The following is a 53,742-nucleotide window of genomic DNA, read 5'->3' on the forward strand; positions in this document are numbered from 1 at the left end:
CGTGTGGTTGGCCGTGTTGTTCAGATGCGTGATGAACGGGCGGAACACGAGGCTGAACCAGCGCAGCGGCGTGCCCACCCGCTTGGCCACCGCCAGCGGCGAGGAGATCGCCCAGTTCTTGGGAACCAGTTCGCCGACCACCATCAGGAAGACGGTCGACAGACCCGTGCCGATGACCAGGGCCACGGATGTGGACGTGGAGCGGGACAGGCCCAGCGAGCCGAGCGGGCCCGCGATCAGCCTGGCGATCGACGGTTCGGAGAGCATGCCGACCACCAGATTGGTGACCGTGATGCCGAGCTGGGCGGCGGAGAGCTGGAACGTCAGATTCCGTACGGCCTTCAGGGCGCCCGACGCGCCACGCTCACCGCGTCGTACGGCGAGCTCCAGCTCACTGCGCTCGACGGTGGTGAGCGAGAACTCCGCCGCCACGAATCCACCGCAGGCGAGCGAGAGCAGGATCGCCACCAGCAGCAGGAGTACTTCGGTCATCGGGTCACCTCCGTCCCAGGATCGGCCGGGGACGCGGCGACCGCGCGAGGTCGGGCTCCGGGAGGCTCGCTCTTCTGCTGATGCTCACACTTCTCCATGGTGAGACGGGTTGACCCCGTGAAAGGGCCGGTCATCCCCTCCATGGTAAAGGTTCGGCAAAGTCATGTGGTGCGCGAGGGGTTTCACCCAGCGGCGCCACTGCTCCTCGGGCGCGTACCCGGCGGCCCGCGTCCGGGTGCACCGCGAGCCGGTACGGATGGCAGCGCCGGCCGTCGAATCCTGGCTGGTCACAAACATGTTCCTACAGCGGCTTGACCCAGCGTCGCCAGTGGTCCTCGCGCTGGTAGCCAGTGGCGGCCCACGTGTGGTGTGCCTGTTCGTTGGCTTCCAGGACCATGGCGTCGACCCGTCGCCCGCCCAGGGAGGCGAATCGCTGTTCGGCTGCTTCCAGCAGGGCGGTGGCGATGCCTTGCCGTCGGTGGTCCGGGTGTACGGCCAGTCGGTAGGCGGAGCATCGCCATCCGTCGAAGCCGGCTATGACGGTTCCGGTGAGGACGCCGTCGCGCTCTGCGAGGAGCAGGGCTTCGGGGTCCCGTGTGATGAGTCGGGCCACTCCGTCGTGGTCGTCGCTGATGCTCGTTCCTTCCGCGGCTTCGCTCCAGAACTGCAGCACGGTGTCGATGTCCGAGAGGGTCGCGCGGCGGACGTTGAGATCGCTCATGGGGCGAGCCAAGCAGAGCGCCGGCCTGTCTGGCGAAAGAGTTTCGGTGCCGAGGAATCGAGAGAGGGGCGGGCTTGCTCCCGGGGCGTACACGCCTCGAGCCCGTCGGACGAAATCCTCATGGCCGGCCACGGAGGTCCTCGGGGCGCACCGGCATGAGGCGGTCGCCGACCAGGCCGGAAGTCACGAGGAAGCCCGGTGCCGGTCTGCGCCGGGGCCGGGCTCTTGGGCCGTCCGCCCGGTACGGACGAGGGCGGCCGCGCCGGGCTCGCGTTCAGTGGAGGTCGGCCCGTGCGGAGGTGTCGTCGAGGAAGCCGCCTGACTGGTGCTGCCACAGCTTGGCGTAGGCGCCGTCCGAGGAGAGCAGCTCCTGGTGCGTACCCTGCTCGACGATCCGTCCGCGGTCGAGGACGACGAGCTGGTCCATGGTGGCGACCGTGCTCAGTCGGTGCGCGACCACAAGCGCCGTCCGTCCTTCCATGAGCCGCCACAGCGCCTCCTGGACGAGGATCTCGCTCTCGGAATCCAGGGCGCTGGTCGCCTCGTCGAGCAGCAGGATCGGTGCGTCGCGCAGGATCGCCCTGGCGAGAGCGACCCGCTGGCGCTGTCCGCCGGACAGCTTCACCCCGCGCTCGCCCACCATGGTGTCGAAGCCGTCCGGCAGCGCGTCGGCGAACTCTGTGACGTGCGCCGCCTCGGCCGCGCGGCGGATGTCGGCGTCGGTGGCGTCCGGTCGGGCGAACGCGATGTTCTCCCGCAGGGTGCGGTGGAACATGGCCGGGTCCTGCGGCACGTAGGCGATCAGGCTGCGCAGGTCGGCCTGGCGCAGCATGCTGATGTCCTGACCCCCGATCAGGATCCGGCCGGCGTCGATGTCCGTCATCCGCAGCAGCAGCCGAGTGAGCGTGGTCTTGCCGCCGCCGGACCGGCCGACGAGGCCGATCTTCGCCCCACTGGGCACAGTCAGGTCGAGGTCCTTGAAGAGCTGATGCGCGCCCCCGTGGGCGAAGGTCACCTGCTCGAAACGGACGTCGGCGGCCCGGGACAGCAGTGGCTCCGGCGACACCGGGTCGAGCACCGTCGGCGGCGTCAGCAGCAGTTCGGTGAACTGCGCCGCCTCCGTCATCGAACTCTCCAGGCGGCGGTAGATCTGGTTGAACTCGAACATGATCCGCGTCGCGTTGGTGTAGTACGTGAAGGTGACAACGACCGCCTCCACGCCGTGCCTGCCCCCGCCGAGTGCGACCGCGAGCAGCAGGCCCAGCGCGTTGGTCAGCACGGACATCGGCGCGACCAGTGTGTCGATGCGCAGGTTGCCGTAGTCCCACGACCGCAGCGTGAGCCGCCTCGATGTCGCGACGCGGGACCGATGCTCGGCGGCCTCGCGGTCCTCGGCGGCGAACGCCCGGACCGTGTCCATGTTCATCAGGCTGTCGGCGACGTGGCCCGACACCCGAGCGATCGCCTCCTCGCGCTGGTCAACGAGCGCCTGGCGGCGACGGATCAGGGGCGTCACGCACAGCGCCGTCAGTGCGATCATCGCCAGGAGTCCGACAACGAGCAGCGGTTCGTAGCGCCACAGCACCACCGACCCGAACATCAGCGGCACGAAGCTGCCCACCACCGAGAACGTGAGCGTGCCGACGAACTCCTCGAAGCGGGAAGCGAAGCTCAGCACCCGCTTGGTCAGCGACCCGGCGAAGTTGTCGTGGAAGAACGCGGCGTCCTTGGCGAACAGCTCGTCCATGCCGATCACGTACAGTTGCTCGATGCCATGGGCGTCAAGGCGGTTCAAGCAGTGCAGGCCGACGCGCCACAGCGTCTCCGCGAGCAGCAGGACGCCGGCGAAGCCGAGGACGTAGGGCAGCGTCGAGCCGATGGTGATACCGCTGTCGCCGGCGATTCGGCCCACGAGCTTCGCGATGACCAGGGGCGCGATGTAGTTGATGCCGATGTTGCCCAGCGCCGGCAGGAGCATCGCGGGCAGCGTCAGGCGCCGGAGCCGGGCTAACTCGCGTCCGTAATAACGGAGTGCGAGACGCACCGAGCCCCTGCCCGGCGGAACCTCGCGCGCTTCAGGTGATCCCATCCCAGCCCTCTGTTGTCGTGTGGCACTGTGCGACGGAGCCCCCGTGCAGCTCGCGGCGGCGCCGATGTGCGAGTACGGGCAGGCGGGGAATTGCAGTGTCCCGTGACGGCGCGCGCGGAGTCCAAGCGTTTTCCCAGCCGGCCGCACTCCCCGCCGGCGCGGACGACACGTTCGTCGTTCCGTCTGACGAATCGAGGGTAAGGTCGTTTTTTTGCAACTCTCCATCGCAGTCTTGCGCTGATCATTCTTTCTGTGGATGCTCTTTTGTCATGCGCATACAGGACATGCGATTACGCGGAAGCGGACCGGCAGGGCAGGCACGAGCCAGCCGGGGGCCACGGAACGGCATGACGGCGGGGGCGGCGGCCGTCGTCGGCTGCCGATGCCACCGGACCGCTGTACGCGGCGCCTACCGTCCCCGCATCCGGAAGGCCCTGGAATGCTGACCCCTGTCTGGCAGGTCGAACCCGAAAGCGACGAGCCGCTCGTCGTGCACGTGAACTCCACGGCCACCGGCGGAGGAGTCTCCGAACTGCTGGGCGGACTGGTACGCCACCAGCGTGCCGGGTGGGCCGTGATCGACGGGACCGCCGAGTTCTACGCGATGACCAAGTACCTGCACCATCTGCTGCACGGGCAAGGCGATCCCGGCCGGCTCGACGATCCGGCGCTCCTGCACATCTACCGGAGCACGCTCGCCCAGCAGACCGACTGGTTCACCCGACGCGTCACGGCGGGGGACGTCGTCGTCCTGCACGACCCGCAGACCCTCGGTCTGGCGCCGGCCGTCAGAGCCACGGGCGCGCGGGTGATCTGGCACTGCCACATCGGTGCCGACATCGCGCCGGAACGGGGACCCGGCGCGGTGTGGCGGGCGTTCGAGGCCGAACTCGCCGCCGTGGACACGGTGGTCACCACCCTGCCCGCGTTCGCTCCTCCGAACCCGCGCAAGCTGGCCGTGATCCCGCCGGCGATCGACCTGGCGGCGGCGAAGAACCGGGAACTCGGGCACGACGAGGTGGCTGAGACGCTGGCGGGCATCGGCCTCACCACCGATCGTTCCTCGTCCGGTGTGACGGTCGTGCAGGAACAGCCGTTGCCGGACGACGCACGTGTCGTGCTGCAGGTGTCGCGGTGGGACCGGCTGAAGGACATGCCCGGTGTGGTGCGCTGCGTCGTCGGCCTGCCCGAGGACGTGCACCTCGTGCTGGCGGGAACCGACCCCACGGAGGTCACCGATGATCCGGAGGGCGCCGCCGTCCTCGCGGAGGTGCACGAGGTGCTCACCGGGCTGTCGGACACGGACCGTGCACGCGTGCACCTGGTGAACATCTCGCTCGAGCGGCCCGAACGCAACGCCCTCGTGGTGAACGCCCTGCAGCGCCGGGCGGACGTGGTTCTGCAGAAGAGCCTGCAGGAGGGCTTCGGGCTCACCGTGACGGAGGCCATGGCCAAGAGCCGAGCGGTCGTCGCGTCGAAGGTCGGTGGTCTGTGTCTGCAGATCACGGACGGTCACGATGGGCTGCTCGTCGATCCGACCGACCACACCGCTGTACGCGCCGCGCTGCGCAGGCTGCTCGACGATCCGACGCTGCGTCGCGAACTCGGCGAGCGAGCCCGGACCGCGGCGCTGGAGCGCTACTCGATGCAACGCCTCGCCGAGGACTACCGGAAGATCATCACGCGGAGCGAGTAGAGACGGGAAGATGCCGGAGAGCCGTGTGCCGACCCCCCTCGCCGCCGCTGCGCTGCTGTTCGACATGGACGGAACGCTCGTCGACTCGACGGCGGTCATCGAGCGTACGTGGCGTTCGTTCGCCGACCGGCACGGGCTGGACGCGGAGCGGATCCTGGCGGTCTCGCACGGGCGCCGCACGCAGGAGACCGTCGCTGAGTTCGTGCCGCCCGGCGTCGACATCGCCGTCGAGGCCCGGCGCCTGGTCGAGGGGGAGGTCCTCGGCACCGCGAGCCGCTCTCGCGCGGGACACCGGCGGGGAACTCCTTCCGTCGCCGGGCGGCGTCACCGGGGACGCTCTCACTCGTGCGCGATCGCCGCCAGCACGTTCATGCGCGAGGCACGCAGCGCGGGCAGCAGCGCGGCCACCACGCCCACCACCGCCGAGCCCACCACCACGGCCACGATGGTGCCCCACGGGATCGCCAGCGCCTTCATCCCCTGCAACGCCAGCACCCGATGGAGGCACAGACCCCACACCAGCCCCAGGGCCAGCCCGAGGACGGCCCCGAACACGGCGATCACCACGGACTCCAGCCGGATCATCCGGCGCAGCTGCCGCCGGGCGAGCCCGATCGCACGCAGCAGGCCGATCTCCCGGGTGCGCTCGACGACCGACAGGGCCAGGGTGTTGACCACCCCGAGCACCGCGATGACGATCGCCAGGCCGAGCAGCGCGTAGACCAGATAGAGCAGCACCGCGATCTGGTCGTGCACCAGCTTCTTGTAGTCGGCCTGGTCCCGGACCTGCACCTGGGGGTACGGGGCGAGCGTCTGCTCCAGACGGGCGCGGAGCCGGTCCTTGGACGTGCCCGGCTCGGCGTTCACATACAGCGCGGAGTCCTGTGCACCCGGCACGTACTTCTGGAGCGTGGACAGCCCGAGGAACAGTCCGCCCTCGGTGCCGAACCCGTCCGAGGTGCCCTGGTCGGTGAGCGCGCCGACCCTGAGGCCCGTGCCGCGTCCGTCCGGGAACCGGACGGGAAGCGTGCTGCCGACGTGGACGCCGTGGTCCTTCGCGAACGTCGCGTCCATGGCGAGGGCGCCGGGCGCGAGCGCGGTGGCCGTGTCCCCTCGGACGTAGTTGATGTGCGCCACGGCGTCGAGCCGGGGGTCATAGCCCCCGGCGGTCGTCTCGACGTGCCTGCCGTCCGGCAGCCGCAGGGCGACGGGCGCGAACCGCTGGCGCACGACGAGCCCCGCGCCGTCCGTCGCCCTGACCCGGTCGGTGATCTCGTTCGAGAAGGGCTGGAAGTTGCTGTTCTGCACCACGAAGTCGGCGCCCAGCGTCTTGTCGATCTGCTGGTCGAACGACCTGGACATGGAGGTGCTCGCCACCGACATCCCGACGACCAGGGCGATCCCGACCATCAGGGCGGAGGCGGTGGCACCGGTGCGGCGCGGGTTGCGCAGGGCGTTGCGCTGGCTCATCCGCCCGACGGCGCCGAACAGGGCGGGGAAGGCGGCACCCAGCACCCGGATCACGGGACGCACCAGCAGAGGGCCCGCGATCACCGTGGCGACGAGCGTGAGGACCACACCGACCCCGAGCAGTGAGGCGGCCGGCGCGGTCTGCGTCGCCCGTACGCAGCCCGCCAGCGCGGCCACGCCGAGCGCCCCGACGATCGCACCCGCCACCGCGCGGATCGTCAGGGGCCGGCCCACGCCGGCGACCTCGGCGTCCGCGAGGGCGGCCATGGGGGAGACGGCGGCCGCGCGCCGGGCCGGGAGGTACGCGGCGACGAAGGTGACGCCGACCCCCACGACATACGCGGCGACGGGGGTTCCCCAGCCGATCACCATCTCGGTGGACTTCAGGTTCATGCCGAACGCGCTCATCAGCCGGATCAGTCCGGCCGCCAGTCCGATCCCGGCGGCCAGTCCCAGCGTCGCGGAGACCAGGCCGAGCAGCAGGGCCTCCGTCAGCACGGACCGGCGCACCTGCCGCCGGTCGGCGCCCAGGGCGCGCAGCAGGCCGAGTTCGCGGGTGCGCTGGGCGATGAGCATCGAGAACGTGTTGACGATGAGGAACACGCCGACGAGTACGGCGATGCCGGCGAACCCCAGCATCACGTACTTGATCACGTCGAGGAACGCGCCGAGCTCGTCGGTGCTGGACCTGGCCTGCTCACCCGCGGTCTTCAGGTCGTAGGACGCGGAGCCGCCGGACGGGCCGTGGAGTACCGCGGCGATCCGCTGCTTGAGCCGCGCGTCGGACAGGCCCGGGGCCGCGTCGACCGAGATGGCGGTGGCCGTGCCGGGCCGGCCGAGCAGCCGGGTCTGGGCGGTCGGGGTGTCCAGGAAGACCAGGGCGGCGCCCGGGTTGGTGGTCGTGAAGGTGGCGATCCCGACCACCCGCACGGTGAACGAGCCGGGCTGCGCGAGCACCCTCAAGCGGTCGCCGATCCGCACCTGCTTGTGCCGGGCCGTGTCCGCGTCGAGCAGCGCCTCACCGGGGCCCCGCGGGGCGTGCCCCGACGCCAGCCTCACCGGGCTGCGGTCGGTGACGTACCAGTTCTTCGCGAGGGTGGGCGCGCCGGTGGTCGGGCCCACGGGTTCGTTTCGGTGGTCGACGACCGTGATGTTCCGGACGACGACGTCCACATGTGCCGCCCGCACCCCGTCGACCCGGGCGATCCGCTCGGCCAGCGCGGCGGGCAGGGTCGCGGTCACCCCGCTCGGGAGCGGCGAGGTCAGGTCCTCCTTGGGGCTCACGGTCACATCGGCCGCCGTGGAGGCGAACAACCGGTCGAAGGTGCGGGTGACCGTGTCCGAGAAGATCAGGCTGCCCGCGACGAACGCCACGGACAGCACGACGGCCAGGGCCGAGAGCGCGAGCCGTCCCTTGTGTGCCAGGAAACTGCGCAGCGTCGCCTTCAGCACGGTCGCCTCAGTCCTCGCGGCGGGCCGCGTCGTCCACGCCCGCCCGGACCTGGCCGGGGGCGGGCTTCTGGTGGTGGCCCCCGGCGAAGTGGCGCATGCGTTCCAGTACCGCCTGTGCCGTGGGCCGCTCCATCTCGTCCACGATCCGCCCGTCGGCCAGGAACAGCACCAGGTCGGAGTGGGCCGCCGCGCCCGGATCGTGGGTGACCATGACGACGGTCTGCCCCAGCTCGTCGACCGCCTCGCGCAGAAAGCCCAGCACTTCCAGCCCTGCCCGGGAGTCGAGGTTGCCCGTCGGCTCGTCCGCGAAGATCAGCTCGGGTCGGGAGGCGAGCGCGCGGGCGCACGCGACGCGCTGCTGCTGCCCGCCGGAGAGCTGCGACGGCCGGTGTGTCAGCCGGTCGCGCAGCCCGAGGGTGTCGATCACCTGGTCCAGCCACTTCCGGTCGGGCTGCCGGCCCGCGATGTCCATGGGCAGGGTGATGTTCTCGGCCGCGTCCAGCGTGGGGACCAGATTGAACGACTGGAACATGAAGCCGATCCGGTCCCGGCGCAGCCTGGTCAGCTCGCGGTCCTTCAACCCCGTGATCTCGGTGTCGCCGAGCCACACCTGCCCGGCCGATACGGTGTCGAGTCCCGCCAGACAGTGCATGAGGGTCGACTTCCCGGAGCCTGAGGGGCCCATGACCGCGGTGAAACGGCCGCGTGCGATGTCCACGTCGACCGCGTCGAGGGCGAGCACCGTCGTCTCGCCCGAGCCGTACGCCTTCGTCAGCCCCCGGGCGCGGGCGGCGATGCCGTCCGCCTCCGCGCGGCCCGGGGAGTGCTCCGCAGCAGCAGTGGACAAGGCCGCCTCCTCGGTCGTGGACGTTCCGGCTCCTTCGCCCGTCCTGTCCCGGACGAGCGTAATGTGATGCGCGGCACACCCGGTATCCCCTGAGTCCAGGCCCGCCTCTCGCGCGGGCCGTGACCGAGCCGGCCCGCAGGTCGTGGCCGGGACACCGGCAGGTTCTGCCCGGGACACCGGCAGGCAGGTTTCGCCCGCACCGCGGCGAGGGGGCGCCCGCTCCGCACCGCGTCGGTTCGCGCGCCCTTGCGGACGCTAGCACCGTGGCGCTAGCGTCGAAGCATGGCGAAGACCCAGCTGAATGTGCGGGTGGACGAGGACACCGCCCGCGCCGCCCGCGAGCGTGCCCTGGAGCGCGGTATGAGTGTCAATCGCTACATCGAGGAACTGGTCCGGCAGGACACGGGCGAGGTCGGCCACACCTTCGTCGAGGCCGCCGCCGACTTCATGAAGCAGTACGAGTCCGTCTTCGCCGAGGAGTTCGGGTCCGCCCCCGAGGACCGGGCCGGGGGCACCCGGCAGGGCCGGAGCGAAGGTCGTCACTGAGCCGTTGAGCCACCTCAGAATCGACCTCGCCTGGCTGCTGATGGTCGCCGAACAGAAGACACCCGGGGATCCCCAGGTCACCGACTGGGGAGCGCTGGTCGCCGCGGTCAGCCGGCACGAGGCGGAGATATTCGGCGTCCCGGTCTACGACACCCCGCACGCCCGCGCCGCCGCCCTGCTCCAACTCCTGCTGCACGTACCGGCGCTGGAGCGCTCCAACGCGCTGTTCGCCTCCGCGGTCGCCTACGCCTACCTCGTCGCCAGCGGCGTCAAGGTCGTCACCTCGGCGGAGCAGGTGCGCGACCTGGCCCGGTTGGTCAAGAGCGGTGCGGCCTCGGTGGACGACATCGCCCAAGAGCTGCGGCAGTGGAGCCTGTGACTCCTGCCCGCGCCCGGGCTGCCAGGCGGTGCCCGGCACGCAGTACGACGGAGGCGGCCGCGGCCCCTTCTCCGGCGTCGGCGTCCGCCGGCAGGGGCCCCGTCCGAACCCGCGGCGTGCCGGGCCCGGACCGGCGCGGGTCTTCGCGGCGGCGCTGATCCGGTCAGGGAGCGTGCGACGAGGTGAACGCCTCCGGGTCCCACGTCCCGCCGAGCACCGGCGCCAGCCAGCCGGACGCCCTGGCGCGGAAGTCCCCGGGCGCGTACCCACCGGCCCCCGCGGGCAGCGCCCCGAGCAGCGGCGCCCGTGTCACCCCCGGAAGGTCCGCGAGATTGCAGCGCGACGCGAGATCCGCCGCCTCGGGCCAGCTTCCGATGACCACACCCGTCACCTCGAGCCCCCGGCGCCGTACCTCCCGCGTCGTCAGCTCGGTGGCGTTGAGCGTGCCGAGGCCGGCCGTCGCGACCACCAGCACCGGTGCCGCCAGCAGCCGGGCCGCGTCGGCCAGGGTGCCGCCCTCGTCGTCGAACCGTACGAGCAGCCCGCCCGCCCCCTCGACGAGCACGAGGTCGTGCTCGACGGCCAGCTTGGCGGCCGCCTCCGCCACCTCACGCGGCCGCACCGGTGGCAGACCGGCCCGCCGGGCCGCCGTCGCGGGCGCCAACGGGTCGGGGTAGCGGGCGAGTTCGCGCACCGTCCAGGCGCCCGAGAGCCGGGCCACCTCGTCGGCGTCCCCGTGTTCACCCGGTCCCACGCCCGTCTGCGCGGGCTTGAGCACCGCCACGGACCGGCCCGCCGCGACCGCCACCGCCGCGACGGCCGCGGTCGTGACCGTCTTCCCGACCTCCGTGCCGGTCCCCGTGACCACCACTACCGACATGTCAGCCCTCCTGTGCCGCCGCGCACACCGCGCGCGCGATCCGTGCCACGTCCGCATCCCCCGTCACATACGGCGGCATCGTGTAGACGAGGTCGCGGAAGGGCCGCAGCCACACCCCCTCGCGCACCGCGGCCCGGGTCGCCGCCGTCATGTCCACCTCGTGGTCGAGCTGGACGACGCCGATGGCGCCCAGCACCCGCACGTCGCGCACTCCGGGCAGGTCCCGCGCGGGAGCGAGCCCCTGCGTCAGGCCCGTCTCGATCCGCTCGACCTCCGTCCGCCAGTCCTGGCCGAGCAGCAGGCCGACCGAGGCGCAGGCGACAGCCGCCGCCAGCGGATTGCCCATGAAGGTGGGTCCGTGTGCGAGCACGGGCACCTCGCCCCGGGAGATCCCCTCCGCCACGCGCGGGGTGCACAGCGTCGCCGCCATGGTGAGGTAACCGCCGGTCAGCGCCTTGCCGACGCACATCACATCGGGGGTCACCGCCGCGTGGTCGGCGGCGAACAGCGCGCCCGTGCGCCCGAACCCCGTGGCGATCTCGTCGAACACGAGCAGGACATCGTGCGCGTCGCACGCCTCGCGCAGCACCCGCAGATACGCGGGGGAGTGGAACCGCATCCCGCCCGCGCCCTGCACCACCGGCTCGACGATCACCGCGGCCAGCTCGTCCGCGTGGCGCCCGATCGTCTCGCGCACCAGGTCGGCGTACGACTCCTCGTAGGCGGCCGGCGGCGCCTCGGCGAACACCTGCCGGGGCAGGACGCCTCGCCACAGTTCGTGCATGCCGCCCTCGGGGTCGCACACGGACATCGGGTGCCAGGTGTCGCCGTGATAGCCGCCGCGCCAGGTCAGCAGCCGCTGCTTGGCGGGACGGCCGAGCGAACGCCAGTACTGCAGGCACATCTTGATCGCGACCTCGACCGAGACCGAGCCCGAGTCGGCGAGGAACACATGCTCCAGACCGTCCGGCGACATGTCGACAAGGAGCTTCGCCAGCCGGACGGCGGGCTCGTGGGTGAGTCCGCCGAACATCACATGGCTCATGCGCCCGAGCTGTTCGCGCGCGGCCTCGTTGAGCACGGGGTGGTTGTAGCCGTGGATCGCCGACCACCAGGACGACATGCCGTCGACGAGTTCGCCGGAGCCGTCGGCCAGCCGCAGCCGCACCCCGCTCGCCGAGTCCACGACGAGCGGCTCCTGCCGGCCCGGCATGGGGCCGTACGGATGCCAGACGTGCTGCCGGTCGAGCGCCAGCAGCTCGGCCACGGACAGCTCAGGCATTGGGCGCGAGATCCGTTCCGGCGCCCCGGCGGCGCACGGCGACCAGGTCCGTACGGGGCTCGCCGAGGTGCGGCACGGAAGCGGAGCCACAGACACCGCCACCGTCGTGGGACCCGCACCCGCCACCGTCAGGGGACCCGCACCCGGCGTCCCCCCGCGCCCCGGGGCCGCCCGCCCCCCGGTGCTCGGGCAGCGTCACCTGGTCCGTGCCCTCCACCTCGAACCCGGCATCGGCGATCATCTCCAGGTCGGCCCTGCCCGCCTGGCCCTCGCTGGTCAGATAGTCCCCGAGGAAGAGGGAGTTGGCCAGATGCAGGGCCAGCGGCTGCATCGAACGGAGGTGGACCTCGCGTCCGCCCGCGATGCGCACCTCCACGTCCGGGCACACGAACCGGACCATGGCGAGGATGCGCAGACACCGCTGCGGTGTCAGGTTCCACTCCTTCGCGAGCGGAGTGCCCTCGAACGGGATCAGGAAGTTCACCGGAACGGAGTCGGGGTCCAGCTCCCGCAGCGAGAAGACGACGTCCACCAGGTCCTCGTCGCTCTCGCCCATGCCCGCGATCAGTCCGGAGCAGGCCGACAGCCCGGCGGCGTGCGCCTTGCGCACCGTGTCCACCCGGTCGGCGTAGGTGTGGGTGGTGGTGATGTCCCCGTAGGTCGCCTCGGAGGTGTTGAGGTTGTGGTTGTAGGCGTCGGCGCCCGCCGCCCGCAGGCGCTCCGCCTGGCCGTCGGAGAGCAGACCGAGGCAGGCGCACACCTCGACGCCCTCGTTCTGCTGCTTGATGGTCCTGATGGTGTCGGAGACGCGGTCCACGTCCCGGTCGGTGGGCCCGCGACCGCTCGCCACCAGGCAGACCCGCTTGGCGCCGCCCGCGACGCCGGCCGCCGCGGCCTGCGAGGCCTCGTCCGCCTTGAGCCACGTGTACTTCAGGATGCCGGCCTTCGAACCGAGCCGCTGGGAACAGTAGGAACAGTCCTCGGGGCACAGGCCGGACTTCAGGTTGACGAGATAGTTGAGTTTCACCCGTCGGCCGAACCAGTGCCGGCGCACCTTGCCGGCCGCGGCCACCACATCGAGCACGTCGTCGTCGGAAGTGGCGAGGACGGCCAGGGCCTCCTCGCGGGTCGGCACCTCGCGCCGCAGCCCCTTGTCCACCAGCGTGTTCAGCAGGTCCATGAGAGCCGATCCTGTCCTACGGGACCGTCCCGGGCCAAGGAGGGACCGCACAACAGAAACCGCTCGAGGTGTGGGTATTGCCACACCCTGGGCGGCTGGTCGTCCCGCTAATGTCTGTGCACTGCCTACAAATGCCCGGCTCCACATGCCCGGAGGGATCATGGCGTTCGGCTGGATCGACGAACAGGCGCGGACGCGCCGCCGCGCCGGACTCGTCCGCACGCTGCGCCCCCGGTCCGCCGACTCCCCGCTCCTCGACCTGGCCGGCAACGACTACCTGGGCCTGTCCCGCCATCCGGAGATCACCGAGGGCGCCGCGGCGGCGGCCCGGCTGTGGGGCGGCGGCTCGACCGGTTCCCGGCTCGTCACCGGAACGACGGAACTCCACGGCGAACTGGAGCGCGAGCTCGCCGAATTCTGCGGCTTCGAGGCGGCGCTCGTCTTCTCCTCCGGGTACGCGGCCAACCTCGCGGCGGTCACCGCGCTCGCGCCGCACGGCTCCCTCATCGTCTCCGACGCGGGCAACCACGCCTCGCTCATCGACGGCTGCCGGCTCGCCCGCGGCACCACCGAGGTCGTCGCGCACGCCGACCCCCAGGCGGTACGCAAGGTGCTCGGCCCCCACCGAGGGCCCGCCGTCGTGGTCTGCGACACGGTGTTCTCGGTGGACGGCGACGCGGCCCCGCTGGCCGGCCTGGCGCAGGCGGCGAGGGAGTTCGACGCCGGACTGATCGTCGACGACGCGCACGGCCTCGGCCTGCTCGGAGTCGGCGGCCGGGGCGCTCCGCACGCGGCCGGCCTCGCGGGCGCGCCGGACGTGGTGGCCACGGTGACGCTGTCGAAGTCGCTGGGCAGCCAGGGCGGGGCGGTCCTAGGGCCGGCGCGGGTGATCGACCATCTGGTCAACGCGGCGCGGACGTTCATCTTCGACACCGGGCTCGCCCCGGCGGCGGTGGGCGCGGCACTCGCGGCGCTGCGTCTGCTGCGCCGCGAGCCGGAGCGTGCCGAGCGGGCCCGCACGGTGGCGAGGACCCTGCACGCCCGCCTCACGGCCGAGGGCCATGAGGCGGTGCGCCCGGACGCCGCCGTGGTCTCCGTGCGGGCACCCTCTCCCGAACGGGCGGTGCGGTGGGCCGCGGACTGCCGGGCGGCGGGAGTCGCCGTCGGCTGCTTCCGTCCGCCGTCGGTGCCCGACGGCATCTCACGGCTGCGGCTGACCGCCCGTGCGGATCTCACCGACGGGCAGATCGAGCACGCCGTGCGCGTGATCGGCGAGACGCGGCCGTGAGTCGGCGGGACGGCCGTGCCTCGCTTGTCGTACGCAGAGGCGGATACGGAACCGTGAGGGGAGTACTCCGTGGGAGACGTGCTGCCGAAATCGACTCGAAATTGGCCCAATAGAGCCCGATTCGGGCGGAAATGATCAGCTCAGCCCCGTCAGGAACTCCTTCCAGGCGTCGGGGGTGAAGAGCAGGGCCGGGCCGGTCACGTTCTTGGAGTCGCGCACGGCCACCCGTCCCCGCCAGGGGTCGGCGTGTGGACGGGCGGTCTCGACGCAGTTGTTCATTCCCGTGCTGCGGCTGCTGCGCCGCCACTGTGCGCCGTGGAGGGAAATGCTGACGGGGATGTGCCGAGGCGGTGCTGACATGGTGCCTCCTTACGCGTCGCCGGCCAACGCGGCGATGTAATCCAACGAGTCCTCGGGTGAAAGGGCGTGGATCCGAAGGGACTCGAAGGCCTCGGAGTAGGCCTGGAGGTCTTCTTTCCGCTCGAGGTAGAGGCTACTCGTCAAGTGGTCGAGAACGACCACATCCAGATCAGATCTGCTCGGAAATGAGAAGATAACGAAAGGTCCGGTGACGCCGATGTGCGCCCCGGCGGTGAACGGCAGCACCTGCAACCGCACATGGGGCAGCCGGGCCTCGTCCAGCAGCCGCTTGAGCTGCCGCGTCATGGTCGCCGGGCCACCGATCTCCCGGCGCAGCACGCCCTCGTCCAGGACGGCGCTCAGCCGCAGCGGCGGATTCGCGCGCAGCACCTCCTGACGGGCCAGCCGCACCTCCACCAGGGCGTCCAGCGCGGCGTCCCCCAGGGTGCCCACGGCGGCCTGGGTGACCGCCCGGGCGTACTCCGGGGTCTGGAGCAGCCCCGGCACCACCGAGGTCTCCAGCGTGAGCATCCCGCACGCCTGCGACTCCAGGCTGATGAAGTCGCGGTAGGCCGGCGGCAGCACCCCGCGGTAGGCGTGCCACCAGTTCTGCCGGCCGTCTCCGTCCTCCGAGCCCGCCAGCACCAGCAGCAGTTCCCGCAGTTCGGGATCCTCGACGCGGTACGTGTCCAGCAGCAGCCGTACGTCCCCCGGCTTGACCCCGCTGGATCCCGTCTCGATCCGGCTCACCTTCGACTGGTGCCAGCCGACCTGGGCGGCTGCCTGGCCGCTCGTGAGGCCGGCCCGGGCGCGCAGGCCGCGCAATTCGGCGCCGAGTTTGCGGCGGCGCACCGCTGGTCCGTACTGCATGGCCGACTCCCTCCGCACGGCGTGACGCTGGGTGAGGGTAAAGAGTGACCCCGGGGACCGCTTGAATACGGTCGGTCGTCGGAGAGTTCACCGCTTCGGGCGACAGATATATGCATATCTCGGGGGATGGCACCCGGGCGAGCCCTGGTGATGGCAGTCTGGCGCGCAGCACCAAGTCCGGGACCGTTCTCGAACCAGACCGCTCCGTGTCGGACTCCGGTCCCGTGGGAAAGGGACGACGTCGCCATGGCAGACCACCAGGAAGCATCCGTCACTCTGCCGAGCGATCCCGCCTCGGTCTCCGCCGCCCGAACATATGTCTCGGACGTCCTCGTCGAATGGGGCCTGCCGAGCGATGCCGAAGTCGCCGACACCGTCCGCCTGATCGTGTCCGAACTGACGACCAACGCCGTGCAGCACACCTACGGGCAGTCACCGACGTTCACGGTCGACATCGCGCTGGTGCGGGAGGAGCTACTGCGCATCGGCGTCACGGACAGCCATCCGCGCTTTCCCAAGCGGCTGCCCGCCGCCGTCCAGCAGGACAACGGCCGCGGCATGGTGATCGTCCGCTGGCTGACCGCCGAGTACGGTGGGACGCTCACCGTGCGGCCCACCCGGGAGGGCGGCAAGACCGTCGCGATCGAACTGCCGTGGACCGTCCCGGTGCGGTCGGTCTCGGCGGCGCGACAGCCGGAGTCCTGAATCGGCGGGAGGCCGGATGTCCGTCAAGGGCAGGGCATACGGCGCGGGGTGCCCGGCTCCAGCAGCCGTACCCCGAAGAGATGCTCAAGGCTCGTCCAGGATATTCCAGGTACCTGCTGAAGGCGCGCGGACGGCAGGCCGGTCCGCCGGCCGCGGACCGCGTGGCTCCTGGAGGCGGTCACCGGGGGCGCTCTGGCGGTTCTCGGTCTTCTGCTTCTCCCCGAGCCGCTCGTGACCTGACGACCGTGCGCAGCACCAGCATCGGCAGGACGCGCCACAGGCCCGCGCACACCAGGAGCGTCGCCGAGCCGGCGGCGATGCCCGCGGTGCGGCTGAGCGACACGTCGACCACCAGCAGCACCGAGCCGGTGAAGGCGAGGGCCAGCACCACCATCCCGGTCGCGGCGAGCCGGGAGGAGATCCGCACGATGACGGGCTTGGCGTTCTGGTGGAAGAGCGTCCGGTGCAGTGCGGCCGGCGCGGTGAACAGGGCGGCGGCCAGCATCGACAGCAGCAGGGTCGTGACGTACGTGACGCGCTGGGCCGTGTCGAGGGACGGGAAGCGCTGGGTGAACGCGAGGGTCAGCAGGAACGCGAAGAGGATCTGCACCCCGGTCTGGGTGACGCGCAGTTCCTGCAGCAGCTCGGCGAAGTTGCGGTCGGCGCGCTCCAGCGGCGTCTCGTCCCGTGCCTCGCGGGGTGATCGGTCGGCCATGGTGAACGAGTAACCGCTGCGACGCTCCTCATGCCCGCACGGGCTCGCGGGCCGTAGCCGCCCCCTACGGGGACGGGTGCGGCCGCGGGGTGACGGCGCGCCCGTGCCGTCACCCCGCCCCACGGGTCAGCTGACCCGGCCGTACCAGACGCTCTTGGTCCAGATCTTCTCGAGCCGCACGACGGACCCGGTCTTCGGGGAGTGCCAGATCTTTCCCTTCCCGGCGTAGATGCCGACGTGGTAGACGTTCCGGCCCGAGTGGAAGAACACCAGGTCGCCGGCCTTGCGCTGGGAGGCGGAGATGTGGTGCGTCTTGTTGTACTGCCCCGCGGCCGTGCGGGGCAGGGTCTTGCCCGCCTTCTGGTAGGCGTAGAGCGTGAGCCCGGAGCAGTCGAAGCGGCGCGGTCCGGCGGCCCCCCACTTGTAGGGAGCGCCCTTCTTGGACGCCGCGACCTGGAGTGCCTTCGTCGCCGGTGTCGCGGCTGCCGCGTCGGTGGCGATGCCGGGAACCGCGATGCTGCCGCCTACGGCGGCGATGGTGAGGGCCGAGGCGGCGCCGGCCCGGGTCAGCAGCGACGGGACACGATTGAGCGCAGTCATGCGCAACCCTTCGTCAGCCGCCTGTGAAGGATGACCTGTCGGATTCGGGCTGGCGAAGTAGCCCGGCCGCGTGCGCGGCTTCACCCCAAGGACCGCCCGGATCTCTCCGGCGGCCCACCTTGCTGGGTCCTCCACTCCTGCCGATCCACTTCTGTCGACCGGTCATCCGGGCGGCGGCAGGATTCGGCGTCCGCCCGGACCGCCCCGCCGCGGTGGCGGGGGCTTGTCGTCAGTCAGGGATCTTCACCCAGGGATGTCGGTAAATCACAATGGAATCGAGGATTTGTGGCATTACTCACCAGTCACCCGATTGGCTGGACACCCTTGTGTGTGCGGTCCGTTGAGGGGATCACGAGGCCCGGACCTGCGGCGGAGCAGGTGATGACGCCGTGGCGCCCGGCACTTGGCCCAGGTCGGCCCGTCTCCCGGACGGAGCAGGCTCTACGCCGCCCAGGGGTACACCATTTGGTCCGTTTCTGACCGGGTCCAGGAGGCGGGCCGACGGCGCGGGCGTTGCACGGGGACGACCGGGCCGTGGCCAACTCCACACGGACGACGCCCGGATCACCGCTCGTCAGTCCCGCCCCGCCGGTCGCCGGACGACCGGGTCACTCCGCTCCCGGCGGCACCGCGATCCGGGCCGTGCGGCGCTCGCCGTCGAGGACGCGCAGGGCCCGGGCCAGTGTGGGGCCGTGCAGTTCGTGCTCCCCGCGCTGGTGCATGACCGTCAGGGCGTCGCGCAGGGCCGCCGCCTTGCTCGCCAGGGCCTGGGCGGCGCGCAGTCCTCGGTAGGTGTCTCCGGAGTGCCCCGGGTTGATGCGTCCGAGCAGGTCGACGATGTCGAGGTAGCAGTCGATCAGCTCGGCCTCGGCCCGGGTCAGTGCGGGCAGCGGCGGCAGTTCGGGTGGCAGCATCGGCGGCTCACCTCGCGTCCGACGCGGCACGCGACGCCTTGCGGCTGGGGACGACGCGGTCGACCAGCCCGTACGCCACCGCGGCCGGTGCGTCGAGGATCGTGTCCCGCTCGATGTCGGCGGCGATCCGCTCCGGGCTCTGTCCCGTATGGCGTACGAGCATCTCCTCCAGCTGCCTGCGGACGCGCATCAACTCCTCGGCCTGGATCACCAGATCACTGGCCTGCCCCTGCACGGGTTCGGGCAGGGACGGCTGGTGGATCAGCACGCGCGCACCGGGCAGGGCGAGCCGCTTGCCCGCCGTGCCGCCGGCCAGCAGCACGGCGGCGGCGGACGCCGCCTGGCCGAGGCAGATCGTCTCCACGTCGCAGTTGACGTACCGCATCGTGTCGTAGACGGCGGCCATCGCGCTGAACGAGCCGCCGGGGGAGTTGATGTACAGCGAGATGTCGCGGTCCGGGTCCAGGTACTCGAGATACATGAACTGCGCCATCACGTCGTTTGCCGCTGTGTCGTCGATCGGTGTCCCCAGGAACACGATCCGCTCCTCCAGCAGCTTCGCGTAGGGATCGAGGGTCCGGTACCCATAACCGGTCCGCTCGGTGAACTCGGGCAGGACATGGCGCGCGGACGGTCGGTTCATGGCACAGGCCTCCTCGGAGTGGGTCCTATAAAAATGTACAGGACGTACGTTTCATGGGAAGCCTGGAACGCTGACAGCGAAGTCGGCACGCTGAGAGCGAAAACGGGGGCAGTCCCCGGTCCGAGCGGTCTTCGCCCCCTGGGCGGGTCAGGGCCTCGGTCTAAGCTGGACCACATGGCCTACGAGATTCCGGTGACGCAAGCCAGGGCTGAACTCGCCGATCTGATCAACCGCGTGGTGTACGGCGGCGAGCGTGTCGTCGTGACGCGGCACGGAAAGCCTCTCGCCGCCCTGGTCTCCGCCGCCGACCTGGAGCGGCTCGCCGCGCTGGACGCCGCGGAGGAGCAGGTGATCAGCTCGGTCTCCAGCGTCCGCGAGGTCCCCTCGGCCCCGCGCGAACGACGTCGCTTCGGGATCGCCGCGGAGCACCGGGGGCCAGGCGCGTCCTGACGGCCGGCCGGCGACCGGGCGGCCCCGCATCCCTGCCCATGTCCGCGCCCGTGTCCGCGAGTGTTCGCAGCCCGCGCCCAGGCGCACCTCGCGCCCGCGCTCCCGCGCACATGTTCTTACGTACATGCGTCCCCCAGTGCACCCGCGCCCCGCTCCCGCCTGCCCCCGCGACGCCCCCCCACGACCCCGGCCTTCGTGCGGTAACCCTGTGCCACATATGCCACATATGCCACATATGCCGTATGCGCTGTATACGGCGCGTCCCCCGGACACGTCCCCCGACTGGCGGCTGCCGCCGTTCCCTGGTGCGGTGGAGGCTGCGGGAGCGGCGGGGGCAGGTGCCGTGACGGGCCGGCGGGCCTCGGGGTCACCGTCCGGTTAACGCGGACGAAACGCGGTCCAACTAGCCTGCCCCTCCACGCCACCAGGCACTTTGCCCCGTGGCTGCGGCAACCGGACCCCGCACGGTCCGGAGCGAGGACGGTGAGTGGGACGTGCAACTGACCCCGCACGAGCAAGAGCGGCTCCTGATCCATGTGGCGGCCGACGTGGCCGAGAAGCGCCGGGCCCGGGGACTCAGGCTGAACCACCCGGAGGCGGTCGCCCTCATCACGTCGCACATCCTCGAAGGCGCCCGTGACGGCCGCACGGTCGCCGAACTCATGGCTTCCGGGCGCAAGCTGCTCACCCGGGACGACGTCATGGAGGGCATCCCGGAGATGATCCACGACGTCCAGGTCGAGGCCACCTTCCCGGACGGCACCAAGCTGGTCACCGTCCACGAGCCGATCGTCTGACGGGGAGAGGCCGCCATGATTCCCGGAGAGATCCTGTTCGCCCAGGAGCCCGTCGTCTGCAACGAGGGCCGTGAGGTCACCCGGCTGACCGTGCTCAACGCCGCCGACCGGCCCGTCCAGGTCGGCTCCCACTACCACTTCGCCGAGGCCAACCCGGGGCTGGACTTCGACCGTGCGGCGGCGCGCGGCAAGCGGCTGAACATCGCCGCCGGCACCGCCGTGCGCTTCGAGCCCGGCATTCCCGTCGAGGTGGAACTCGTCGCGCTCGCCGGCGCCCGTGTCGTGCCCGGGCTGCGCGGGGAGACCGGAGGTGCTCTCGATGCCTGAGATCTCGCGCGCCGCGTACGCCGACCTGTTCGGGCCGACCACCGGCGACCGTATCCGGCTCGCCGACACCGATCTGCTCGTCGAGATCGAGGAGGACCGTTCCGGCGGGCCGGGGCTCGCCGGCGACGAGGCCGTGTTCGGCGGCGGCAAGGTCGTCCGCGAGTCCATGGGCCAGTCGCGCGCCACACGTGCCGAGGGCACCCCCGACACCGTCATCACCGGCGTCGTCGTCATCGATCACTGGGGCGTCGTCAAGGCGGACGTCGGCATCCGCGACGGCCGGATCAGCGCCCTCGGCAAGGCCGGCAACCCGGACACGATGGACGGCGTCCACCCGGACCTGGTGATCGGCCCGGAGACGGAGATCATCGCGGGCAACGGCCGGATCATGACCGCCGGAGCCATCGACGCCCATGTCCACTTCATCTGCCCCCAGATCGCCGACGAGGCGCTCGCCGCGGGGATCACCACCCTGGTGGGCGGCGGCACCGGACCGGCCGAGGGCTCGAAGGCGACCACCGTCACCCCCGGACCCTGGCACCTGGCCAGGATGCTGGAGGCGATGGAGGGGTATCCGCTCAACATCGGGCTGCTCGGCAAGGGCAACACCGTCTCGCACGAGGCGATGCTCTCCCAGATCCGCGGCGGGGCCCTCGGCCTCAAGCTCCACGAGGACTGGGGTTCCACGCCCGCCGTTATCGACGCCGCGCTGACCGTCGCCGACCGTACCGGCATCCAGGTCGCGATCCACACGGACACCCTCAACGAAGCCGGGTTCGTGGGCGACACGCTCGCCGCCGTGGGGGGCCGCGGCATCCACGCGTACCACACCGAGGGCGCGGGCGGCGGGCATGCGCCGGACATCATCACCGTGGTGTCCGAGCCGCATGTGCTGCCCAGCTCCACCAACCCGACCCGGCCGTTCACCGTGAACACCGCCGAGGAACACCTCGACATGCTGATGGTGTGCCACCACCTGAACCCGGCGGTGCCCGAGGACCTCGCCTTCGCGGAGTCACGGATCCGTCCGTCCACGATCGGCGCGGAGGACATCCTGCACGATCTGGGCGCGATCTCCATCATCTCGTCCGACTCCCAGGCCATGGGGCGCGTCGGCGAGGTCATCCTGCGGACCTGGCAGACCGCCCATGTGATGAAGCGGCGCCGCGGCGCTCTGCCGGGCGACGACCGAGCCGACAACCACCGTGTGCGTCGCTATGTCGCCAAGTACACGATCAACCCGGCGCTGGCCCAGGGCCTCGCCCGCGAGATCGGCTCCGTCGAGACCGGCAAGCTCGCCGACCTGGTGCTGTGGGAGCCCGCGTTCTTCGGCGTCAAACCGCACCTCGTGATCAAGGGCGGCCAGATCGCGTACGCGCAGATGGGCGACGCCAACGCCTCCATCCCGACCCCGCAGCCGATCCTGCCGCGCCCGATGTACGGGGCGATCGGGCGGGCTCCGGCCTCGAACTCGGTCAACTTTGTCGCACCCCTGGCGATCGAGGACGGGCTGCCGGAGCGGCTCTCGCTCGGGAAGAAGTTCGTGGCCATCGAGTCGACGCGCGGTGTCACCAAGGCGGACATGCGCGAGAACGACGCCCGGCCCCGGGTGCGGGTCGACCCCGACAGCTTCGCCGTGTACATCGACGGGGAACCGGTCGAGGCCGTACCGGCCACCGAACTTCCCATGGCCCAGCGGTACTTCCTCTTCTGATGTCCAGGGCAGCGCTTCTCGTCCTGGCCGACGGCCGTTTCCCCGCCGGAGGGCACGCGCACTCCGGCGGCGCCGAGGCGGCCGTCCGCGCCGGACGGATCACCGGGGCCGCGAGCCTGGCGGACTTCTGCCGGGGGCGGCTGCACACCGCCGGGCTGGTGTCGGCGTCCCTCGCCGCGGCGGCCGCGCTCGGTGTGGACCCGGCCACGCTGGACGCCGCCGCCGATGCCCGTACGCCGTCGGCAGCGCTCCGGGGCGCGGCGCGCAGGTTGGGACGGCAGCTCACGCGGGCGGCGCGGGCCACCTGGCCCTCCGGGGAACTGGACGCCCTGGCAGCCGAGTTCCCCAAGGGGGCGCACCAGCCGGTGGTGCTGGGACTCACGGCCCGGGCCGCGGGGCTGGGGGCGCAGGATGCCGCGTACTGCGCCGTGTACGAGAGCGTGAGCGGGCCCGCGACCGCGGTCGTACGGCTGTTGAGCCTGGACCCCTTCGACGCGTCGGCCGTTCTCGCGCGGCTGGCGCCCGAGCTGGACATGGTGGCCGACCGCGCGCACCAAGCGGCCCGGCGGGTGCTCGACGACGGGGTCGAGGCACTGCCCGCGGCGTCGGCGCCCCTGTTGGAGATCGGCGCGGAGGCGCATGCCGCCTGGCCTGTCCGCCTGTTCGCGTCGTAGTCGAATTCGTAGTCGTAGGGGAGGGGCCGTCCCCTGCTTGCCCGTCCCCGAAGGCTCCGCCCCGGACCCCCAGCCCCAGCGATGAGACAGGAGCCGTTCCATGCACCTCGACCACACCCATGACGGGCCCGCCGCCGTAGGCGCCGACGCCCGCCGGCCCGACGGTTCCCGGCGTGCCCTGCGGATCGGGCTCGGCGGCCCCGTCGGATCCGGCAAGACCGCCACCGTCGCCGCGCTCTGCCGGGCCCTGCGGGACGAGATGTCCCTCGCCGTCGTGACCAATGACATCTACACCCGTGAGGACGCCGAGTTCCTGCTGCGGGAGGCCGTGCTGCCGCCCGAGCGGATCACCGCCGTGGAGACGGGGGCCTGTCCGCACACCGCCATCCGGGACGACATCTCCGCCAACCTCGAAGCCGTGGAGGACCTGGAGGACGAGGCCGGACCGCTCGACCTGATCCTCGTCGAGTCAGGCGGGGACAACCTCACCGCCACGTTCTCCAGGGGGCTCGTCGACGCGCAGATCTTCGTCATCGACGTCGCGGGCGGGGACGACATTCCGCGCAAGGGCGGCCCCGGTGTCACCACCGCGGACCTGCTCGTCGTCAACAAGACCGATCTCGCGCCGTACGTCGGGTCCGATCTCGCCCGGATGGCGGCCGACGCGAAGGCGCAGCGGGCCGGACTGCCCGTCGTGTTCCAGTCCCTGCGGACGGCGTCCGGCGTCGGCGACGTGGCCGGCTGGGTGCGGGCACGGCTCGCCGCGTGGACGGCGTGACGACGGGGGTACGGGCCACCGCGCGGATCGTGGCCCGGGACGACGGCCGGGGCGGCACATCCCTGCCGGTGCTGGCGGGCGAGGGGCCGCTCGCGCTGCGCCGGACACGCGCGAGCGGCAAAGAGGCGCGGGCCATGCTCGTGGGCGCGATGAGCGGACCGCTCGGCGGAGACCACTTCACGGTCGAGGCGGCCGTGGGCAGCGGCGCCCTGCTCCAGGTGGGCTCGGCCGCCGCCACCCTCGCCCTGCCCGGACAGGCCAAGGGCGAGGCCCGCTACGACATCCGGCTCGATGTGGCCGCCGACGGCGAACTGCGCTGGCTGCCCGAGCAGTTGATCTCGGTGCGGGGCAGCGAGCTGACTGTCTCCACGCGGATCGACCTCGCGCCGGGCGCCCGCCTCGTGTACCGCGAGGAGCAGGTCCTCGGCCGCTTCGGAGAGGAACCCGGACGGCTCACCAGTCGTGTGACCGTACGGATCGCCGGGCGCCCGCTGCTCGACCAGGAGGTGGCCTGCGGACCGGGCGCCCCCGGCGGATGGGACGGGCCCGCCGTCCTGGCGGGACACCGGGCGCTCGGCCAACTCGTCGTCGTACGACCGGAGTTCCAGAGGCGACCGGTCGCGCCGCAGGCGCTGGGGGAGGGGGCCGCGCTCACCCCGCTCGCCGGGCCCGGTGCGCTCGTCACCGCTCTCGCGCCGGACGCGCTGCGGCTGCGCCGGACACTGACCGAGGCGCTGGGCCTGCTGGGCTGACCGAGGCCGCCCGCTGCGCGGAACGCGGTGTACCGGTTATCGGATTGGTAAAGAAGCCAAGTCCCCTCTGTTCTCAGGGATCGCACAGCGGCAAGGATCCCCGTACCTATCGCAACCTTGTACGGGGAGGTCCCACTTGAGGGGAATCAGACCGACGAGACGAGTGACCGCGCTCGCCTCCGCGGGGGCGCTCGTCACGGCGACTTTGATAGCCGGTGCCGTGGCGGCACCGTCGGCCACCGCCGACTCGCGCCACGGTCAGGACCGCGAGGCCCGTGGTGCGGCGATCGCCGCCCAGCGTGCGGCCAAGGCCGGCATCGACTGGAAGGACTGCCCGGCCGGCTGGGGGCTCGAGAAGCCCATCCAGTGCGGCTGGGTCACCGTCCCGGTCGACTACGCCTATCCGGACGGCAAGCAGATCAAGCTGGCCGTCGACCGCATCGGGAACACCGGCACCCGGCAGGAGCGCCAGGGCGCCCTGGTCTACAACCCCGGCGGCCCCGGCGGCTCCGGGCTGCGCTTCCCGCGCCGGGTCACCACCCAGAACCCGATCTGGGCGAACGTCGCGAAGGCCTACGACTTCGTCGGTTTCGACCCGCGCGGTGTCGGCCACTCGGCGCCCATCTCCTGCGAGGACCCGCAGGAGTTCGTGAAGGCACCCAAGGCGGACCCGGTCCCCGACACGGAGGCCGACAAGACCGCCCAGCGCAAGCTCGCCCGTGAGTACGCCGAGGGGTGCCTCGACCGCACCGGCCGCACGATGCTGGAGCAGATGACCACCCCCAACACCGCGCGCGACCTGGATGTCATCCGGGCCGGCCTGGGGGAGAAGAAGCTCAACTACCTGGGCGTCTCGTACGGCACCTACCTCGGCGCCGTCTACGGCACGCTCTTCCCGGGCCACCTCCGCCGCATGATCGTCGACAGCGTGGTCAACCCCTCGCGGGAGAAGATCTGGTACCAGGCCAACCTGGACCAGGACGTCGCCTTCGAGGGCCGGTGGAAGGACTGGGAGGACTGGGTCGCGGCGAACGACGCCGCCTTCCACCTGGGCACCACCCGTGACGCGGTGCAGGCGAAGTGGCTCCGACTGCGCGCCACGGCGAAGAAGAACCCGATCGGTGGCGTCGTCGGTCCGGCCGAGCTGATCTCCTTCTTCCAGAGCGCCCCGTACTACGACTCCTCCTGGGTGCCGGTCGCCACCGTGTTCAGCAAGTACGTGGCCGGTGACACCCAGGCACTCGTCGACGCGGCCGCGCCGGACCTGTCGGACACGGCGGGCAACATCGCCTCCGAGAACGGCAACGCCGTCTACACGGCCGTCGAGTGCGCCGACGCCAAGTGGCCCACGAGCTGGCAGAAGTGGGACCGGGACAACACCCGGCTCAACAAGGGCTACCCGTTCATGACATGGGCCAACGCATGGATGAACCTGCCGTGCGCCACATGGCCGGTCAAGCAGCAGACCCCGCTGAACGTGAAGACCGGCAAGGGCCTGCCGACCGTCCTGATCGTGCAGTCCACGCGTGACGCCGCCACGCCGTTCGACGGCGCGGTCGAACTGCACAAGCGCTTCACGGGCTCCCGCCTGATCATCGAGAAGGACGCGGGCTCCCACGGTGTGACCGGTCTGGTCAACCCGTGCATCAACAGCCGGGTGGACACCTACCTGCTCACCGGCAAGACGGACGGCGCGGACGTGACGTGCACGCCGCACGCCACGCCGAAGCCTTAAGGCGCGGGCGCCGACGCAGGGCGCGGTCCCGCGCACGCGTCGTGACGCACACGTGAAGGGGGCGGCCGGACACCGGCCGCCCCCTGGTCGTGCCCGGGCTCGTCCGGGCTCACCCCAGTGGCATCCGCGGAAACCTGGACGCCCGCTCGCCCGCCTTCGCGGCCTCCTCGGCCTTGACGTCCGCCGCGTACCGGTCGACGTACTCCTGCCCGGAGAGGGACAGGATGGCGTACATGATCTCGTCGGTGACGGCGCGCAGCACGGCCTTCTCGTTCTCCAGGCCGGTGTAGCGGGAGAAGTCCAGGGGCGTGCCGAAGCGGATCGTCACGGGGTGGACGTGGGGGATGGTCCGGCCGGGCGGCTGGGCTTCGAACGTGCCGATCATCGCGCAGGGGATCACGGGGCACTGGGCCTTGAGGGCCATGACGGCGACACCGACCTTGCCCTTGTACAGGCGGCCGTCGTGGGAGCGGGTGCCCTCCGGGTAGATGCCCAGCAGATCGTTCCCGCCCAGGACGCGGAGGCCCTCGCGGACCGCGGCCTGCCCGGCCTCCCTGCCGGAGCGGTCCACCGGGATCTGGCCGATGCTGCGGAAGAACGCCGCGGTGAGACGGCCCTTGACGCCGGGCCCGGTGAAGTACTCGGCCTTCGCGAGGAAGGTGATGCGGCGTCTGAGGATCGCGGGCATCAGGAAGTGGTCGGAGAACGAGAGATGGTTGCCGGCGATGATGGCCGGCCCCGTCGCCGGCACATGGTCGAGGCCCTCGATGCGCGGCCGGAAGACCAGTCTGAGCAGGGGGCCGAGAAGGACGTATTTGAGCACGTAGTAGAACAAGGGCCTTGCTCCTCACTCCGGCGGATCGGCTCGCCCGCCGTGTTCCAGCAGCTCAACCGGCATGTGATGGGGTGCCAGTGTAGGGTCGGGCGCGATCGGCCGGAACCGGTCGGACCCGACTCGCAACCGACCCCCGGGCCGGGGCCGGGCCGGAGTGAGGGGAAGACACCGCGAAGCGCACGGGTGGCAGGGCCGCTTCCGTGCGGTCACCGATTACAGATAGTAGTCATCTTCCTGCTGGGGGCGTCCGGACGACGACTCGTCGTCCCGGCGACGGCCTTGCTGCTGCTCCTCCAGCCGGTGCTGGCGCTCCTGGCGCGCCTGCTCCTGGATGCCCAGGGTCTCCTCGGTCATGTCCCGGAGGTGGCCCGAGTCGTCCTCGAACGGGTGGCGTTCCCGGTCGGTCATGGCCGCTCACTCCTCGACGAGGTGAGACAGGGGGCGCGACTCCGCCCCCGATCAGCGTGGCATGGCGCGTACGGCCCCGCATTTCGGCAGGTGGAAGCGGTCTCCACGACAGATCAGGACCAAGAGCGGGAAGCTGGGGCACCCGGGTGTCCCGGCAGACCCGAAGTCCCTTTCGTCATTTTGTATTCATGTACCTGGCCCTCTACCCTCGGCAATATGGGTGGAGTGCCTGAGCCGCACATAGGGTGGACGTTCCTCACCAACCACGCACGCGTCCTGGCCGCGATCGCCGACGACCGAACCACCCGGATCCGCGACATCGCGGCCCGCTGCCGGCTGACCGAACGCGCCGTCCAGAAGATCATCGCGGACCTGGAACAGGCCGGCTACCTCACCCACAGCCGCGAGGGGCGCTCCAACACCTACCGCATCCAGCCCGGCACCCTCCTCAGGCACCCGGCGGAGGCGAACCTGAGCGTCGCTGACCTGCTCTCGCTGCTCGCCCGGCACGACGTCCGGCACACCGGCCGGCACGCGCATCAGCACCTGTGACGGCACCGGCACCGGTATCGGCACCCGGGGTGTGCAGCTCCCCCACGCACCGGGTACTCGCGGCGGACGGCAGGGGCGTGCGGCCGTCAGGAGGCATGGCATGGCGGTGCAGGTGGCGGTGTGTGGGCCGGCGCGGTGCGGGGAGCGCGAGGGGAACCTCGCCCATGAACTGGGACGACTGCTGGCGGAGCGGCAAGCCGTGGTGATCTGCGGCGGGCACGGCGGGGTGATGGCCGCCGTCGCGGCGGGCGCCCGCTCGCGCGACGGCCTGGTCGTCGGAGTCCTGCCGGGGCCCGACCGGGGCGGGGCCGGGCCGGATCTGAGCGTCGCGATCGCCACCGGCCTCGGGCAGGCACGCAACAGCGTGATCGTCCACAGCGGGGACGCCGTCATCGTGGTCGGCGGCTCCTGGGGCACACTCTCGGAGCTGGCCCTGGCCATGCGCCGGGGCGGTGTGCCCGTGGTCCAACTCGGCGACGGCTGGCGCCTCGTCGACGCCCACGGCCGCCAGGTGCCGGGCGTGCGGTACGCGCGGACACCCGCCGAGGCGCTCGACCTCACGGGACTGTGGGCCTGACCGGCGCGCCGACGCCCTCGGACCCGGCGGCGGACGGCGGCACCCGGGACCCGTGGTGCTCGGGCTCCCGGGTGCCGCCGTCGCCGGTCAGGCCGTCAGGACCCGCTCCAGGGACCCCAGCGCCGATTCCAGCTCCTCGGCCGTGATCGTCAGCGGCGGGGCGAGCCGGATCGTCGAGCCGTGGGTGTCCTTGGCCAGGACCCCTTCCCGCATGAGGCGCTCGCTGATCTCCCGGCCGGTGCCGATGGCGGGGTCGACATCGACGCCCGCCCACAGCCCGCGCGAGCGGAAGCCCACGACACCCTTGCCGAGCATCGCGGTGAGGCCGTCCCGCAGCACCACGCCCAACTCGGCCGCCCGGCGCTGGAACTCGCCCGTCTCCAGGATCCCCACGACCGCCGAGCCGATCGCCGCGGCCAGCGGGTTGCCGCCGAACGTCGAGCCGTGCTCGCCCGGCCGCAGGACACCGAGGACCTCACGGCGCGCGACCACCGCGGACACCGGCACGATGCCCCCGCCGAGCGCCTTGCCGAGCAGCACCGCGTCCGGCACGACGTCCTCGTGGTCCACGGCCAGGGTGCTGCCCGTGCGGCCGAGGCCCGACTGGATCTCGTCGGCGATGAACAGGCAGCCGGCGCGACGGGTGAGCTCGCGGACCCCGGTGAGATAGCCGTCGTCGGGGATGATCACACCCGCCTCGCCCTGGATGGGCTCGATCAGCACGGCCGCCGTCGTCTCGTCGACGGCCGCCTCCAGCGCGGCCAGGTCGTTGTACGGGACGATCCGGAAGCCCGGGGTGAACGGGCCGAAGCCCGACCGTGCCGTCTCGTCGGTGGAGAAGCTGACGATCGTCGTCGTACGGCCGTGGAAGTTGCCGGCCGCCACCACGATCGTCGCCTGGTCGGCGGGCACGCCCTTGACCTCGTACGCCCACTTGCGGGCCACCTTGACGGCGCTCTCCACCGCCTCGGCGCCCGTGTTCATCGGCAGAACCATGTCCAGGCCGGTCAGCGCGGCCAGGGACTCCGCGAACTCGGCGAGCTGATCGTTGTGGAACGCGCGGGAGGTGAGGGTCAGACGGTCGAGCTGGCGGTGTGCCGCCTCGATCAGCACCGGGTTGCGGTGCCCGAAGTTGAGGGCCGAGTAGCCGGCGAGCATGTCGAGGTAGCGGCGGCCTTCGACGTCCTCCACCCAGGTGCCCTCGGCGCGCGCCACCACCACGGGCAGCGGGTGGTAGTTGTGCGCGAGAACCGGCTGCTCGGCGCTGATCAGCTCGTCGGACGAACGCGTACGGGCGGGTGCGGTCATGAACGGATCTCCTGAGTGCAGCACTTGATGCCGCCGCCGGCCTTGTGGAACTCGGAGAGGTCGACGGGGACGGGGTCGTAGCCGTGGTCGGCGAGCCGGGCGGCGAGTGCCTCGGCCCGGGGTGCGATGAAGACATGGCGCCCGTCGGAGACGGAATTGAGCCCGAAGGCCATCGCGTCCGCGCCGGTCGCGAGCACCGCGTCCGGGTACAGCCGGGCGAGCACCTCCCGGCTGCCGGGCGAGAACGCCTCCGGGTAGTAGACGATGTTCTCGTCGTCGAGGACGAACAGCGCCGTGTCCAGGTGGTAGAAGTACGGGTCCACCAGGGTCAGGCTGATGACCGGGTGACCGAAGAACTCCTGTACCTCGCGGTGCGCCTCCCGCGTCGTACGGAATCCGGTGCCGGCCAGGAGGTAGCGTCCCGTCCAGACCAGGTCGCCCTCGCCCTCGCAGACGGACGCGGAGCGGTGCACGTCATAGCCGGCCGTCTTGAACCACGTCTCGTAGTGGTCGGCCTCGGGGCGCCGCTCGGGGGCGTGGAAGTGGGAGCCGAAGACCCGGCCGTCGACGACGACCGCCGAGTTCGCGGCGAACACCATGTCCGGCAGGCCGGGGACCGGCTCCACGGAGTCGACGGCATGGCCGTGGTCGCGGTAGGCGCGGATCAGCGCCTGCCACTGCTCCCGGGCCAGGTCGACGTCGACCTCCGTGTCGGGATGCATCCACGGGTTGATCGCATACTGCACGGCGAAGTGTCTGGGTTCGCAGACGAGGAAGCGCCGCCGCTGCGGCACACGGGTGTCGGTCACAGAGGGGGTCCTCCGCTTCCTGGGGGTGTCCAGTGAGGGTTGACACAAAGGTAGAAAGCAGCGAAGACGGGCGACAAGAAACGATGGCTGCGTGTTCGCGCAGCAACGCTGCGTCTTCGGCTGGGTCAGCGCACGTCTGCTGCGTCGTCGGGCGCCGCATGATTGGCGCCCGCCTCCGGACTTTCCGGCAGGAGGTGGGACAGCACCATCACACTGATCGTCTTCCGGATGAAAGGCTCCGCGCGGATGCGCTCCAGCACCTCCTCGAAGTGCTCGACATCGCGCGCCCGCACATGCAGCAGCGCGTCCGCCCCACCGGTCACCGTCATCGCCGCGGTGATCTCCGGATGGTTGCGCACGACCTCCGTCAGGCGCCGGGGCGGCGCCGCGCCCTCGCAGTACACCTCCACATACGCCTCCGTGCGCCAGCCCAGCGCCGACGGCTTCACCGTGGCCGTGAACCCGGTGATCACCCCCGACTCGCGCAGCCGGTCCACCCGGCGCTTGACCGCCGTCGACGACAGGCCGATGGCCGCGCCGATCTCGGCGAAACTGGTCCTGGCGTTCGTCATCAGAGCGGTGATGATCTTCCGGTCGAGTTCGTCGAACGGCGCTGGCCTGGTGCTCATGCGGGCACTGTATCCAGCGGGAACGTCATGCTCGCCCATGTCCAGGCGTCCCGAATGCTCCTACACTCCACGTTCATGCTGCGCGCCCTCGCCGTCGACGACGAACTCCCCTCGCTGGAGGAACTGCTCTATCTGCTGCACGCCGATCCGCGGATCGGCAGCGCGGAGGGCGCGGGCGACGCGACCGAGGCGCTGCGCCGTATCAACCGCGCCCTGGAGTGCGGACCCGACGGCCCCGACGCGATCGACGTCGTCTTCCTCGACATCCATATGCCGGGGCTCGACGGCCTGGAGATGGCCCGCCTGCTGACCGGCCTCGCCGCGCCGCCGCTCGTCGTGTTCGTCACCGCCCACGAGGGCTTCGCCGTGCATGCGTTCGACCTCAAGGCCGTCGACTACGTCCTCAAACCCGTGCGCCGCGAGCGGCTCGCGGAGGCGGTGCGCCGGGCCGCGCAGCTACGCCGGACCGCACCGCTGATCCCGGTCCACGAACCCGACCCGGACCACCTCCCGGTCGAGCTGGGCGGGGTGACACGGTTCGTTCCCGTCGAGCACATCACCCATGTCGAGGCCCAGGGCGACTACGCCCGTCTGCACACCCCGCAGGGCAGCCACCTCGTCCGCATCCCGCTGTCCGCCCTGGAGGAGCGCTGGCGCGGGCGCGGCTTCCTGCGCATCCACCGCCGCCACCTCGTCGCCCTGCGGCACATCGACGAACTCCGCCTCGACGCGGGCACGGTGAGCGTCCTCGTCGGCTCCGTCGAACTCCAGGTCAGCCGTCGGCACGCACGCGAGCTGCGGGACCTGCTGATGCGCCGGACCACGGGCCGGTGAGGAGCGGCATGCCCCAGGACCCCACCGAGCGCCGGGTCGTCGTCACCGGGCCGCCCCGGCACACCCGCCGCACCTTCGGCTACTACCGCCCGCGCACCGAGATCGACGAACAGACCACCCTCGGCCACACCTACGTCCGCACCCTGATGCGCAGTCAACTGCGCGCGGCCCTCACCGCGTTCTCGGTGCTCGTGCTCCTCGTCGGGCCACTGCCCCTGGTCTTCGCCGCCACCCGCAACAAGGGGCTGGAATGGGCCGTCCTCGGCTTCTGCCTCTACCCGCCGCTGGTCCTGCTCGCCCGCTGGTACGTGCGCCGCGCCGAGCGCAACGAGAAGGACCTCGTCCGTCTGGTCGAGGACCGCTGAGGCGCCGCCCGTGAACCAGAACTACGCCGTCCCCGCGGTCGCCCTGGTGGTCCTCGCGACCGTCCTCGTCGGCGCCTTCGGCCTGCGCGTCTCCCGCACCACCTCGGACTTCTACGTCGCCTCCCGCACCGTGGGCCCCCGCCTCAACGCCGCCGCGATCAGCGGCGAGTACCTCTCCGCCGCCTCCTTCCTGGGCATCGCCGGACTGGTCCTCGTCCAGGGTCCCGGCATGCTGTGGTACCCGGTCGGCTACACCGCGGGCTATCTCGTCCTGCTGCTGTTCGTGGCCGCCCCGCTGCGCCGCTCCGGCGCCTACACCCTGCCCGACTTCGCGGAGGCCCGGCTCGCCTCCCCGCAGGTGCGCCGCCTCGCCGGGGGATTCGTCGTCGGGGTCGGCTGGCTGTATCTGCTGCCCCAGCTCCAGGGCGCGGGGCTCACCCTGGCCGTGCTGACCGGCGCGCCCGAGCCGCTCGGCGGGGTCCTCGTCGCCGTGGTGGTGGTCGCGACGGTCGCCGCGGGCGGCATGCGCAGCATCACCTTCGTCCAGGCCTTCCAGTACTGGCTCAAGCTCACCGCCCTGCTCGTCCCCGCGCTGTTCCTGGCGGTGGCCTGGCAGGGCGACGGCGCCCCGCGCGCCGCGTTCGCGGAACCCCCGGCCTTCCGCGAGCAGCGGGTCGTCCGCGTCGACGACACCCTCGACCTCAGGCTGTCCCGCCCGCTCGCCGTCACCGCCACGGGCACCGTCGACGGCCGGCGCCACGAGGCACAGCGCGTGCACCTCACCCCCGGCGTCCACCGCATCGGGCACGGCACCCGGCTGACCTTCGACCGGGGCGATCGCGTCCCCGCCCCCGTCACCGACCGGGGCGGCGCCGGCGATCTCTCGGCCCCACCCGCCCCCGGCGGCGAGGAACGCCCGCTGTACGCCACGTACGGACTGATCGGCGCGACGTTCCTCGGCACCATGGGCCTGCCGCACGTCGTCGTCCGCTTCTACACCAGCCCGCACGGGGTCGCCGCACGCCGCACCACCGTCGCCGTACTCGCCCTGCTCGGCGCCTTCTACCTGCTGCCGCCCGTCTACGGCGCGCTGGGCCGGCTCTACGCCCCCGAACTCACCCTCACCGGGAACGCCGACGCGGCCGTCCTGCTGCTGCCCGGCCGGATGACCGGCGGTCTCGGCGGGGACCTGCTGGGCGCCCTGGTCGCGGGCGGGGCCTTCGCCGCGTTCCTGTCCACCGCGTCGGGCCTGACCATGGCGGTGGCCGGGGTCCTCACCCAGGACGTCCTGCCGACGCGGGGCGTCGGGCACTTCCGGCTCGGCACACTGCTGGCCATGGCGGTGCCGCTCGCGGCGAGCGTCCTGGTGGGCGGGCTGCCCGTGGCCGACGCGGTGGGTCTCGCGTTCGCCGTGTCCGCCTCCTCGTTCTGCCCGCTGCTCGTGCTGGGCATCTGGTGGCGACGGCTGACCCCGCCGGGCGCCGCGGCCGGGATGCTGGCCGGCGGCGGCTCGGCGTTCGTCGCGGTCGCGATGACCATGGCGGGCCACCCGGGCACCGGCACCCCGCACACCCTGCTCGCCTGGCCGGCGCTCTGGTCGGTGCCGCTGGGGTTTCTCACCATGGTGCTGGTGTCCCTGGCGACACCGGGCCGGGTGCCGGCCGGGACGGCCGCGATCCTGGCCCGGTTCCATCTGCCCGAGGAACTGCGCACGGAGGCGGAGGCATGAGCGGTTTCCTCGCGGGTCTGTGCGTGGCCGTGCTCCCGCTGCTCGCCGCCGGGTTCTGGCTCGGGCGGCGCACCGCGCGCCCCGAGACCCTCGGCGGGCTCGGCACGCCCGTCGAGCACGCCACCTTCCAGACCCTGTACACCGCCTCCCTGGCCGCCCCGCCCCTGCGCGCCGGGCTCACCGAGGAGACGGCCCGCAGGTCCGCGCGGCGGCTGCGCACCCTGCTCGGCACCGACGCCCTCTGCCTCACCGACCGGGAGTCCGTGCTGGCCTGGGACGGCGCGGGGGAGCACCACCGCGACGAGGTGCTCCAGCGGATCGGCGGCCCGCTGGAGAACGGTCGCGGTGAGGCCTTCCGGCTCCACTGCGACACCCCCGACTGCCCGCTGCGCTGGGCCGTCGTCGCCCCGCTCACCGTCGACGACCGGGTGCACGGAACGCTGGTGGCCTGCGCGCCCCGTGAGTCCGCGGTCCTCGTCCGGGCCGCCGGCGAGGTCGCCCGCTGGGTCTCCGTGCAACTGGAGCTGGCGGACCTCGACCGGTCCCGTACCCGGCTCATCGAGGCCGAGATCAAGGCGTTGCGCGCCCAGATCTCCCCGCACTTCATCTTCAACTCGCTCGCGGTGATCGCCTCGTTCGTGCGCACCGACCCCGAGCGTGCCCGGGAACTCCTGCTGGAGTTCGCCGACTTCACCCGCTACTCGTTCCGCCGGCACGGCGACTTCACCACGCTCGCCGACGAACTGCACGCCATCGACCAGTACCTGGCGCTCGTACGGGCCCGCTTCGGCGACCGGCTCTCGGTCACCCTGCAGATCGCCCCCGAGGTGCTGCCGGTCGCCCTGCCGTTCCTGTGTCTCCAGCCGCTCGTCGAGAACGCCGTCAAACACGGGCTGGAGGGCACCACCGACAAGCGCCGCATCGGCATCACCGCCCAGGACGCGGGCGCCGAGGCCGTGGTCGTCATCGAGGACGACGGCGCCGGAATGGACCCGGAGCTGCTGCGCCGCATCCTCGCCGGGGAGGCCGGACCCTCCGGCGGCATCGGCCTGTCCAACGTGGACGACCGGCTGCGCCAGGTCTACGGCGACGATCACGGGCTCGTCGTCGAGACCGCCCCGGGCGCGGGCATGAAGATCACCGCCCGGTTGCCGAAGTACCAGCCGGGAGTGCACTCGTCCCGGCGGCTGCCCCGGGAGTGAGCCTCAGGTGTCGCGGGTGAGGACCATGGCGAGAGTGATCAGGCCGAGCACGACCCAGCCGAACCACAGCCAGCCGCTGCCGCCGAGCGCCACCGTGTAGGCCGTCACCACCACGAGCCCACCGACGGTGAGCACCCCCATCGTCTTCGTGGAACCGGGCATCGCAACACCCTCCTCATGGTTCGGTTCTCCCCATGGTGCCCCGTTCTGCCTGCGAACGGTGCACACGACCACGCGGCTTCCCCGGACGCGGCTCGCCGCGGGCGGGGCGGGCCGCATCCCGCCCCGCCCGCCCCGCAGGGCACGTCGTGCCCGTACGACGCGGGGGGCGCGGCCCCTGCCCGGCCGGCCGGCGCGCGGTGTGACGGAACTCAGCGGCCGTGTGCGTTGAGTGAGGCCAGATAGGCGTTGTACGCCTCGAGTTCCTTGTCGCCGTCGCGGTCCGCGGCCCGGTCCTTCCGCTTGGCCTGCCGCTGTTCCGAGCCGTACCACTGGAACAGCAGCGCCAGGAGCACCAGCACGGAGGGGACCTCGCTGAACGCCCAGGCGATGCCCCCCGCCGAGGTCTGGTCCGCGAGGGCGTCGATGCCGAGTGAGGCGGGCGGGTGCCGGTAGGCGGCGACCATCGGCGTGGACGCCATCATCAGCGCGATGCCGAAGAACGCGTGGAACGGCATGCCCGCGAACAGCTCCAGCATCCGCATCAGGTAGCCGGGGCGGTGCGGGCCGGGGTCGACGCCCATGATCGGCCAGAAGAACACCACACCGACGGCGAGGAAGTGGACCATCATCGCGATGTGCCCGGCCCTGGACTGCATCAGGAAGTCGAAGAGCGGCGTGAAGTACAGCCCGTACAGGCTCGCGATGAACAGCGGGATGGTGAACGCCGGGTGGGTGATGATCCGCACGTAGCGGCTGTGCAGCAGCATCAGCAGCAGCTCGCGCGGACCCTTGCGGCCGCGGCCCGCGGTGGGCAGCGCGCGCAGCGCCAGCGTGATCGGGGCGCCGAGCAGCAGCAGGATCGGCGAGAGCATGCTGATCACCATGTGCTGCACCATGTGCACGCTGAACATGACCATGCCGTAGTCATTCAGCTTGGTGCACATGACCAGCATCACCGTCAGCACGCCGATGACGTACGACACGGTCCGGCCCACCGGCCACTTGTCCCCGCGCCGTGTGAGCCGGGCCACGCCCCACCCGTACAGCCCCAGCCCGACCAGGCAGGCGACGAGGAAGAACGGGTCGGCGGACCACTCCAGGCCCCTCCCCAGCGTGAACGGCGGCAGATCCATGGTCATGCCGTGCATGCCGTGCCCGCTGTGGTCCATCCGCCGGCTCCTGATTCGTGGGGGTTGTGCGCTGTCTGTCCGCACCAGAGTAGAACCGCCCCAGGTCGTCGCTGTGACCGGGGGCGGACTCCGCGATGGCGTACGCGATCAGTCCCGCACCGCACGAAACCGGTTCCCACGGGACCGGCCCTCGCCGGACCGGCTCCCATGAGACCGGCCCCGTACTACAGGACGCACTCGGCCTCGGCGTACCTTTCCTGCGGCACCGTCTTCAGCGTCTCGACCGCCTCCGCCAGCGGCACCATCAGGATGTCCGTGCCGCGCAGCGCGGTCATCTTCCCGAACTCGCCGCGGTGCGCCGCCTCCACGGCGTGCCAGCCGAAGCGGGTGGCGAGCACGCGGTCGTACGCCGTCGGCGTGCCGCCGCGCTGGACGTGCCCGAGGATCACCGGACGCGCCTCCTTGCCGAGCCGCTGCTCCAGCTCGATCGAGAGCTGGCGGGCGATGCCGGCGAAGCGCTCGTGGCCGTAGACGTCCTTGCCGCCCTCGTCGAACTCCATCGTGCCCGGCTTCGGCTTGGCGCCCTCGGCGGCCACCACGATCGCGAACCGCTTGCCGGCGTCGAACCGCTCGCCGACCCGGGCCGCCAACTCCTCGATGTCGAAGGGGCGTTCCGGCACGACGATCGCGTGGGCACCGGCGGCCATGCCGGAGTGCAGCGCGATCCAGCCGGTGTGGCGGCCCATGACCTCCACGATGAGCACGCGCTGATGGGACTCGGCGGTGGTCTTCAGCCGGTCCAGGGCCTCGGTCGCCACGCCCACGGCCGTGTCGAAGCCGAAGGTGACGTCCGTGACCGCGATGTCGTTGTCGATGGTCTTGGGCACGCCGACGATCGGCAGCCCGTTGTCGGACAGCAGCCGGGCCGCCTTGAGCGTGCCCTCACCGCCGATCGGGATGATCGCGTCGATCCCCAGTTCCTCGACATGGCCCCGGGCCCGCTCCACGCCGTCCCGCAGGTGCTCCGGCCGGACCCGGGAGGAGCCGAGGATGGTGCCGCCGCGAGCCAGGATGCCGCTCACCGCGTCGAGGTCGAGCTTGAGGTAGTCGCACTCCAGAAGGCCCTTCCAGCCGTCCCGGAAGCCGATGACCTCGTCGCCGTGGTCGGCGACGGCGCGGTGCACGACGGACCGGATGACGGCGTTCAGGCCGGGGCAGTCGCCGCCGGACGTGAGGACACCAATGCGCATAGCCCGAAACAACCTTCTCCGTGTGAGCCGGGTCCGGACCACATTGTCCGGCTCGATCCCCGCCACCCTACCGGCGGCGGGGGGCGGGGAAGCACCGTGCGTCCGCCTGCTGGACGCACCTGCTCACCTGTGCGGATGAGGCGTCAGACGGGCTGGTTACGCCTGGAGGACCGAGAGGTGTACGGGTCGCCGGGCGCGCGCCGCGGAACCGTTTCGGGAGCGCTTCGGCCGGGCTCTAGGCGGGCTGCTGCGCGGACGTGATCCGCTCGTTGCGCAGCGCCTCGTACCAGTGGTCGTCGACCGGCGGAAGGGCGTTGACGTCGAGCGCCAGCTTGAGCAGCAGGTCGGCGATCAGCGGGTTGCGCGCGAGCACGGGACCGTGCATGTACGTGCCGAAGACCGTCCCGTTGTACGCGCCCTCCGTGCCGTCACCCGTGCCATTGCCGTTGCCGAGCCGCACCTGTGCCAACGGGCGGGCGTTCGGGCCGACGTGTGTGACGCCCTGGTGGTTCTCGAAGCCGGTGAGCTGGGGCAGGCCGAGCCGCGGGTCGATGTCCGCGAGGACGTCGCCGACGTTCCGGTCGCCCTCGCCGCGCACCGAGACCACGTCCAGCAGGCCGAGGCCCGGCTCGCGCTGCCCGAGGTCGTTGATGAACTCGTGGCCGAGGATCTGGTAGCCGGCGCAGACGGAGAACACGATCGCGCCGTTCTCCACGGCCCGGTACAGATTGCCGTCACGGCGCAGCCGCTCGGCCGCGAGCCGCTGCGGACGGTCCTCACCGCCGCCGATCAGGTAGATGTCGCCGGACGTGGGGATCGGCTGGTCGCTGCGTACGTCGAGCCGGGCCACGTCGAGGCCGCGCTGGCGGGCCCGGCGCTCCACCACGAGCGCGTTGCCCTGGTCGCCGTAGGTGCTCAGCAGGTCCGGGTAGATCCACACCAGGCGCAGACTGTTGTCACTCATTCGATGATCGTCCTTCGTGGTCAGTTGCCGACGCGGCGGCGCAGGTCCTGGAACGCGGTGTAGTTCGCGATGACCTCGATCCGGCCCGGCGGAGCGAGCTGGACGGCCTGGTCGAGGTCGTCGCAGACCTGGAAGGACTGGTTGGCGACTTCCAGGCGTACGGCGAGGTCCAGCCTCCGGTCGCCGAGGACGAAGATCGGGTGCCCGGTGAGCCGCGTGTAGTCGACGTCCCACAGCCAGGACGTGTCGGTGCCGTCCGCGCCGCGCGCGTTCACCGAGAGGACCACCGGGGTCGGCGGCGGGTCGATCAGCGAGAACGTCTCCAGCCAGCCGGCCGGGTTCTTCGCGAGCAGCAGACGCAGGTCACGGCCCTGGAACTGGACGACGTCGTAGCGTCCGGCCACCGCCTGCACCTGGTACATGCGCTCCAGCGCGACCTGCGGGGGCACGCCGAAGACGGCGGCGACGGCGGCCGAGCTGGTGGCGTTGGCCTTGTTGGCGCGGCCCGGCAGCTGGAGGTGGATCGGCCAGGCGGAGCCGCGCGGGTCGAGAACGTGGTCACCCGAGAGCACCCAGGACGGGGTCGGCCGGCGGAAGCCGCACTCGCCGCAGAACCAGTCGTCGCCGGGACGCTGCATCACACCGCCGCAGGACGGGCAGGACCAGGCGTCGTCCTTCCACATCTGGCCGGCTGCGACCCAGATCACGTTCGGCGACGACGAGGCGGCCCACACCACCAGCGGGTCGTCGGCGTTGGCGACGACCACGGCCTTGGAGCCGGCCAGGCCCTCACGCCAGTTCTCGGCGAGCATCCGGGTCTCGGCGGCGCGGTCGAGCTGGTCGCGCGAGAGGTTGAGCAGCGCGATGCACTTCGGGTCGGTGTCCCGGGCGACCCCGGCGAGGTACTTCTCGTCGACCTCGATGACACCGAACTTGGCGTCCGAGCCGCCGGCCAGCGCCGAGGTGATGCCGGCGGGCATGTTGGCGCCGAGCGCGTTGGAGACGACCGGGCCCGCGGCGCGCAGCGCCTCCGCGATCAGCCGGGTGGTGGTCGTCTTGCCGTTGGTCGCCGAGACCAGGACGACGTCCAGGTGCTGGGCGAGCCGGGCGAGCAGATCGGGGTCGAGTTTGAGCGCCACTCGGCCGCCGATCACCGATCCGCTGCCGCGCCCCGCGGCGCGCGATGCCGCAGCGACCGCCTTGCCTGCGGTCACGGCCAGCTTGGCCCGCGGCGTCAGCGGGTCCGAGTTGCCTGCCATCAGTTCTCGATCCTCCTTGCGTACGGCGCCGCGCCCAGTCCCGGCAACGTGTGAACCTCAGCCTATCGAGATCCGTTCACGCCCCCGAACCGTGGCACCACCCCGGCGCCCACGCGGCCCTGACGACCGTACCCTTGCCGCCATGCGACACCGTTCCCTTCCGGGCGCCCGAGGGCACGTCCGGCCCCTCACCCTGCTCGGCGACCCCGTGCTGCGCACCCCGGGCGCGGAGGTCACCGACTTCGGCCCCGAACTGGCCCGGCTCGTCGAGGACATGTTCGCCACCATGTACGCCGCGCGGGGCGTGGGTCTGGCGGCGAACCAGATCGGCGAAGCGCTGCGGGTGTTCGTGTACGACTGCCCGGACGACGAGGAGGTGCGCCATCTGGGGCATGTGGTGAACCCACGGCTCGTCGAGGTGGATGGTGTGGTGCTGCGCGGACCGGAAGGGTGTCTGTCCCTGCCGGGCCTGGAGGCGGGCACGGAGCGGTACGACCGCGCGGTCGTCGAGGGCCGTACGGTGGACGGCGAGCCGGTGCGGGTGGAGGGGACGGGCTGGTTCGCGCGGTGCCTGCAGCACGAGTGCGACCACCTCGACGGGGGGCTGTACGTGGACCGGCTCGGCGGCTGGCGGCAGCGCAAGGCCCTGTGGCAATGGCGGCGCAGGGCGCCCCGCTAGGAGCGCGCCCGCGACATTCCTCGGCGTCGCGGGACACCCTGCGGCATCCCACGGCTCCCGCCGTGCCGGCGTGACCGGCCGCGACGAGCTGTCGGGCGGCGGGGGACTCAGAACCGGGGGCCGCCGACGCGGTCCCCGGCGGCCGCCAGCCGGCCCCAGAGCAGGTCCGCCAGGCTGCGCACCAACTCCGCCCGGGAGCAGGGCCGTTCACCCAGCCACCAGTCACCGGCGGCGTGCATCATGCCGACGATGCCGTGTCCCCACACCCGGGCGAGCTGGTGGCTGTCCGGACCGAGGTCCAGGCGCTCCTCGATGACCTGGCCCAGTTCCTCGCCCATGCGGCGCAGCACCGGGATGGAGTGCCGGCCGGTGTCGAAGCCCTGGTCGTTCTGTGAGCCGCCCTCCGCCGGATGCATCAGGAAGCGGTAGACCTGCGGCCGTGCCTCGATGGCCGCGAGATAGGTGTCCAGGGTGGCCTCCACCCGCTCCCGCCGGTCGGCCGGGGCGTCCAGCGCCGCCCGCAGCGAGTCGAGCAGCGCGTCCGTGTGGCGCTTGGCGAGCGCGGCGTACAGCCCGCCCTTGTCGCCGAAGTGGCGGTAGAGGATCGGCTTGGTGATGCCGGCCTCGGCGGCGATGGCGTTCATCGAGGCCCCGGGGCCGTCGCGCAGCACCACCCGGTCGGCGGCCTCCAGCAGCTCGCGCCGTCGGCGGTCGGCGGACCGCTGCTGCTCGGCCCGCTGCGTGGTGTCCATGATCTCTCCCCACCCGTGCTGAATCGGTGACGCCTGCGCAAACTAACACTGAAAGGCGGGTCAGTATCGAACGAGCGGCCGACCGTCCGTCGCGACGACCGCTTCGGCCTGGGAGTTGACTTCTCCTACTGGCGAGTAACAGACTGAAGTTACCGCAAGTAACAGGTTAGCGCAGTGCTGGAGGGGACATGGCCGAGTTCACCATGGAGCTCAACGACGAACAGAAGGAGGTCCGCGACTGGCTGCACGGCTTCGCCGCCGATGTGATCCGTCCCGCGGCCGCCGAATGGGACGAGCGTGAGGAGACTCCCTGGCCGGTCATCCAGGAGGCCGCCAAGGTCGGCATCTACTCCCTCGACTTCTATGCCCAGCAGTACTTCGACGCCACCGGTCTCGGCATCCCCATGGCGATGGAGGAGCTGTTCTGGGGTGACGCGGGCATCGCGCTGTCGATCGTCGGCACCGGACTCGCGGCCGTGGGCGTCCTCGCCAACGGCACCGAGGAGCAGATCGGTACCTGGATTCCCCAGATGTACGGCGATGCCAACGATGTCAAGGTGGCCGCCTTCTGCTCCTCGGAGCCCGACGCCGGCTCCGACGTCGCCTCCCTGCGCACGCGCGCCGTCTACGACGAGGCCAAGGACGAGTGGGTGATCAACGGCACCAAGACCTGGGCCACCAACGGCGGCATAGCCAATGTCCACGTCGTGGTCGCGGTCGTCGAACCGGAGCTGGGCTCCAAGGGACACGCCTCCTTCATCGTCCCGCCGAACACCCCGGGCCTCGCCCAGGGCCAGAAGTTCAAGAAGCACGGCATCCGCGCCTCGCACACCGCCGAGGTGATCTTCGACAACGTCCGCGTCCCCGGCTCCTGTCTGCTCGGCGGCAAGGAGAAGCTGGACGAGCGCCTCGCCCGCGCCCGGGAGAAGGCGAAGGAGGGCGGCCGGGTGAAGAACGCGGCCATGGCCACCTTCGAGGCCTCCCGTCCGGCCGTCGGCGCGATGGCCGTGGGCACCGCCCGGGCCGCGTACGAGGTGGCCCTCGACTACGCGCGCACGCGCGAGCAGTTCGGCCGGCCGATCATCGACAACCAGGGCGTCGCGTTCCAGCTCGCGGACATGCGCACGCAGATCGACGCCGCCCGGCTGCTGGTGTGGCGCGCCTCGTGGATGGCGGTCAACGGCAAGCCCTTCACGGCGGCCGAGGGCTCCATGTCGAAGCTGTTCGCCAGCGAGACGGCGAAGAAGGTCACCGCGCAGGCCATCCAGATCCTCGGGGGCAACGGCTACACCCGGGAGTACCCGGTGGAGCGGATGCACCGCGACGCGGCTATTTACACCATCTTCGAGGGCACCAGCGAGATCCAGCGGCTGGTGATCGCGCGAACCCTGTCGGGCATGCCGATCCGCTAGCACGCCCCTGCGTGCCCGCTTGCCCGCTGCTTGCCTGCTTGCCCGCGCGCCTGCCGTTCCGTGCCCGCCACGCGCTCCGTCGTGGCGGGTGTCGTCCCGTCAGCTCCTGGGCCGCCGCCCGGCGGCGGGGTCCACGCGGGCAGGCGTGCGGCCGGCCCCAGGGCTCAGCGGTGCCTGAGCGGTGTGAGCTGCTCGATGTCGTAGCGCCGGCGCAGCGCCTCGATCGCTTCCTGGTCCGGCGGACCCCCGTCCGCGAGAATCTCCAGCAGTTCCTCGAAGTAGCGCTCGTGATCCGGCGGCGGAGAGGCCTGGAAGAACATCTTCGCGGGGGTCTCCGTCGGGTTCGCGAACGCGTGGGGGCAGCCCGGCGGTACGACGATGACCGTGCCCGGAGTCGCCCGTACCACCCGGCGGCCCGATGCCGACTCCCACTTCTGCCAGCGGTCGGGGGTCCGTACGCGCGGCTCGAAGGCCAGCACGTCCAGCTCGCCCTCGAGGACGTAGAACAGCTCCTCGCTGCGGGTGTGGACATGGGCGCCGACGTCGAAGCCCGGCGGCACGATCACCTCGAACGTGGACGCCATGCGCGAGTGCGAGCCGGTCACCTTGAACGTCACGTGCTGCGCCGGCGTCCGTACGACGCGGCCATGGCCGGGCGGAACGAACAGTCCCTCGGCCGCCGCCACCCTGTCGGTCGTCGTCACGTTCACTTCTTTCCGTTCCCGGAGACATGCCAGCGGCCCAGGGCCATTTCCGCCGTGATACCGGGCCCGAAACCGGCCAGCAGCCCCCGTGCCGTGTGATCGGCGCCGCCCGCCTCGAACAGCCGGCGCAGCGCGTCCAGGACGACGGCGCTCGCGATGTTGCCGTACTCGGTCAGCGTGGCCCGGCTGAACCGGAAGGCCTCCGACGGCACCCGCAGGAACTTGCTCAGGTCGTCCAGGATCCGCGGACCGCCCGCGTGGATGATGTAGAAGTCCAGGTCGGAGGCGTTCCAGCCGTGCCGGCGTGCCAGCTCCTGCAAGGCCGGCGCGAGCGGTTCCATCGTCGTCGGCACCCGTTTGTCCAGCAGGAAGTGGAAGCCGGTGGCCCGGACGTCGTACGCGATCCACTCCTCGGTCTTGGGGATCAGGTAGGAACCGTTGCGCTCCAGCTTGACGCCGGTGCCGCCCTTGCCGCGGACGACGGCGGCCGCGATGCCGTCGCCGAACAGGCCGTTGGACAGCAGGGAGCCGACCCCGAGGTCGGTGGGCTGGTAGCACAGCGAGCAGAACTCGCAGGCCACGATGAGCGCGTTGCCGTCCGGGTAGGCCGTGCAGAAGTCGTGCGCCCGGTTGATGGCTGCGCCGCCCGCGGCGCAGCCCAGCTGGGCGATGGGTAGCTGCCGGGTGTCGGTGTTGAAGTCCATCGTGTTGATCAGCCACGCGGTCAGCGAGGGCATCATGAACCCCGTGCACGACACATAGATGATCACGTCGATGTCCGTGGTGAGCAGTTCGGCGTCGTCCAGCGCCCGCTGGACGACAGCGGGCACCCGGGCCTTCGCCTCGGCCTCGTAGAGATTGTTGCGCTCCTCGAAGCCGGGGTGCTTCAGGGTCTCCTCGATGGGTTGCACGATGTGCCGGGTCTCGACCCCGGTGTTCTCGATCAGCCGCAGCGCCAGCGGGAGGTTGGGGTGGTCCGCGTGGCGGGAGCGTGCCAGTTCGAGCGTCTCCTCCATCGTGATCACATACTCGGGAACGGAAACCGCGGGTCTGCACAGAGTGGCCATGGAGCGCGCCTTCTTTCGCCTTGGCGGGGGACTCGTCGCCCCCGGCGGAAGGGGTTCACCCGTATGAGGGCTTCACCCACGATCGCCCGGCGGGGCTGCGATATCTCGTCGGGTTACTCCGCTTCAGTGATGCACGCACGGTGACGTTCCGGGCGTGCCCGGTGAGCCGGACGAGGCGGAGGAGGAGCGCCGATGGCGCGCACGGCCAGGGAACTGCTGGAGGAGGCCGTCCGGAAGCTCGCCCCGGATCCGCACGCCAACCGGCTGCTTCCGCTGATCGCCCGGGGTGCGGCCCGGCCGGCCACCCTCGCGGCGCTCGCCCTCGAACAGCGTGCGGTGATCGCCTCGGACCGCAGGGCGTTCCTCCATCTGACCGAGCGGTCGCGGGACGAGCCGGCGTGCGCGGCCTTCTTCGCCGCGCTTGCGGACGGTGAAGCCGTGGCCCAGGATCGTCTGGGTGCCTACGCCGCCGTCTGCCGCGCCGACGAGGCGGCGGACACCTACGAGCCGCCGGCGGACTGCCAGGGCTATCCCGCGTATGTGGCCTGGCTCGCCCTGAACGGGGAGCCGGCCGACGTCGTCCTGGCCCTGGGTGCCAACGTCGCGGCCTGGGGCGGCTACTGCGCGTCGATCGCGCAGGCGCTGCGCCGCCACTACGGCTACGACGACGCGGCCTGCGGCTTCTTCGACTTCTTCGCCGAGCCGTCGGCGGACCTGCGCCGCAGGGCCGAGGAGGCCGTGCAGGAGGGCCTGGACGCCGGCCGTCTGGACGAGGACCGCGCACATCGCTACGGCCGGCTGCTGCGGGGGTACGAGACCCGGTTCTGGCACGCCCTGTGGGAGCTGGACGCGCGGGGCTGACCCGTCCCGGGTGGGGAAGGACAGCAAAAAGCCCTGGTCCGTACGGGCGTTGAGCGCGGCTCGGGTGGTGCCAGGCCGCAGAGTGGGATCAGGAGGCGTGGGGGAGGGCGTGCGGCGGGTGCGCATCAGAAGGAGGTAGGTCGCGCTGCGCGGCACGGCCGCCGCCGGACTCACCGCCACGCACGCCATCGGCGACGCGGCCGTCCGTCACGTCCTCGACTCGGTCGAGACGGCGATCAGTGCGGGCGGCGCAGCCCTCCGGCACCGCGTCGAACACATCGAGACCGTCCCCGACTGCCAGCCACTAGCTGAGTGAGCCGCTGCTGTGCGCGATGCACGCCACATCGATCCGGTCCGCCAGCTTGGCCAGCTCGATGGTCAGCGCGGCCACGGTGTCCTCGTCGAGCCCGTCCTCGCCGGCCTCGACGAGCCGCAGCCACCGGCCGCCCACCGTGCGCAGCAGCTTGCTGACGTCTCCGGCCGCCACCTGCAACGTGCCGCGGTCGTCGACGATCAGAGGCAGGGTCACTTCGCGGTTCACAGCAGGGATCGTAGCCGCGGAACGCTCACGCCCCGTGCCATACGGTGGTGATGTTGCAGAACTCGCGGATCCCGTGTCCGGACAGCTCCCGGCCGTAGCCGGAACGCTTGACCCCGCCGAACGGGAACGCCGGATGGGACGCCGTCATCCCGTTGATGTACACGCCACCGGCCTCGAGGTCCTGGACGAAACGGTCCACCTCGGTTCCGTTGTGCGTCCACACGTTCGAACTCAGTCCGAACGGCGAGTCGTTCGCGATCGCGACCGCCTCGTCGATGCCGGCCGCCCGGTAGAGCGTGGCGACCGGGCCGAACGCCTCCTCGCGGTGGATGCGCATCTGCGGGGTCACCTCGGCGAGGACGGTCGGCGGGTAGTACCAGCCGGGACCGTCCAGGCGCTCACCGCCGCACAGCACCGCGGCGCCGCGGCCGGCCGCGTCGTCGACCAGTTCCTCCAGGTCGGCGCGGCCCCGCTCGCTGGCCAGCGGCCCGATCTCGGTCTCCTCCCGCATCGGGTCGCCGATCCTCAGCGCCTTCATCCGGGCGGTGAACCGCTCGGCGAACGCGTCGAACACATCGGTGTGCACGATGAACCGCTTGGCGGCGATGCACGACTGCCCGTTGTTCTGCACCCGCGCCGTCACCGCCACCTCCGCGGCCCGCTCCACGTCCGCGGACGGCATCACGATGAACGGGTCGCTGCCGCCCAGCTCCAGGACCGTCTTCTTGACCTCGTCCCCGGCGACCGAGGCCACGGACCGGCCGGCCGGCTCGCTGCCGGTGAGCGTCGCGGCCTTGACCCTCGCATCGCGCAGGATCCCCTCCACCGCGCCGGAGCCGATGAGCAGGGTCTGGAAACAGCCCTCGGCGAAGCCCGCCCGGCGGAACAGGTCCTCCAGATAGAGCGCGGTCCGCGGAACGTTCGAGGCGTGTTTGAGCAGCCCCACGTTGCCCGCCATCAGCGCGGGCGCGGCGAAGCGGACCACCTGCCACAGCGGGAAGTTCCACGGCATCACGGCGAGGACCGGGCCGAGCGGCCGGTAGCGCACGATCACCCAGGAGGCACCCGAGTCCTTCACGTCGTACTCGGCGGGCTCCTCGTCGGCGAGCAGCTCCTCGGCGTGCTCCGCGTACCAGCGCATCGCCTTGGCGCACTTCGCGGCCTCCGCACGGGCCTGCCGGACCGGCTTGCCCATCTCGGTGGTCATCACCCGGGCGATGTCCTGCTCGTCCTCCTCCAGCAGGCCGGCCGCCCTGTTCATCCGCAGGGCCCGTTCGGCGAACGTGGTCGTGCGATGGGTGCGGAACGCGGCCTCGGCGGTGGCGAGCCTGCGCTCGACCTCCTCCTCGCCCAGGGCGTCGTACGTCTCGAGCATCTCGCCGGTCGCCGGATTCACGGTGGCGATGGGCATGGCTGACCTCCTGACGAACAGGCTCTGCTTCGACCTTCCCGCGCGGCGGTCGCCACCGCAACGCGGCTTCTCCTTCGGAGCTCTCAGCCCGAGTGCTCCGCGAGCCGGTCGAGAAACGCCGACTGTGCCCGCACGATCACCTCACGGGCCCGGTCGAGGCCGAACCACTCCACACGGTCCAGCTCGGGGAACTCCGCACGGCGGCCCGAGCGCGGCGGCCACTCCAGCGTGAAGGTGCCCGGCACGATCGCCGCCGGGTCGAGGTCCGCCTCGACCGCCCAGGCCATGACCACCTTGCCGCCCGTCTGCCGCACCTCGCCGAGCGGCACGGCCGCCCCGTCGGGCGGCGGCAGCCCCAGCTCCTCCCGGAACTCGCGGCGGGCGGCCTCGAAGGAGGGCTCGCCGGCCTCGTACTCGCCCTTGGGCACGGTCCACGCTCCGGCCTCGCGGCGGGCGAAGAACGGGCCGCCCATATGGCCGAGCAGGACCTCCAGACCGTGCCCGGTGCGCCGGAACAACAGCAGACCGGCGCTGCGCCGCCCGCTCATGGCGCCACCTCGGGGTGCGCGGCCAGCAGGGTCTGAACCGTGTCGGCCTCCTCGGGCCGCTTGTCCTCGCGGTAGCGCACGACCCGGGCGAAGCGCAGGGTGACACCGGCCGGGTAGCGGCTGGACCGCTGGAGCCCGTCGTAGGCGATCTCGACGACGAGTTCGGGGCGTACGGTCACCACCCGGCCGTCGTCCTCGACCGCCAGCGCCCTCAGCCGCTCGGTCTGCCAGGCGAGCATCGCGTCCGTCATGCCCTTGAACGTCTTGCCGAGCATCATGAAGGAGCCGTCCGGGGCGCGGGCGCCCAGGTGCAGGTTGGACAGCGTGCCGGTGCGGCGGCCATGGCCCCGTTCGACGGCCAGTACCACGAGGTCGAGGGTGTGCACGGGCTTGACCTTGAGCCAGGAGGCGCCGCGCCGGCCCGCACTGTAGGGGGCGTCGAGCGCCTTGACCACCACGCCCTCATGACCTCGCGCCAGGGTCTCGGCGAGGAAGTCCTCGGCGGCGGCCGTGTCCCCGGGCCCCTCCACCACGGTGCGCCGCACCCGCATGGGCTCCGGTACGAGCCGGGCCAGCTCCGCATGGCGGTCGGCGAAGGGCAGGTCCAGCAGGTCCCGGCCGTCCACCGACAGCGCGTCGAAGAAGACGGGGGAGACGGGAACGGCCGCGGCGGCGGTCGCCACGTCCAGCCGGGAGCCGACCCGCCCGGCGGTCTCCTGGAAGGACCGCGGCCGTCCGTTCTCGTCCAGCGCGATGACCTCGCCGTCCAGGATGAACCGCGCGCCCGCCAGCCCCAGGGCCGCCGCCGTGATCTCCGGCAGCCGGTCGGTGATGTCGTCGAGGGTACGGGTGTGGATGCGTACGCCGTCGCCGTCCCGGTGGACCTGCACGCGGATGCCGTCGAGCTTCTCCTCGACGGCGCACGCGCCGAGCTTCCCGACGGCCTCGGCGACGGACGACGCGGTGTGCGCGAGCATCGGCAGCACGGGCCGGCCCACCGTGAGCCGGAAGCCGCCGAGGGCCGCCGGGCCGTCGGCGAGCAGGGCCCGCGCCACGGTCTGCAGCGATCCGGCCAGCATGACGGCCCGGCGTACGTCCACCGGGCCGGCCCCCGTCGCCTCGGCCAGTCCCTCCGCGGCCAGGGCGTCCAGCGCCCCCTGCCGCACCTCACCGGTCAGCAGCCCGGTCAGGAACCGCTGCTCGTCCGCCGTGGCCGCCGCCAGCAGTTCGCCGACCAGCCGCTTGCGCTCGGTCTGGGAGCCGGTGCCGGTGACCGCGCCGATCCGGCTCAGCCGGGCGTCCACGTCCCGCACGGTGAGCGTGGGCTCGGCGGCGGGCGTGATCCGCTGCCCGAGGAGCCTCCAGCCGATGCCGAGCCGTCCCTGGGGCAGCCGCCCGGCCAGATACGGGATGACGATCGGCACGTCGTCCGCGTCGGCGTCCCGGAACAGCTCGCCGAGCAGCGCGATCTTCCGGGAGCGCGCCGACGTGGCGGCGACCTCGTGGGACACACGGGCCAGCCGGGCGAGGAGCATGCAGTCATGGTGCACCGGGGGCGGCCGGTCTACACCCGGGCGGCCGCGTCCAGGTCCGCCAGGAGCAGTTCCCCGTTGATCGCGGCCCCCGCCCGGTACCCGCGGCTGGCCGCGTTCACGATCTGCTCCGCGAATCCGGTGGCGTTGCCCGCCGCCCACAGGCCGGGCACGGTCGTCAGCCCCCGCTCGTCGACCACCGGGTACCTGCCGAACGGGGTCTCGCTCAGCTCGGCGCCCAGCCGCTCCAACAGGCCGGTGCGGGGGACGGCGCGGGGCGCGACGAACAGCACGGAGCGGTCGTGGACCGTGCCGTCCACGAGCCGGACCCCGGTGAGCCGGTCCTCCTCGGTCACCAGCCCCGCGACCTCGCCGGGCACCACGCCGACCCCGGCCGCCGCGAGCCTGCGCAGGTCCTGGTCGGACAGCTCCTCCTCGGCGACCGTGTGCAGGAACAGGGTCACGTCCTTCGACCACTGGGAGACCATCAGTGCCTGGTGCACGCTCAGCGGGCTCGTGGCGAGCACCCCGAAGGGCCGGTCGCGCACCTCCCAGCCGTGGCAGTACGGGCAGTGCAGCACATCGCGCCCGAACCGCTCGGCGACCCCGGGCACCGCGGGCAGCTCGTCCCGCAGGCCGGTGGCCACCACCAGGCTCCGGGCGTGCACGGACCGCCCTCCTTCGAGCGTCACGTCGAACGCGCCGTCCGCGTCCCGGACGGCGTCCACCACCCGGTCCCGGACCAGTTCCACGCCGTAGCGCGCGATCTCCTCACGGCCCGCCGCGAGGAACTCGGCCGGGGGCATGCCGTCCCGGGACAGATAGCCCTGCAGACGCGCGGCGGGGGCGTTGCGCGGCTCGCCCGCGTCGACGACGAGCGTGCGGCGCCGTGCCCGGCCCAGGACCAGGGCCGCCGACAGGCCGGCCGGCCCGCCTCCGACGACGACCACCTCGTAGGTTCCGCTGTTCTCCTCGGTCATGGTGACCACCTCCGCCGGAACGATGGCCCGGACGCTGCGGCATTGACAAACACATTTGCCGGAACTGCAATAGATCCATGGGTACGGACGAGGTTCTCGCGGGTGTGGGCCCCAGGCTGCGGCGGCTGCGGAAGGAGCGGGAGGTGACGCTCGCGGGGTTGTCGGAGGCGACCGGCATCTCCGTCAGCACCCTCTCGCGCCTGGAGTCGGGCCTGCGCAAGCCCAGCCTCGAACTGCTGCTGCCGATCGCGCAGGCCCACGAGGTGCCGCTGGACGAACTGGTCGGCGCCCCGCCGGTGCGGGACCCGCGGGTGCGCGGCGAGCCGATCGTGCGCTACGGCCGCACCCACTGGCCGCTCACCCGCCAGCCCGGGGGGCTCCAGGCCTTCAAGGTGGTCGAGCCGCAGCGCAGGCTCGAACCGGACCTGCGGACGCACGAGGGCTATGAGTGGCTGTATGTGCTCTCCGGCCGGCTCCGGCTCGTGCTGGGCGACCGCGACGTGGTGCTGGGGCCCGGCGAGGCCGCCGAGTTCGACACCCGGGTGCCGCACTGGTTCGGATCGACGGGGGAGGGGCCGGTCGAGTTCCTCAGTCTGTTCGGGCCGCAGGGCGAGCGGATGCACGTACGGGCGCGGCCCCGCCGGACGTGACGCGCGCGACGGTTCCCCGATAGGCAAGCGACCGCTTAGTATGCGATCGACCCGGTCGGCGAACACGACCGGCACAGCCCCTGGAGGCCGCGCATGCAGGCATGGCACGTGCACGAGAACGGCGAGCCGAGCGAGGTGATGCGGCTCGTCGAGGTGGAGCCGCCCACGCCCGGCGACGGCCAGGTCCTGCTGAAGGTGCGGGCCGCGAACGTCAACTTCCCGGACGCGCTGCTGTGCCGCGGCCAGTACCAGGTCAGGCCGCCGCTGCCGTTCACACCGGGCGTGGAGATCTGCGGGGAGACCGAGGACGGACGCCGGGTGATCGCCAACCCGGCGCTGCCGTACGGGGGTTTCGCCGAGTACGCCGTCGCCGACGCCGCGGCCGTCCTGCCCGCCCCCGAGGCCCTCGACGACGCCGAGGCCGCGGCCCTGCACATCGGCTACCAGACGGGCTGGTTCGGCCTGCACCGCCGGGCCGGTCTTCAGGCCGGCGAGACGCTGCTCGTCCACGCCGCCGCCGGAGGGGTCGGCAGCGCGGCCGTCCAGCTCGGCAAGGCCGCGGGCGCCACCGTCATCGGCGTCGTCGGCGGTGCCGGCAAGGCCGCCGTGGCCCGCGAGCTGGGCTGCGACGTCGTGATCGACCGCCGCGCGCAGGACGTCGTCGCCGCCGTGAAGGAGGCGACCGGCGGCCGGGGTGCCGACGTGATCTACGACCCGGTGGGCGGCCAGGCCTACGCGCAGTCCGCGAAGGTCGTCGCCTTCGAGGGACGGATCGTCGTCGTGGGCTTCGCCAGCGGCTCCATCCCCAGCCCCGCGCTCAACCACGCCCTCGTCAAGAACTACTCCATCCTCGGTCTGCACTGGGGCCTGTACGCCACCAAGAACCCGAAGCTGATCCTGCACTGCCACGAGCGGCTCACCGAGCTGGCCGCACAGGGCGTCGTCAAGCCGTTGGTGAGCGAGCGGGTGCCGCTGGGCGGGGCCGCGGACGCCGTGCAGCGGGTCGCCGACGGCGTCACCACCGGCCGGATCGCCGTCGTACCGGAGGACGGAGCCGCCGTATGACCGACGCAGCCGAACTGCGCGAGCGCACCCGCGCGTTGCTGGCCGCGCACCCGCCCGCCGGCACCGACCGCCTCGACTTCCTGCGGGCCCGCTTCGACGCCGGACTCGCCTGGGTGCACTACCCGGAGGGCCTCGGCGGCCTCGGCGCCCCGCGCTCGCTCCAGGCCGTCGTCGACGCCGAACTCCAGGCCGCGGGCGCGCCCGACAACGACCCGCGGCGCATCGGCATCGGCCTCGGCATGGCCGCGCCGACGATCCTCCGCTACGGCACCGAGGAACACAAGCGCCGGTACCTCAGGCCCCTGTGGACGGGCGAGGAGGTGTGGTGCCAGCTCTTCAGCGAGCCGGGCGCGGGCTCCGACCTCGCGGCGCTCGGCACCCGCGCCGTCCGCGACGACGGGGGAGACTGGGTGGTCAACGGGCAGAAGGTGTGGACCTCCAGCGCCCATCTCGCCCGCTGGGCCATCCTCATCGCCCGCACCGACCCGGACGTGCCCAAGCACCAGGGCATCACGTACTTCCTCTGCGACATGACCGACCCCGGCGTCGAGGTCCGGCCCCTGCGGCAGATCACCGGCGAGGCCGAGTTCAACGAGGTGTTCCTCACCGACGTCCGCATCCCCGACGCCCGCCGCCTCGGCGGGATCGGCGACGGCTGGCGCGTCGCGCAGACGACGCTGATGAACGAGCGCGTGTCCATCGGCGGCATGCGGATCCCGCGCGAGGGCGGCATGATCGGCCCGGTCGCCAGGACCTGGCGCGAGCGCCCCGCACTGCGCACCCACGACCTGCACCAGCGGCTGCTGACGCTGTGGGTCGAGGCCGAGGTCGTCCGGCTCACCGGCGAGCGGCTGCGCCAGCAGCTCTCCGCGAACCAGCCCGGTCCCGAGGGCTCCGGCATGAAGCTCGCCTTCGCCCGCCTCAACCAGGAGATCAGCTCACTGGAGGTGGAACTCCTCGGCGAGGAAGGCCTGTTCTACGACGACTGGACCCTGCGGCGGCCCGAACTCGTCGACTTCACCGGCCGCGACGCCGGCTACCGCTATCTGCGCGCCAAGGGCAACAGCATCGAGGGCGGGAGCAGCGAGGTCCTGCTGAACATCGTCGCCGAACGTGTCCTCGGCCTGCCCGCCGAGCCGCGCACCGACAAGGACGTCGCGTGGAAGGACCT

Annotated in this window: 56 protein-coding genes, 1 pseudogene and 1 riboswitch (2 of these 58 only partly in view); of the genes and pseudogenes, 25 read left to right on the plus strand and 32 right to left on the minus strand. The window is 71.8% G+C overall.

All coding sequences use genetic code 11. The features are described 5' to 3' along the window. The 3 genes from ACWD5Q_RS15555 to ACWD5Q_RS15565 all read right to left on the minus strand — a co-directional run. Positions 1-492, minus strand: partial view of a hemolysin family protein gene (locus tag ACWD5Q_RS15555; RefSeq protein WP_451427511.1) — the 5' portion only. It extends 837 nt beyond the left edge of the window; 492 of the gene's 1,329 nt are visible here — the first part of the coding sequence; its start codon is at positions 490-492; its stop codon lies off the left edge, out of view. 301 nt (positions 493-793) lie between these two features. Next, positions 794-1,213: a GNAT family N-acetyltransferase gene (locus ACWD5Q_RS15560; protein WP_451427512.1), complete on the minus strand. Its 420-nt coding sequence runs from the start codon at positions 1,211-1,213 to the stop codon at positions 794-796. A 274-nt stretch (positions 1,214-1,487) separates the two neighbouring features. Then, entirely contained in the window at positions 1,488-3,302 is a 1,815-nt protein-coding gene (locus ACWD5Q_RS15565) for an ABC transporter ATP-binding protein (RefSeq protein WP_451427513.1), read from the minus strand. A gap of 439 nt (positions 3,303-3,741) precedes the next feature. On the opposite strand from ACWD5Q_RS15565, the gene ACWD5Q_RS15570 reads away from it, so the two are divergent. Beyond that, positions 3,742-4,998, plus strand: coding sequence for a glycosyltransferase (locus tag ACWD5Q_RS15570; RefSeq protein ID WP_451427514.1), 1,257 nt, complete (start codon positions 3,742-3,744; stop codon positions 4,996-4,998). 339 nt (positions 4,999-5,337) lie between these two features. On the opposite strand, the gene ACWD5Q_RS15575 is transcribed toward ACWD5Q_RS15570, so the two are convergent. Beyond that, positions 5,338-7,920 carry an ABC transporter permease gene (locus ACWD5Q_RS15575; RefSeq protein WP_451427515.1) on the minus strand — a complete coding sequence of 861 codons (2,583 nt, stop codon included), beginning with the start codon at positions 7,918-7,920 and terminating at the stop codon, positions 5,338-5,340. Between the two features lie 7 nt (positions 7,921-7,927). Next, on the minus strand, positions 7,928-8,767 hold the full coding sequence (locus tag ACWD5Q_RS15580) for an ABC transporter ATP-binding protein (RefSeq protein WP_451427516.1): 840 nt from the start codon (positions 8,765-8,767) through the stop codon (positions 7,928-7,930). A gap of 282 nt (positions 8,768-9,049) precedes the next feature. On the opposite strand from ACWD5Q_RS15580, the gene ACWD5Q_RS15585 reads away from it, so the two are divergent. Both ACWD5Q_RS15585 and ACWD5Q_RS15590 read left to right on the plus strand, forming a co-directional pair. Next, complete coding sequence (locus tag ACWD5Q_RS15585) at positions 9,050-9,313, plus strand: antitoxin (RefSeq protein WP_451427517.1); 264 nt, start codon at positions 9,050-9,052, stop codon at positions 9,311-9,313. A 4-nt stretch (positions 9,314-9,317) separates the two neighbouring features. Next, a complete protein-coding gene (locus ACWD5Q_RS15590; protein WP_451427518.1) occupies positions 9,318-9,692 on the plus strand; it encodes a fic family toxin-antitoxin system, toxin component in 375 nt (124 codons plus the stop codon). Positions 9,693-9,855: 163 nt separating this feature from the next. Here ACWD5Q_RS15590 and bioD read toward each other — a convergent pair whose 3' ends face one another. Genes bioD through bioB form a run of 3 tightly spaced genes read right to left on the minus strand, consistent with a single transcriptional unit; the run spans position 9,856 to position 13,034 of the window. Further along, on the minus strand, positions 9,856-10,572 hold the full coding sequence (bioD, locus tag ACWD5Q_RS15595) for a dethiobiotin synthase (RefSeq protein ID WP_451427519.1): 717 nt from the start codon (positions 10,570-10,572) through the stop codon (positions 9,856-9,858). A gap of 1 nt (position 10,573) precedes the next feature. Beyond that, positions 10,574-11,854: an adenosylmethionine--8-amino-7-oxononanoate transaminase gene (locus ACWD5Q_RS15600; protein ID WP_451427520.1), complete on the minus strand. Its 1,281-nt coding sequence runs from the start codon at positions 11,852-11,854 to the stop codon at positions 10,574-10,576. Continuing rightward, positions 11,847-13,034: a biotin synthase BioB gene (gene bioB / locus ACWD5Q_RS15605; protein WP_451427521.1), complete on the minus strand. Its 1,188-nt coding sequence runs from the start codon at positions 13,032-13,034 to the stop codon at positions 11,847-11,849. The genes ACWD5Q_RS15600 and bioB overlap by 8 nt, the downstream gene beginning before the upstream one ends. 160 nt (positions 13,035-13,194) lie before the next feature. Here bioB and ACWD5Q_RS15610 point away from each other — a divergent pair, with 160 nt between their 5' ends. Beyond that, complete coding sequence (locus ACWD5Q_RS15610; protein WP_451427569.1) at positions 13,195-14,322, plus strand: 8-amino-7-oxononanoate synthase; 1,128 nt, start codon at positions 13,195-13,197, stop codon at positions 14,320-14,322. 135 nt (positions 14,323-14,457) lie between these two features. On the opposite strand, the gene ACWD5Q_RS15615 is transcribed toward ACWD5Q_RS15610, so the two are convergent. Then, complete coding sequence (locus ACWD5Q_RS15615; protein WP_451427522.1) at positions 14,458-14,682, minus strand: DUF397 domain-containing protein; 225 nt, start codon at positions 14,680-14,682, stop codon at positions 14,458-14,460. Between the two features lie 9 nt (positions 14,683-14,691). Then, complete coding sequence (locus ACWD5Q_RS15620; protein ID WP_451427523.1) at positions 14,692-15,552, minus strand: helix-turn-helix domain-containing protein; 861 nt, start codon at positions 15,550-15,552, stop codon at positions 14,692-14,694. Positions 15,553-15,798: 246 nt separating this feature from the next. Here ACWD5Q_RS15620 and ACWD5Q_RS15625 point away from each other — a divergent pair, with 246 nt between their 5' ends. After that, on the plus strand, positions 15,799-16,257 hold the full coding sequence (locus ACWD5Q_RS15625) for an ATP-binding protein (protein WP_451427524.1): 459 nt from the start codon (positions 15,799-15,801) through the stop codon (positions 16,255-16,257). A 178-nt stretch (positions 16,258-16,435) separates the two neighbouring features. Here ACWD5Q_RS15625 and ACWD5Q_RS15630 read toward each other — a convergent pair whose 3' ends face one another. From ACWD5Q_RS15630 to ACWD5Q_RS15645, 4 genes are all read right to left on the minus strand, one after another. Further along, a complete protein-coding gene (locus ACWD5Q_RS15630; RefSeq protein WP_451427525.1) occupies positions 16,436-16,972 on the minus strand; it encodes a DUF6328 family protein in 537 nt (178 codons plus the stop codon). Between the two features lie 126 nt (positions 16,973-17,098). After that, positions 17,099-17,572, minus strand: a complete 474-nt coding sequence (locus tag ACWD5Q_RS15635; protein WP_451427526.1) for a C40 family peptidase — start codon at positions 17,570-17,572, stop codon at positions 17,099-17,101. Between the two features lie 4 nt (positions 17,573-17,576). After that, positions 17,577-17,761: riboswitch (cyclic di-AMP (ydaO/yuaA leader) on the minus strand. A 419-nt stretch (positions 17,762-18,180) separates the two neighbouring features. Continuing rightward, positions 18,181-18,486 carry a hypothetical protein gene (locus tag ACWD5Q_RS15640; RefSeq protein WP_451427527.1) on the minus strand — a complete coding sequence of 102 codons (306 nt, stop codon included), beginning with the start codon at positions 18,484-18,486 and terminating at the stop codon, positions 18,181-18,183. 7 nt (positions 18,487-18,493) lie between these two features. Further along, positions 18,494-19,129 carry an ATP-dependent Clp protease proteolytic subunit gene (locus ACWD5Q_RS15645; protein WP_451427528.1) on the minus strand — a complete coding sequence of 212 codons (636 nt, stop codon included), beginning with the start codon at positions 19,127-19,129 and terminating at the stop codon, positions 18,494-18,496. Positions 19,130-19,303: 174 nt separating this feature from the next. On the opposite strand from ACWD5Q_RS15645, the gene ACWD5Q_RS15650 reads away from it, so the two are divergent. The 8 genes from ACWD5Q_RS15650 to ACWD5Q_RS15685 all read left to right on the plus strand — a co-directional run bounded on the left by ACWD5Q_RS15650 (position 19,304) and on the right by ACWD5Q_RS15685 (position 26,356). After that, complete coding sequence (locus tag ACWD5Q_RS15650; protein WP_451427529.1) at positions 19,304-19,579, plus strand: type II toxin-antitoxin system Phd/YefM family antitoxin; 276 nt, start codon at positions 19,304-19,306, stop codon at positions 19,577-19,579. A 494-nt stretch (positions 19,580-20,073) separates the two neighbouring features. Beyond that, positions 20,074-20,376 carry an urease subunit gamma gene (locus ACWD5Q_RS15655; protein WP_279539606.1) on the plus strand — a complete coding sequence of 101 codons (303 nt, stop codon included), beginning with the start codon at positions 20,074-20,076 and terminating at the stop codon, positions 20,374-20,376. A gap of 15 nt (positions 20,377-20,391) precedes the next feature. Then, complete coding sequence (locus tag ACWD5Q_RS15660) at positions 20,392-20,703, plus strand: urease subunit beta (protein ID WP_451427530.1); 312 nt, start codon at positions 20,392-20,394, stop codon at positions 20,701-20,703. Then, complete coding sequence (locus tag ACWD5Q_RS15665; protein WP_451427531.1) at positions 20,696-22,417, plus strand: urease subunit alpha; 1,722 nt, start codon at positions 20,696-20,698, stop codon at positions 22,415-22,417. Before ACWD5Q_RS15660 ends, ACWD5Q_RS15665 begins: the two co-directional genes overlap by 8 nt. Then, positions 22,417-23,091 (plus strand): urease accessory protein UreF, encoded by a 675-nt coding sequence (locus ACWD5Q_RS15670; RefSeq protein WP_451427532.1) that lies wholly within the window; start codon positions 22,417-22,419, stop codon positions 23,089-23,091. Before ACWD5Q_RS15665 ends, ACWD5Q_RS15670 begins: the two co-directional genes overlap by 1 nt. 100 nt (positions 23,092-23,191) lie before the next feature. Beyond that, positions 23,192-23,869 carry an urease accessory protein UreG gene (gene ureG / locus ACWD5Q_RS15675; protein ID WP_451427533.1) on the plus strand — a complete coding sequence of 226 codons (678 nt, stop codon included), beginning with the start codon at positions 23,192-23,194 and terminating at the stop codon, positions 23,867-23,869. Continuing rightward, a complete protein-coding gene (locus ACWD5Q_RS15680) occupies positions 23,857-24,621 on the plus strand; it encodes an urease accessory protein UreD (RefSeq protein WP_451427534.1) in 765 nt (254 codons plus the stop codon). Before ureG ends, ACWD5Q_RS15680 begins: the two co-directional genes overlap by 13 nt. A gap of 136 nt (positions 24,622-24,757) precedes the next feature. Next, a complete protein-coding gene (locus tag ACWD5Q_RS15685) occupies positions 24,758-26,356 on the plus strand; it encodes an alpha/beta hydrolase (protein WP_451427535.1) in 1,599 nt (532 codons plus the stop codon). Between the two features lie 109 nt (positions 26,357-26,465). Here the strand turns inward: ACWD5Q_RS15685 and ACWD5Q_RS15690 are convergent, their stop codons facing one another. Both ACWD5Q_RS15690 and ACWD5Q_RS15695 read right to left on the minus strand, forming a co-directional pair. Then, positions 26,466-27,191: a lysophospholipid acyltransferase family protein gene (locus ACWD5Q_RS15690; protein WP_451427536.1), complete on the minus strand. Its 726-nt coding sequence runs from the start codon at positions 27,189-27,191 to the stop codon at positions 26,466-26,468. 213 nt (positions 27,192-27,404) lie between these two features. Beyond that, on the minus strand, positions 27,405-27,599 hold the full coding sequence (locus ACWD5Q_RS15695) for a hypothetical protein (RefSeq protein WP_451427537.1): 195 nt from the start codon (positions 27,597-27,599) through the stop codon (positions 27,405-27,407). A 216-nt stretch (positions 27,600-27,815) separates the two neighbouring features. Here ACWD5Q_RS15695 and ACWD5Q_RS15700 point away from each other — a divergent pair, with 216 nt between their 5' ends. Both ACWD5Q_RS15700 and ACWD5Q_RS15705 read left to right on the plus strand, forming a co-directional pair. Further along, on the plus strand, positions 27,816-28,151 hold the full coding sequence (locus tag ACWD5Q_RS15700; protein WP_451427538.1) for a MarR family transcriptional regulator: 336 nt from the start codon (positions 27,816-27,818) through the stop codon (positions 28,149-28,151). 100 nt (positions 28,152-28,251) lie between these two features. Next, a complete protein-coding gene (locus ACWD5Q_RS15705) occupies positions 28,252-28,728 on the plus strand; it encodes a TIGR00725 family protein (protein WP_451427539.1) in 477 nt (158 codons plus the stop codon). Between the two features lie 87 nt (positions 28,729-28,815). On the opposite strand, the gene rocD is transcribed toward ACWD5Q_RS15705, so the two are convergent. The 3 genes from rocD to ACWD5Q_RS15720 all read right to left on the minus strand — a co-directional run bounded on the left by rocD (position 28,816) and on the right by ACWD5Q_RS15720 (position 31,474). Then, complete coding sequence (gene rocD / locus ACWD5Q_RS15710; RefSeq protein ID WP_451427540.1) at positions 28,816-30,036, minus strand: ornithine--oxo-acid transaminase; 1,221 nt, start codon at positions 30,034-30,036, stop codon at positions 28,816-28,818. Then, positions 30,033-30,845, minus strand: a complete 813-nt coding sequence (gene ddaH, locus ACWD5Q_RS15715; protein WP_451427541.1) for a dimethylargininase — start codon at positions 30,843-30,845, stop codon at positions 30,033-30,035. The genes rocD and ddaH overlap by 4 nt, the downstream gene beginning before the upstream one ends. A gap of 125 nt (positions 30,846-30,970) precedes the next feature. Beyond that, positions 30,971-31,474, minus strand: a complete 504-nt coding sequence (locus ACWD5Q_RS15720; protein WP_451427542.1) for an Lrp/AsnC family transcriptional regulator — start codon at positions 31,472-31,474, stop codon at positions 30,971-30,973. 75 nt (positions 31,475-31,549) lie between these two features. On the opposite strand from ACWD5Q_RS15720, the gene ACWD5Q_RS15725 reads away from it, so the two are divergent. Genes ACWD5Q_RS15725 through ACWD5Q_RS15740 form a run of 4 tightly spaced genes read left to right on the plus strand, consistent with a single transcriptional unit; the run spans position 31,550 to position 35,604 of the window. Beyond that, positions 31,550-32,308 carry a LytR/AlgR family response regulator transcription factor gene (locus tag ACWD5Q_RS15725; protein ID WP_451427570.1) on the plus strand — a complete coding sequence of 253 codons (759 nt, stop codon included), beginning with the start codon at positions 31,550-31,552 and terminating at the stop codon, positions 32,306-32,308. 8 nt (positions 32,309-32,316) lie between these two features. After that, positions 32,317-32,673 carry a hypothetical protein gene (locus tag ACWD5Q_RS15730; RefSeq protein WP_451427543.1) on the plus strand — a complete coding sequence of 119 codons (357 nt, stop codon included), beginning with the start codon at positions 32,317-32,319 and terminating at the stop codon, positions 32,671-32,673. A 10-nt stretch (positions 32,674-32,683) separates the two neighbouring features. Then, the gene (locus tag ACWD5Q_RS15735; protein WP_451427544.1) at positions 32,684-34,402 is read left to right on the plus strand and encodes a sodium/solute symporter; all 1,719 of its coding nucleotides are present in this window, start codon (positions 32,684-32,686) and stop codon (positions 34,400-34,402) included. Further along, positions 34,399-35,604 (plus strand): sensor histidine kinase, encoded by a 1,206-nt coding sequence (locus tag ACWD5Q_RS15740; RefSeq protein ID WP_451427545.1) that lies wholly within the window; start codon positions 34,399-34,401, stop codon positions 35,602-35,604. The genes ACWD5Q_RS15735 and ACWD5Q_RS15740 overlap by 4 nt, the downstream gene beginning before the upstream one ends. Positions 35,605-35,607: 3 nt before the next feature. On the opposite strand, the gene ACWD5Q_RS15745 is transcribed toward ACWD5Q_RS15740, so the two are convergent. The 5 genes from ACWD5Q_RS15745 to ACWD5Q_RS15765 all read right to left on the minus strand — a co-directional run bounded on the left by ACWD5Q_RS15745 (position 35,608) and on the right by ACWD5Q_RS15765 (position 40,369). Then, complete coding sequence (locus ACWD5Q_RS15745) at positions 35,608-35,766, minus strand: hypothetical protein (protein ID WP_361661175.1); 159 nt, start codon at positions 35,764-35,766, stop codon at positions 35,608-35,610. A gap of 209 nt (positions 35,767-35,975) precedes the next feature. Further along, positions 35,976-36,935, minus strand: coding sequence for a cytochrome c oxidase assembly protein (locus ACWD5Q_RS15750; RefSeq protein ID WP_451427546.1), 960 nt, complete (start codon positions 36,933-36,935; stop codon positions 35,976-35,978). 185 nt (positions 36,936-37,120) lie between these two features. Next, a complete protein-coding gene (locus ACWD5Q_RS15755) occupies positions 37,121-38,146 on the minus strand; it encodes a 6-phosphofructokinase (RefSeq protein WP_451427547.1) in 1,026 nt (341 codons plus the stop codon). A 235-nt stretch (positions 38,147-38,381) separates the two neighbouring features. Next, a complete protein-coding gene (locus tag ACWD5Q_RS15760; protein ID WP_451427548.1) occupies positions 38,382-39,110 on the minus strand; it encodes a type 1 glutamine amidotransferase in 729 nt (242 codons plus the stop codon). Between the two features lie 20 nt (positions 39,111-39,130). Then, positions 39,131-40,369 (minus strand): MurT ligase domain-containing protein, encoded by a 1,239-nt coding sequence (locus ACWD5Q_RS15765; protein ID WP_451427549.1) that lies wholly within the window; start codon positions 40,367-40,369, stop codon positions 39,131-39,133. A 142-nt stretch (positions 40,370-40,511) separates the two neighbouring features. Here ACWD5Q_RS15765 and def point away from each other — a divergent pair, with 142 nt between their 5' ends. After that, entirely contained in the window at positions 40,512-41,048 is a 537-nt protein-coding gene (def, locus tag ACWD5Q_RS15770; RefSeq protein WP_451427550.1) for a peptide deformylase, read from the plus strand. Positions 41,049-41,155: 107 nt separating this feature from the next. On the opposite strand, the gene ACWD5Q_RS15775 is transcribed toward def, so the two are convergent. After that, positions 41,156-41,800, minus strand: a complete 645-nt coding sequence (locus tag ACWD5Q_RS15775; protein WP_451427551.1) for a TetR family transcriptional regulator — start codon at positions 41,798-41,800, stop codon at positions 41,156-41,158. 188 nt (positions 41,801-41,988) lie between these two features. Between ACWD5Q_RS15775 and ACWD5Q_RS15780 the strand changes: the two genes are divergently transcribed. Next, the gene (locus ACWD5Q_RS15780; RefSeq protein ID WP_451427552.1) at positions 41,989-43,212 is read left to right on the plus strand and encodes an acyl-CoA dehydrogenase family protein; all 1,224 of its coding nucleotides are present in this window, start codon (positions 41,989-41,991) and stop codon (positions 43,210-43,212) included. Positions 43,213-43,376: 164 nt separating this feature from the next. Here the strand turns inward: ACWD5Q_RS15780 and ACWD5Q_RS15785 are convergent, their stop codons facing one another. Next, entirely contained in the window at positions 43,377-43,898 is a 522-nt protein-coding gene (locus ACWD5Q_RS15785) for a cupin domain-containing protein (RefSeq protein ID WP_451427571.1), read from the minus strand. Positions 43,899-43,918: 20 nt separating this feature from the next. Beyond that, positions 43,919-44,989, minus strand: a pseudogene (locus ACWD5Q_RS15790) (type III polyketide synthase); the annotation flags it as partial. A gap of 186 nt (positions 44,990-45,175) precedes the next feature. Between ACWD5Q_RS15790 and ACWD5Q_RS15795 the strand changes: the two are divergent. Further along, positions 45,176-45,844 (plus strand): transcriptional regulator, encoded by a 669-nt coding sequence (locus tag ACWD5Q_RS15795; RefSeq protein ID WP_451427553.1) that lies wholly within the window; start codon positions 45,176-45,178, stop codon positions 45,842-45,844. Between the two features lie 304 nt (positions 45,845-46,148). Here the strand turns inward: ACWD5Q_RS15795 and ACWD5Q_RS15800 are convergent, their stop codons facing one another. The 5 genes from ACWD5Q_RS15800 to ACWD5Q_RS15820 all read right to left on the minus strand — a co-directional run bounded on the left by ACWD5Q_RS15800 (position 46,149) and on the right by ACWD5Q_RS15820 (position 50,856). Continuing rightward, positions 46,149-46,385 (minus strand): DUF6213 family protein, encoded by a 237-nt coding sequence (locus ACWD5Q_RS15800; protein WP_451427554.1) that lies wholly within the window; start codon positions 46,383-46,385, stop codon positions 46,149-46,151. Positions 46,386-46,410: 25 nt separating this feature from the next. Then, complete coding sequence (locus ACWD5Q_RS15805) at positions 46,411-47,796, minus strand: NADP-dependent succinic semialdehyde dehydrogenase (RefSeq protein ID WP_451427555.1); 1,386 nt, start codon at positions 47,794-47,796, stop codon at positions 46,411-46,413. 83 nt (positions 47,797-47,879) lie between these two features. Then, positions 47,880-48,344, minus strand: coding sequence for an NUDIX domain-containing protein (locus ACWD5Q_RS15810; RefSeq protein WP_451427556.1), 465 nt, complete (start codon positions 48,342-48,344; stop codon positions 47,880-47,882). After that, positions 48,341-49,879 (minus strand): ATP-dependent DNA ligase, encoded by a 1,539-nt coding sequence (locus ACWD5Q_RS15815; protein WP_451427557.1) that lies wholly within the window; start codon positions 49,877-49,879, stop codon positions 48,341-48,343. Before ACWD5Q_RS15815 ends, ACWD5Q_RS15810 begins: the two co-directional genes overlap by 4 nt. A gap of 29 nt (positions 49,880-49,908) precedes the next feature. Further along, positions 49,909-50,856, minus strand: a complete 948-nt coding sequence (locus ACWD5Q_RS15820) for an NAD(P)/FAD-dependent oxidoreductase (RefSeq protein WP_451427558.1) — start codon at positions 50,854-50,856, stop codon at positions 49,909-49,911. A gap of 77 nt (positions 50,857-50,933) precedes the next feature. Between ACWD5Q_RS15820 and ACWD5Q_RS15825 the strand changes: the two genes are divergently transcribed. From ACWD5Q_RS15825 to ACWD5Q_RS15835, 3 genes are all read left to right on the plus strand, one after another. Then, positions 50,934-51,506 carry a helix-turn-helix domain-containing protein gene (locus ACWD5Q_RS15825; RefSeq protein WP_451427559.1) on the plus strand — a complete coding sequence of 191 codons (573 nt, stop codon included), beginning with the start codon at positions 50,934-50,936 and terminating at the stop codon, positions 51,504-51,506. Positions 51,507-51,599: 93 nt separating this feature from the next. Continuing rightward, positions 51,600-52,571, plus strand: coding sequence for an NADPH:quinone oxidoreductase family protein (locus ACWD5Q_RS15830; RefSeq protein WP_451427560.1), 972 nt, complete (start codon positions 51,600-51,602; stop codon positions 52,569-52,571). Beyond that, on the plus strand, positions 52,568-53,742 hold the 5' portion of the coding sequence (locus ACWD5Q_RS15835; RefSeq protein WP_451427561.1) for an acyl-CoA dehydrogenase family protein. The gene runs 10 nt beyond the window's last position; the window shows 1,175 of its 1,185 coding nt (coding positions 1-1,175); the start codon lies at positions 52,568-52,570; its stop codon lies off the right edge, out of view. Before ACWD5Q_RS15830 ends, ACWD5Q_RS15835 begins: the two co-directional genes overlap by 4 nt.

The organism is Streptomyces sp. NPDC002513 (assembly GCF_053595355.1).

Excerpts from the sequence above, each read along its gene's own strand:
- ACWD5Q_RS15560 (WP_451427512.1), bottom strand. The coding sequence starts at position 1,213 with ATGAGCGATCTCAACGTCCGCCGCGCGACCCTCTCGGACATCGACACC.
- ACWD5Q_RS15565 (WP_451427513.1), bottom strand. The coding sequence starts at position 3,302 with ATGGGATCACCTGAAGCGCGCGAGGTTCCGCCGGGCAGGGGCTCGGTG.
- ACWD5Q_RS15570 (WP_451427514.1), top strand. The coding sequence starts at position 3,742 with ATGCTGACCCCTGTCTGGCAGGTCGAACCCGAAAGCGACGAGCCGCTC.
- ACWD5Q_RS15585 (WP_451427517.1), top strand. The coding sequence starts at position 9,050 with ATGGCGAAGACCCAGCTGAATGTGCGGGTGGACGAGGACACCGCCCGC.
- bioD (WP_451427519.1), bottom strand. The coding sequence starts at position 10,572 with ATGTCGGTAGTGGTGGTCACGGGGACCGGCACGGAGGTCGGGAAGACG.
- ACWD5Q_RS15600 (WP_451427520.1), bottom strand. The coding sequence starts at position 11,854 with ATGCCTGAGCTGTCCGTGGCCGAGCTGCTGGCGCTCGACCGGCAGCAC.
- bioB (WP_451427521.1), bottom strand. The coding sequence starts at position 13,034 with ATGGACCTGCTGAACACGCTGGTGGACAAGGGGCTGCGGCGCGAGGTG.
- ACWD5Q_RS15610 (WP_451427569.1), top strand. The coding sequence starts at position 13,195 with ATGGCGTTCGGCTGGATCGACGAACAGGCGCGGACGCGCCGCCGCGCC.
- ACWD5Q_RS15615 (WP_451427522.1), bottom strand. The coding sequence starts at position 14,682 with ATGTCAGCACCGCCTCGGCACATCCCCGTCAGCATTTCCCTCCACGGC.
- ACWD5Q_RS15620 (WP_451427523.1), bottom strand. The coding sequence starts at position 15,552 with ATGCAGTACGGACCAGCGGTGCGCCGCCGCAAACTCGGCGCCGAATTG.
- ACWD5Q_RS15625 (WP_451427524.1), top strand. The coding sequence starts at position 15,799 with ATGGCAGACCACCAGGAAGCATCCGTCACTCTGCCGAGCGATCCCGCC.
- ACWD5Q_RS15630 (WP_451427525.1), bottom strand. The coding sequence starts at position 16,972 with ATGGCCGACCGATCACCCCGCGAGGCACGGGACGAGACGCCGCTGGAG.
- ACWD5Q_RS15635 (WP_451427526.1), bottom strand. The coding sequence starts at position 17,572 with ATGACTGCGCTCAATCGTGTCCCGTCGCTGCTGACCCGGGCCGGCGCC.
- ACWD5Q_RS15640 (WP_451427527.1), bottom strand. The coding sequence starts at position 18,486 with ATGCTGCCACCCGAACTGCCGCCGCTGCCCGCACTGACCCGGGCCGAG.
- ACWD5Q_RS15645 (WP_451427528.1), bottom strand. The coding sequence starts at position 19,129 with ATGAACCGACCGTCCGCGCGCCATGTCCTGCCCGAGTTCACCGAGCGG.
- ACWD5Q_RS15650 (WP_451427529.1), top strand. The coding sequence starts at position 19,304 with ATGGCCTACGAGATTCCGGTGACGCAAGCCAGGGCTGAACTCGCCGAT.
- ACWD5Q_RS15660 (WP_451427530.1), top strand. The coding sequence starts at position 20,392 with ATGATTCCCGGAGAGATCCTGTTCGCCCAGGAGCCCGTCGTCTGCAAC.
- ACWD5Q_RS15665 (WP_451427531.1), top strand. The coding sequence starts at position 20,696 with ATGCCTGAGATCTCGCGCGCCGCGTACGCCGACCTGTTCGGGCCGACC.
- ACWD5Q_RS15670 (WP_451427532.1), top strand. The coding sequence starts at position 22,417 with ATGTCCAGGGCAGCGCTTCTCGTCCTGGCCGACGGCCGTTTCCCCGCC.
- ureG (WP_451427533.1), top strand. The coding sequence starts at position 23,192 with ATGCACCTCGACCACACCCATGACGGGCCCGCCGCCGTAGGCGCCGAC.
- ACWD5Q_RS15695 (WP_451427537.1), bottom strand. The coding sequence starts at position 27,599 with ATGACCGACCGGGAACGCCACCCGTTCGAGGACGACTCGGGCCACCTC.
- ACWD5Q_RS15700 (WP_451427538.1), top strand. The coding sequence starts at position 27,816 with ATGGGTGGAGTGCCTGAGCCGCACATAGGGTGGACGTTCCTCACCAAC.
- ACWD5Q_RS15705 (WP_451427539.1), top strand. The coding sequence starts at position 28,252 with ATGGCGGTGCAGGTGGCGGTGTGTGGGCCGGCGCGGTGCGGGGAGCGC.
- rocD (WP_451427540.1), bottom strand. The coding sequence starts at position 30,036 with ATGACCGCACCCGCCCGTACGCGTTCGTCCGACGAGCTGATCAGCGCC.
- ACWD5Q_RS15720 (WP_451427542.1), bottom strand. The coding sequence starts at position 31,474 with ATGAGCACCAGGCCAGCGCCGTTCGACGAACTCGACCGGAAGATCATC.
- ACWD5Q_RS15725 (WP_451427570.1), top strand. The coding sequence starts at position 31,550 with ATGCTGCGCGCCCTCGCCGTCGACGACGAACTCCCCTCGCTGGAGGAA.
- ACWD5Q_RS15730 (WP_451427543.1), top strand. The coding sequence starts at position 32,317 with ATGCCCCAGGACCCCACCGAGCGCCGGGTCGTCGTCACCGGGCCGCCC.
- ACWD5Q_RS15740 (WP_451427545.1), top strand. The coding sequence starts at position 34,399 with ATGAGCGGTTTCCTCGCGGGTCTGTGCGTGGCCGTGCTCCCGCTGCTC.
- ACWD5Q_RS15745 (WP_361661175.1), bottom strand. The coding sequence starts at position 35,766 with ATGCCCGGTTCCACGAAGACGATGGGGGTGCTCACCGTCGGTGGGCTC.
- ACWD5Q_RS15750 (WP_451427546.1), bottom strand. The coding sequence starts at position 36,935 with ATGGACCACAGCGGGCACGGCATGCACGGCATGACCATGGATCTGCCG.
- ACWD5Q_RS15755 (WP_451427547.1), bottom strand. The coding sequence starts at position 38,146 with ATGCGCATTGGTGTCCTCACGTCCGGCGGCGACTGCCCCGGCCTGAAC.
- ACWD5Q_RS15760 (WP_451427548.1), bottom strand. The coding sequence starts at position 39,110 with ATGAGTGACAACAGTCTGCGCCTGGTGTGGATCTACCCGGACCTGCTG.
- ACWD5Q_RS15765 (WP_451427549.1), bottom strand. The coding sequence starts at position 40,369 with ATGGCAGGCAACTCGGACCCGCTGACGCCGCGGGCCAAGCTGGCCGTG.
- def (WP_451427550.1), top strand. The coding sequence starts at position 40,512 with ATGCGACACCGTTCCCTTCCGGGCGCCCGAGGGCACGTCCGGCCCCTC.
- ACWD5Q_RS15775 (WP_451427551.1), bottom strand. The coding sequence starts at position 41,800 with ATGGACACCACGCAGCGGGCCGAGCAGCAGCGGTCCGCCGACCGCCGA.
- ACWD5Q_RS15780 (WP_451427552.1), top strand. The coding sequence starts at position 41,989 with ATGGCCGAGTTCACCATGGAGCTCAACGACGAACAGAAGGAGGTCCGC.
- ACWD5Q_RS15795 (WP_451427553.1), top strand. The coding sequence starts at position 45,176 with ATGGCGCGCACGGCCAGGGAACTGCTGGAGGAGGCCGTCCGGAAGCTC.
- ACWD5Q_RS15805 (WP_451427555.1), bottom strand. The coding sequence starts at position 47,796 with ATGCCCATCGCCACCGTGAATCCGGCGACCGGCGAGATGCTCGAGACG.
- ACWD5Q_RS15810 (WP_451427556.1), bottom strand. The coding sequence starts at position 48,344 with ATGAGCGGGCGGCGCAGCGCCGGTCTGCTGTTGTTCCGGCGCACCGGG.
- ACWD5Q_RS15815 (WP_451427557.1), bottom strand. The coding sequence starts at position 49,879 with ATGCTCCTCGCCCGGCTGGCCCGTGTGTCCCACGAGGTCGCCGCCACG.
- ACWD5Q_RS15820 (WP_451427558.1), bottom strand. The coding sequence starts at position 50,856 with ATGACCGAGGAGAACAGCGGAACCTACGAGGTGGTCGTCGTCGGAGGC.
- ACWD5Q_RS15825 (WP_451427559.1), top strand. The coding sequence starts at position 50,934 with ATGGGTACGGACGAGGTTCTCGCGGGTGTGGGCCCCAGGCTGCGGCGG.
- ACWD5Q_RS15830 (WP_451427560.1), top strand. The coding sequence starts at position 51,600 with ATGCAGGCATGGCACGTGCACGAGAACGGCGAGCCGAGCGAGGTGATG.